Consider the following 56,146-nt stretch of genomic DNA (forward strand, 5'->3'; position numbering starts at 1 on the left):
GGCCGCGCACGAGCTCAGGTCGATCGAGACGTCCAGGGCGGTCTTCCCGCTGAGCAGCAGCAGGGCGTTGGCGGTGGTCATCGCGTCGGATGCGGTGCCGGCGTCCAGCGAGTTGGGGAAGCCGCCGTCCTCGTGCTGCACCGACCCGAGCCAGGTCTTGGCGTTGTCGACGTTCTCGCCCGCCGCCTCCAGCGCCGAGCCGAGCAGGCCGGTGGAGTCGACCGGGGAGTAGGCCTCCCAGTAGCCGTCGTCGGTCTGGTTGTCCTTCGCCCAGCCGACGGCGGACGCGACCTGCGGGTCGAGTTCACCGATGGCGTCGAGGGCGACCAGGCTCAGCCCCGTGGTGTCCGGGTCGGCGGTGAAGGTGCCCTCGAAGGTGTAGCCGAAGGCTCCGCTGTCGTCCTGCTGGCTGAGCAGGTTGGTCAGCATCGTGACCGGGATGGACTGGGCCTTGCCCTTGTCCAGCGCGATGATGCCGAGACTCTGGCTGAAGGCCGACTTGCTGGGGCCGATCTGGCCGTCGGCGGGCAGATCCTGCTTGACCAGCGTGAGCAGGTCGTAGCCGGCGAACGCGCGCGGGTTGAGCCCGAGCGCCGTGACCGCGATCGCCATGTTGGCGGCCCGGGCCTGGTTGACGTCCCCGTCCTCGTTGAACAGGTATCCCTTGGCCTTGTTCTCCAGGCGCTGCGCGAGTCGGCGCAGGGTGGGGGCGTAGCTGCAGTCCCCGGTGCTGGCCAGGCCCAACGCCGTGGTGATCGCGATTCCGGCCCCGGCGTCCGGGCTGGGCAGGTTGGTGACCAGGTAGTTGGCCGCCTTCGCCGCGTCCGGTTCCGCCGCGGCGGCGGTCGGTGCGGACGCGATCAGGGCGGACGCCGCGAGGGCGGCCGCAGCCCCGACGGCCAGCGCGCGCGTGAGTGGTCGTTGCATCTGGATCCTTCTCTCGGGTGGGCACCGAGCGGACTCCGGACGGGGTGAACCGGGCTCCCCTGCGTGCCACGACAGGTGATGACGAGCCGGAGGCCGTCCAGGCATTCCGGCTTCACCATTGCTGGTGTCACGGTTGCGGGTCAGCCCCGGATTCGCACCGGGTTCCCCTGCGCGGGCTCAGGTGGGCGACAGCCTAGCCCCGTTTCCCCGGTCAGGATGTGCGGTTCCGGGAGGATGCGACCCCCATCGCACCCAGGGTGACCAGCAGCAGCCCGCCGGCGACCCAGCCGACCGTCGGATCCGTGCCGCTGGGGGTGGCCACCAGCGGCTCGTCGGTGGCGGGCTGCTCGCCCGGCTGCTCGTCCGGCGACGCGGTGCGGCCGAGCGTGAGGTAGGTGGTTCCGGTCAGGGCGAAGATGCCCTGCTGGGTGGCGAGCAAGTTCGCCTCGTCGTCGGTGCCGGTGGTCAGGGCGCCCGAGTCGAGTTGCTGCGAGACGACGTACTCGGCGGCCTTGGTGGCCTGCGCCGTGCCGGTCACGAACAGCGAACCCACCATGCCGGTGGAGTTGACCGGCGAATAGTTCTGCCACGAACCGTCCTCGGTCTGGGTGGCTGCGAGCCAGCCCAGGGCATCGGTGGCGGCGTCGACGGCTGCCTCGGTACCCGCGGCCTGCAGCCCCAGCACCGCCAACGCGCTGCTGTCGGGGTCGGCGGCCGGGCAGTCGCCGTCCTTGGCGAACGGGTAGGTGCTGCAACCGAAACCGCCGCCCTCGGCGCCGTCGCGCGGCTCCTGGTAGGTGAGCAGGTAGGTGACCATCGGCTCGGGCACCTGCTGGCCGTTGCGGGCCAGGGCCACCATGGCGAGGCCGGAGGCGAACGGACCGGGCCACGCGCCGAACGCCCCGTCGGCGCCGATACCGGCGGTGATCTGGGCGAGCAGGTCGACGCCGCCGAAGTCGGTGGCCGATTCGCCGGTGGCCGCGGCCACCAGGGCCAGCTTGGCTGCGCCCGAGTCGCCCCCGGCGTCGGGCTTGACGTAATCGGCCGCCCCCGTCTTCAGGAAGTCCAGGATGCCGGCCACGTCGGCGTCGTACTTCGGGTCACCGGTGGCGACCAGGGCCAGCAGCGAGTCCGCCGCCGAGCCGGGCTCGCCGTAGGGTGCCGCCGCGTCGGCCCCGAAGGTCGAGACGATGTAGTCGGCCGCCTTGAGGGCTTCGGGCCCGGCGGCCCGGGCGATGCCGGCCAGGGGGCCGGCGGTCAACAGCAGGGTGACCAGCAGCAGCGCGGACAGTCGAAGGTGGGTCATGGCCGATCCTTTCCCAGGTCTTGTCACCCTAACCGAACAGGCACGCCCGGTGAGGGGCGTGCCTGTTCGGTCGGTCGTGGGCGCGAAGCGTAGCTCCTCAGCCGATCGGCTCCTCGCCGGCCTCCTCGGCCTTCGCGGCGGCCGCCTCGGCGGCGTCGGAAGTCGCTTCCGTGACACCGTCCACCGCGTCGGCGGCGGCCTCCTTGGCGGCGGCCAGGTTGTCCTGGGCTGCGGCCGCGGCGTCGTCGAGCGGGGCGCTGGTGTCGTCGAACCCGCCGTCGAAGTGGTCCTTGATGCTCTCGAAGGCTTCACTGCCCTTGTCGAGGGCGCTGTCGGCGAACCCCTTGATGTTGTCGCCGGCGTCGGAGGCGAACTCCTTCACGTTGTCGAAGGCGTCCTCGGCGAACTCACGGACCTGGTCGCCGACCTCCTTCGCCTTGGCCACCAGGCCGTCGAAGAAGGTGTCGTCGCCGCTGGCGTTGTCGTCTGCCACGTCGTTCTCCTTGGTCGTGTGGGCAGCGGGTCTGGCCCAACGCGCCAAGACTAGGCACCTGGGGCGTCACCGGGAAGGACGCCGGGGCGCGCAACCGCGAAGACGCGGAAACCCTTCGCGCTGGCCGTTCGTGCGCAGGCCCACCCGGACTCGACCAGCCAGCGCTGCAGTGAGTCGGCGCCCAGGTTGCGGCCGACCACCAACCGGGCCACGCCGTCGTCGGCGAGCCGCGGCAGCCAGGTCGACAGCAGGTCGTGCAACGCCTGCTTGCCGATCCGGATCGGCGGGTTCGACCACAACTCGTCGTAGCGGACGCTCGGGTCGGCCCCCTCCGGGGTGAGGGTGTTGACCCGGTCACCCACGCCGTGGGCCGCCGCGTTGTCCGCGCACAGGGCCAACGCGCGCGGGTTGACGTCGACGGCGTCCACCACGGCCCCGGGGCAGGCGCTCGCCAGCGCGACGGCGAGCACTCCCCAGCCGCAGCCCAGGTCGAGCAGCCTGGACGCCCCGGCCGGCGGTGGCGCCGACCGCAGCAGGACGGCGGTGCCCAGGTCGAGGCCGTCGGCGGAGAACACCTCGTTGGCGGTGGTGAACGTCCAGTCGGTGTCCCAGAACCGGGCGGTGATCGTGCGGCGCTTCTCGGGGGCCGACGGCTCGGCGAAGTAGTGGCTCACTGGGAGGTCTCCAAACTGCGGACGGCGCGGGCCGCCAGCGCGCGGGCGGCCAGTTCGCGATCCGGCGGGTAGCCGACCTCCTCCAGGGTCAGGCCACCGGCCGGCATCACCCGCACCTCGGCGGCCCGCTGCCCGGCGTCCAGCAGGCCGACGAGCCAGTCGGGCTCGCGGCGTCCGGTGGCGACGGCGACCAGCGCCCCGACCAGGGAGCGCACCATGGAATGGCAGAACGCGTCGGCCAGGACGGTGATCTCGGCCACGTCGTTCCAGGCCCGGCGGGCCGACAGCTGCAGCAGGTTGCGAATCGTGGTGGCTCCCTCGCGCTGCTTGCAGAAGGCGGCGAAGTCGTGCAGGCCGAGCAGCCGCGGGGCGACCGCGTTGATCCGCTGCAGGTCCAGCTCGGCGCGCAGCACGGTGGTGTGGATGCGCAACAGCGGGTCGGGCACCGAGTCGGCGATCCGGTACACGTATCGTCGCCAGATGGCTGAGAACCGGGCGTCGAAGCCGGGCGGTGCGATGCCGACCCGGCGGACGACCACGTCCGGGGGTAGCACGTTGCGCAGCTTGTAGGAGAGGTCGGCGACCATCCGGTCCGGATCGGCCGGGTCGGGAATGTCCACGTGGGCGACCTGTCCGCGGGCGTGCACCCCCGCGTCCGTGCGACCGGCACAGGTCAGGGTGACCGGCTCGGTGAGCCGCAGCACCCGCGGGATCCAGGCCTCCAGCTCCTCCTGGACGGTGCGCAGCCCGCGCTGCCCGGCCCAGCCATGGAACTCGGTGCCGTCGTAGGCGATGTCGAGCCGCAGCCTCACTGCCTGACCCCTTCCCGGATGCCGTAACACAGGTCGCGGATGGCGCGGCCGGCCGCGATCCCCTTGGCTTCGTAGCGGCTGTGTGGTCGATCCTGCCAGCGCGGCGCCCAGCCGTCGAAGCGGTTGACCAGCGCGGGCTCGGCGTCCAGCACCGCACGGATGGCCTCGGCGTAGCCGGGGTCGTCGGTGGCCAGCCGCCACACCCCGTCGGCGGCCAGCTTGCGAGCGGCGAGGGCGGCGAAGGCCGGCGAGACCAGCCGGCGCTTGTGGTGCCGCTTCTTCGGCCACGGGTCGGGGAAGAAGGTCCACAACTCGGCCAGGGCGGCGTCCGGGATCAGGGTGGTGAGGCCCTCGACACCGTTGGCCACCACCACCCGCACGTTGTCTACGCCGGCCCGGGCGCACTTCGACAGGGTGCTGGCCACCGCCGGCTCGAAGACCTCGAAGGCGACGTGGTTGCGTTCGGGGTGCAGGGCCGCGACTGCTGCGATCACGTCGCCGGTGCCGCCGCCGACCTCGACCACCAGTGGAGCCCGGCGGCCGAAGGCGTCCGCCCAATCGAGGTGGGCGTCGGGGGCGACCGACGTGCTGCGTTGGCCGGTCGGCACCCGCAGGACCCAGTCGGCATGGTCGCGCCAGGCCTTCTCCTGGCTGGGATTCATCCGGGCGCTGCGCCGGACGAACGACACCACCTCGCGCTGCACCACCGGCCGCGCGTCACCCATGACGATCAGCCTAGCCAAGCCGCGGGGGTGCCCGGACGTCCCTGCACCGTCGCCCTGGAACGACCCTGAACACCCGCCGCCGAAGGCCGGGCTCGCTGAGGGGTCGGTCACACTGGAGATGCGGCGCACCCCCGCGCGCCCACGAAAGGTTCCCGACACCCATGCGCACCCTGTTGAACATCATCTGGCTGATCTTCGGCGGCCTGTGGCTGGCACTCGGCTACTTCTTCTTCGGTCTGATCGCCTGCATCTTCATCGTCACCATCCCCTTCGGCATCGCGTCGTTCCGGATGGCCACCTACGCGTTGTGGCCGTTCGGCAAGACGATCATCCGTAGGCCCGGCGCCGGTGCCGGCTCGGCGATCGGCAACATCATCTGGTTCCTGGTGGCCGGGCTGTGGCTCGCGATCGGCCACCTCACCACCGCGGCCGCCCAGGCCATCACCATCGTCGGGATCCCGCTCGCCATCGCCAACATCAAGATGATCCCCGTCACCTGCGTGCCGTTGGGCAAGGAGATCGTCGACAACCGGAGCATTCCGGCCGGCTACCAGAACGTGTACTCCTTCTGATCGGTCCGATCTCACGAAGGGCCCGGGCACTCGCCCGGGCCCTTCGTCGTCGGTGGCCCTGAGAACGGTGCACTCGTCCGCGGCCCTGGAAGCGTCTGCGCCTCGGCCTGCACTGCGAGCGGTCGACGAGTGCACCGTTTTCAGGATCGCCGTCGAAGAAGTCGGGTCGACCACTCACAAAACGGGGTCCGAAATGTGCTTTCTAGGTCATGGAAGCCATCGAACAGTTGCTGGGCGCCCAGGGCGGGGTCCTGCTGCGTCGCCAGCACCGTGAACTCGACCGCCAACTCGATCATTGCCTGCGGCAGGGGCGCCTGCACGCCCTGCTGCCCGGCGTCTACACCGCCGCCGAGCCGGGCTGGGAGGTCCGGATCCGGGCAGCCGCGGCGTACCGGCCCGACGGGGTGCTGACCGGTGCGGCCGCGGCCAGGCTGTCGTGGTGGCCGGACTGCCCGATCACCGCGGTCTCCACGGCCCTCGCGCACGGCCGGGTGGCGGCCCGCCGGCACGGCTTCGCCTGGGAGCGGCGCAGCATCCCGCCCGATCTGGTGACCTTCCGCGACGGGGTGGGGATGGTGCGACCCGCGCTGTCCGTGCTCGACCTGATTCCGGCGTTGGGCGGACGGGTGATCGATGAGGCGCTGCGCCGCCGGGCGGTGCTACTGCCACACCTGTGGAACGCCTTCGACCTGCACCCCGTCGCCGGGGCAACGACCTGCGGCGCACCCTCCTGGAGGACTCGCGCGATTCGCCCTGGTCAGAGGCCGAACGTGATGCCCCCCGACTGCTCCGCTCAGCCGTGCTGACCGGCTTCCGCACCAACCACCGCGTCGAGGCCGGCGACGCGGTCTACTGCGTCGACATCGCCTACCCCCAGCCGCGGGTGATCGTCGAGATCGACGGCTGGAAGTACCACCGGGGGCGTGCCTCGTTCGTGCAGGACCGATGGCGGTATTCGAGGCTGGCCGCGGCCGGGTGGGCCGTCCTGCCGTTGGCCGCCGAGGCGCTGACGACCGACCCCGAGGCCGTGGTCGAACTGGTGCGCACCGCCCTGGTGGACCGGGGTTGGCGCCCGTCCTGAAAACGGTGCACTCGTCGCCGGCCGGTGCGCGGGCTCAGGCGGGGCCGGGCCGGAGGCGGTCGAACGAGTGCACCGTTGTCAGGGTCGCTACTTGCGGTACTTGGCCAGCAGCTGCGACGGCAGCAGTTCGTAGCCGTGGAAGTCACGGGTGAACGACCCGGAGCCGTGTGCGATGCCGCGCAGGTCGATCGCGTAGCGGGCCAGTTCGGCCTGCGGGACCAGCGCCTTCACCACCGCCTTGCGGCCGACCTGGTCCGAGCCGAGCAGCTGCCCACGGCGTCCGGACAGGTCGGTCATCACCGGTCCCAGGTACTCCTCGCCGACGGTCACGGTGACCAGGTCCAGCGGCTCCAGCAGCGCCACCGCGCCGTCGTTCGAGGCCGCCTCCTTGATCGCTAGCGCACCGGCCATCTGGAAGGCCATGTCGGAGGAGTCCACCGAATGCGCCTTGCCGTCGTAGAGGGTGACCCGGACGTCGACCATCGGGTAGCCGGCGAAGACGCCCTTCTCCAATTGGTTGCGGATGCCCTTCTCGACCGACGGGATGAACTGCCTCGGCACCGCGCCGCCGACCACCTTGTCGACGAACTCGAAGCCGGCGCCGCGATCGAGCGGCTCGACCTCGATGTTGCACACCGCGTACTGGCCGTGCCCGCCGGACTGCTTCACGTGCCGGCCCATCGCGGTGGCCGCACCGGTGAACGTCTCGCGCATGGGGATCTTGAGTTCCTCCTGCTCGACCCGGACGCCGTAGCGCTCGACGAGCCGGCCCAGCAGCAGGTCGGCATGCGCCTGGCCTGTCGTCCACAGCACCAACTGGTCACCGGCGCCGCGGTCGAGCCGGACGCTGGAATCCTCGACCGCGAGTCGCTGCAGGGCGCCGGCGAGCTTGTCCTCGTCGTTGCGGGTGGCCGCCCTGATGGCCAGTGGCAGCAGCGGGTCGGGCAGCGGCCAGGCCTCCACCACGCCGGGCCGGTCCTTCGCCGACAGGGTGTCACAGGTCTCGGCGGTGCCCAGCTTGGGCAGCAGCACGATCTCGCCGGCGATGGCCTGCTGGCGGGGCTTCAGCTCGGTCCCGACGGCGCCCTGGATCAGCCCGATCCGCTCCTCGTTGTCGTGGTCGGGATGGGCGGAGTCCTCGCGGCCCACCCAGGACCGGTGACCGGACACGTGAACCACGTCGTCGGAGTGCAGGGTGCCCGAGAAGATCCGCACCATCGACAAGCGGCCGGCGAACGGGTCGGTGGTGGTGCGGATCACCTGGGCCACCAGCGGCGCCGACGGGTCGCTGTCGGGCTGCGGCAGAACCTCGCCGTCGGTGGTGGTGAGCGGCGGGTTCGGGTGCATGCCCGGGGTCGGGAAGCCGTGTTCGATGAGACGGAGCAGTTCCTCGATGCCGACGCCCGTGCCCGTCTGCACCGGAACGACCGGGAACAGGTTGGCCGTGGCCACCGCCTTCATCAGGTCGTCGAGCAGGTCCTGGAGCGAAAGATGCTCGTCATCCTCGAGGTAGCTGTCCATCAGGCCCTCGTCCTCGGCCTCGGCGATGATCGACTCGATCAGCGGGCCCCGGTAGGCCTCCACCTGGTCGTCGTGGGCGTTCAGGGTGCGCGACACCGGCTCGCCGGCGGAGTAGTCGTGCTCCTCGAGGCTGAGCAGGCCGATGTTGCCGACCACCTGGCCCGGCCCGGCGTAGGTGGGCACGTGGGTCGGCCGGACGCCGTCGCCGAAGACGGCCTGGCACTGCTCGACCGAGTCGTCGAAGTCGGCGTGCCCGGCGTCCAGTTTGGTGAGCACGATCACCCGCGGCAGGTTCGCCTCGCGGCACTCCTCCCACAGCGCCTGCGCCGCCCCGTCGATGTCGTCGGCGGCCGACAGCACGAAGATCGCGGCGTCGGCGGCCCGGATGCCGGCCCGCAGTTCGCCGACGAAGTCGGGATGCCCTGGGGCGTCCAGCAGGTTGACCACCACGTCACCGGTGGCGAAGGAGGCGACGAACAGCTGGGCGGCGCGTTCGGCGTCCTCCTTCTCGCCGCGATAGCCGGGCACCCTCGCCTTGAGCAGTTGTTCGAAGAGCGTCGTCTTGCCGGACCCGGCGTTCCCGATCAGGACGACGTTCCGTACGCCGTCGGGGGAGTCAACCTGCATGTCCGCGTTCACCGTTGAACCCATGGCCCTACCTAACACCTGCGCGAGGCGGCCCGCAAAGAGTTGGCCGAATCGGTCCCGGTGCCCCGCGGGGATGTCCCGGACGGCGCGCCGGGCAGGGCTAGGGTGAGGGTACGCACCCCCGTAGTGGAGGCTCCATGGACATCGTGCTGGCCCTGTTGAGAACGCTGGTCTTCGTGGTTGCGACGGTGGCCGCCACCGTCTACATCGGACGCCGGATCGGCCGCGGCCGCCCCCTGCTGTGGGCGGGGACGACGTTGCTCGCCCTGCACTGGTTGATCGGCTTCGGCTGGACGACCTACCAGGCCGGCTCACCCGCCAACGCCGAGGCGAGCGCCGGCTGGGTCACCTGGACCGGCTATCTGTTGCCGTTCCTGGCGGCACTGGCCTACATCTGGGGCATCGGCCAGGCAGCCGGGTTCCCGGCCCGCACCCCCGAGCCCGCGAAGGTGGCGGCCCAGGCCGGGGCCGCTGTGGGTGCACAGGGCGGTGAGAGCACCGCCGAGCCGGCGACCACGCAGCCCGCGCAGCCCGCCGCGCCGCCGAGCACCGCCGGGATGCGGGGCAGTGGGGGAGCGGTGGCCGCCCCGCCCACCACGAGCACGCCCGCCCAGCCCGCCGGGCGAAGCCGGCAACGGCCGCCCGGACTGGGCGTGCCGCACGCGGTGCCGGTGGTGATGACCCCGTCGTCGACGAGCCACCAGAGCCCGCCCGACCCCGATCCGGTCGTCGACCTGGGCCCCGAGCCCGACCAGCCCGCGGCCACCGACCCGTTGGGAACGGCGCAGCCGAGCGAGGATTCGCCCAAGGGCTCAGGTCAGAACTGAGCCCGGCCCCGCGGTTTGCCGTTCTCTGCAACGCCCAGTGGTTTCGGGAACGCCGACCACTTTCGTGTCACAACATGAGAGTAGGCGGGCTTTATGCGAGTAGTCGGCGTTGCAGAGAACGGACGCCCGGGCGGGAACGCGGCTGGACGTGCACGGTCCCGCCACCCGGCCGGCGCCGGGCTCAGCCAGCAGGTCTCGGGCTTGAGCGGCGCCGGGCTCAGATGTCGATCGGGATGACCGCGCCGACGACCTGCCCGCGGCCGTAGATCGGCATGTCCATCATCCGGGTGCGCAGCGGGGCATCCCCGAGCCACAGCCTGCGCAGCACCGCACCCATCACCACCGGACGGGCCCGGATGCCACCGTCGGCGATCTTCAGGGCGATCCCGCGGCCGTCCGGCAGGCCGGCGGCGTAGACGCCCTCGGCGCCGTCCTTGGCGATCATGCCCGGAATGCCGCGCATCAGGTCGGTGACGTCTCGCCCGGTGCCGCCGACCAGTTCGGGGTGGGCGCGCATGGCGTCCGCCACCTCCTTCTCGGCGCCCTCGGTGGCCGCCGCGAGCATGCCGTACATCCGCGCCAGGCCGACCAGGCTCACCCCGAGGGCCGGCGCGCCGCACCCGTCGATGGAGGTCCACGCGACGCGCATGCCGAAGCCGCGGATCGTCTCGATGACGGCCTGCTGGGTGGGGTGCCCACGGTTCAGGTAGGTCTCCAGCGGCCAGTCGTTGACCACGCAGGTGGCCAGCATCGCCGCGTGCTTGCCGGAGCAGTTCTGCGCCAGCGAACTGGGGCCGCGGCGTTCGGCGATCCACTCGTTGCGCTGGGCGTCCATCAGCGGCAGGTCCGGAGTGTTGCGCAGCGCCGACTCGTCCAGCCCCGCACCGTGCAACAGGTCGAGCACCGTCTGCAGATGCATCGGCTCGCCGGAATGGCTGGCGCAGGCCACCGCCAGCTGGTCGGACGGCACCTGCAGCCCGCACCGCACCATCGCCAGCGCCTGGATCGGCTTCAGCGACGAGCGCGGCAGGATGTTGGACTGGTAGTCGCCCCGGCTGTACGACACGGAGCCGTCGGCCCGGGTGACGACCACGATGCCGCGGTGGCTCGACTCGACGAAGCCGTTGCGGACCACCTGCGCCACCACGGGCGGATCGCCGACATTCACCACGGCGGGGAGTCTAGTGGTGCGATGCCCGCCGGCGCCCCAGCACAACGGTGAGCGCGGCGAAGCGGACGCCGGTGGCGACCGCGTTGGCCACCGCCAGCACCAGCAGCTCGACCCAGCGGGCGGCGTCCGGCGCTAGTTGGTGCAGCACCGCCAGCGACCCGCTGGTCAGCCCCAGCGCCACCGCGAACGCGGCCAGTCCGGTGGCGTGGTGGCCGAGCAGGCCACTGCGTCCGCGCACCCCGAAGGTGAACACCCGGTTGGCCGCGGTGTTGGCGACCGCCGTGACGGCGAGCGCGGTCAGGTTGGCCGTCTGGGCGTCCAGCATCAGCCGCAGCAGCAGGTAGAGCCCGACGTAGGCCAGCGTGGAGGCGACTCCGACCGCCGCGAACCGGACCAGCCGGCCGAGCAGCCCGGCCGGCACCCCTGGCACGGCTGCCGGCAGGGCCGGACGGCCCAGTTCGGCACGGATCGCCGCGACCGGGATGCGGCCGCTGCTCAGCCCGCGCAGCAGCCGCCACACCCCGCGCAGGTCCTCGGCGGCGGTCGCCGCCACGTCGACGGTGCTGCCCGGGTCGTCGATCCAGTCCACCGGTACTTCGTGGATGCGCAGCCCGGCTCGTTGCGCGAGGACGAGCAGTTCGGTGTCGAAGAACCAGTTGGTGTCCTCGACCAGCGGCAGCAACCGGTGCGCGACGTCGGCCCGCATCGCCTTGAAGCCGCATTGGGCGTCGCTGAACGACACCCGCAGCGCGCCCTTCAGGATGAGGTTGTAGGCGCGCGACACGAACTCGCGCTTCGGGCCGCGGACGACCCGCGAACCGACTGCCAGCCGGGTGCCGATCGCCACCTCGCTGTGGCCGCTGACCAGCGGCGCCAGCAGCACCGGCAGGGCGGCCAGGTCGGTGGAGAGGTCGACGTCGACGTAGCAGACCACATCGGCATCGCTGGCCAGCCAGACCTTCTTCAGCGCCCCGCCGCGGCCCTTGGCTTCCAGGTGCACCACCCGGACGCCGTCGAGTTCGGCCGCCAGCGCGCGGCCGATCGCCAGGGTGTCGTCGGTCGAGGCGTTGTCGGCGATCGTCACCAGGTGCGCGTAGGGCAGACAGGCGTCCAGGAAGGCGACCAGCCGGCGCACCGAGCGGGCCAGGTCGGCCGCCTCGTTGTACACCGGGACGACGATCTCCACCGTGGCTCGCGCCGCCTCGGAGATCCGGACGCCGCCGCGCCGGTCCTCGGTCATCGTCATCGCGCTCACCTGCCGCTCAGGTCGTAGACGGTGGTGCCGCCGGCGGTGGTCGCGGTGTAGTTCTGCTGCACCCAGTCGGCGATCTGCGATGCGACGTCGCTGCCGCCGTTCTGGCCGCCGAAGTTGCCGCCGCCGATGAAGTAGTGGATCTTTCCCTCGGCCACCCACTGCTGGAACTGCGCCAGTGTCGGGAACGGGTCGGAGCCGTTGAACCCGCCGATCGCCATCACCGCGTCACCGGTCGCCAACTGGTAGCTGGCGGCGTTCTGGGCACCGGTGGTGGCCGCCACCCAGGTGTAGTCGGCGGCGTCGGTCTCGAGCAGGCTGAGCAGGTCGGTGGAGACGGTGGTTCCGTTGAGCAGGCCGCCGCGCCCGCCTCCGGCGCCACCTGTGCCGCCGCCACCACCTGCCCCCCCGCCGCCACCGCGGCTGGGAGCGCCGCCACCGCCCCCGCCGCGACCGGGGCCGCGGCCGGTGGCCGACGAGCCGGACAACCCGCTGCTGGTCGGGCCCGCGGTCACGATCGAGCCGGTGTGCGGGGTGGCCGCGGTGTTCAGCGAGTACGCCGCCGGACCGGCCAGCGCGGCGACCACCGCCACGCTGAGTGCCGCCGTCTGCAGCGCCCGCGCCACCGCCGGGCCGAACAGGAACACCACCGCGCAGCCGGTCAGCAGCGCCGCCGCGACCAGCGAGACGATCAGGTACACGCCGCCGGCGACCGACGCCAGGGCGACCCCCCACGCACCGGTGGCCAGCGCCGCGACCGCCAACGCCACCCGGACCGGCCAGCCGCGCCGCCCCGCCCAGGCGACGCTGCCGCCGAGCGCCAGGGTGGCGCCGATCGCCGGGGCCAGCGCCACCGTGTAGTAGTCGTGGTAGATGCCGGCCATGAAGCTGAACACCAGCGTGTTGACCACCAGCCAGCTGCCGAACAGCAGCAGGGCGCCGGTGGTGCGGGTGCGGCCCGTCTCGGGCCCGCCGTGCAGCGCCGTGGCCCAGCCGCGGCGTCCGAGCAGCAGCAGCGCGACCACGCCCAGCAGCAGCGCCCCCGGGATCAGCCACGAGACCATCTCGCCCGACAGCGTGGTGAACATCCGCAACAGGCCGATGCTGCCCCAACGACCCGCCGAGCTGCCGACCGAGCCGGTCTCGTCGCCGTTCAACCGGCCGAGCCCGTTGTAGCCGAAGGTGAGTTCGAGGATCGAGTTGGTCTGCGAGCCGCCGATGTAGGGCCGCCACGACTGCGGGACCAGCTCGACGATCGCCACCCACCAGCCGAACGCCAGCACCATCGCCCCGAAAGCGGTCAGCAGGTCGACCAGCTTGCGGCGCCAGGACGCCGGGGCGGCCACCGCGTAGGCGAGCACCAGGGAGGGCAGGATGACGAACGCCTGCAGCATCTTGGCCAGGAAGCCGAGCCCGACCAGTGCCCCGGCCAGCGCCAGCCGGCCGCGCGAGGCGGTCTCGGCCGCGCGCAGGGTGAGCGCGGCGGCGGCCACGTAGCAGAACACCATCAGGGCGTCGGGGTTGTTGAACCGGAACATCAGTGTCGCCGCGGGGGTCAGCGCGAACGCCAGGGCCGCCACGACGCCGGCCCAGTGCGCCCGGGCCGGCGACCCGGAGCGCGCCAGCGAGCGGCGCACCGTGCCGTACAGGATCCACGCCGAGCCGACGCCGAGCAGCGCCTGCGGCAGCAGGATGCTCCACGAGCTGAGCCCGAAGATGCGCACCGAGAGCCCCATCAACCACAGGGCGGCGGGAGTCTTGTCGACGGTGATCGCGTTGCCGGCGTCCAACGAGCCGAAGAAGAACGCCTTCCACGACTCGGCGCCGGCCTGCACCGCTGCGCTGTAGAACGAGTTCGCCCAGCCGGAGGCCGCCAGGTTCCAGGTGTACAGCGCCGCCACGGCGGACAGGGTCAGCGCCAGGGAGACCAGCCGGGTGGAGCGGCGCAGGCCATGGCCGGGCGGCACCCTGCCGGAAGCGGTCGCGGCCGGAGGAGCGGACGCCCCGGCGTCCGCTCCGGCTGCTGCGTCGATGGCTGAAGCGGTCATGCTCTCAAGCGTCCGGACCGGTTCTGTCGCCCGGCTGGGGTCGCCCTGTGCCACCTCTGTGAGCCCCGTCACGCGCGTGAACGCCCGCCGCTGCACCGCGTTTTGACCCCGCCGGGGGCGGACGAGTAACCTTAATCGCTGTTGCGCTGTGGTCTGCCCGTGGCAGATCCCGCACTGACAGAACAGCTAACAATGGAAGTGGTCCACGAGCGTGTCTACGTACAGCCCCAAGCCGGGTGAAATCACCCGTAACTGGCATGTGATCGATGCCTCCGATGTCGTTCTCGGCCGGCTGGCGGTCACCGCCGCCACTCTGCTGCGGGGCAAGCACAAGGCGCAGTTCGCGCCGCACGTCGACACCGGTGACTTCGTGATCGTCGTGAACGCCTCCAAGATCGCGCTGACCGGCAACAAGCGGACGGCCAAGCTGGCGCACCGGCACTCGGGGCGTCCCGGCGGCCTGAAGTCCGTCCCCTACGGCGAGCTGCTCGACAAGGACCCGCGCGCCGCCGTCGAGCGTGCCGTGTGGGGCATGCTGCCCAAGAACAAGCTCAGCCGTCAGCTGCTCAGCAAGCTGAAGGTGTACGCGGGCCCCGAGCACCCGCACGCCGCGCAGCAGCCGCAGCCGTACCAGATCACCCAGATCGCTCAGTGAGAGCCGAAGGAAGCACCGTGACCGAGACCGTGGAGACCACCACCGAGGAGTTCGCTCCGTTCACCGACGGTGAGCGCGAGATCGCCTACCGCGCCGAGGCCGCGCCGTCGTCCGCCGCTCCGGGCGAGCGCCCCGCGGTGATCGGCCAGGCCGACGCCACCGGCCGCCGCAAGGAGGCCATCGCCCGCGTCCGGCTGACCCCGGGCACCGGCCAGTGGACGATCAACGGTCGCTCGCTCGAGGAGTACTTCCCGAACAAGCTGCACCAGCAGACCGTCAGCGAGCCCTTCGAGACCGCCGCGGTCGCCGGCTCCTACGACGTGGTCGCCAAGATCGTCGGCGGCGGCGTCACCGGCCAGGCCGGTGCGCTGCGCCTGGGCATCGCCCGGGCGCTGAATGCCGTGGACGCCGAGGCGTCCCGTCCCGCCCTGAAGAAGGCCGGCCTGCTGACCCGGGACGCCCGCGTCAAGGAGCGCAAGAAGGCAGGCTTGAAGAAGGCCCGCAAGGCGCCGCAGTACAGCAAGCGCTGATCGGCGCATGGCGCGCCTCTTCGGCACCGACGGTGTCCGCGGTCGGGCCAACGCCGAGCTGACCGCCGAACTGGCCCTCGATCTGGCCGTCGCCGCCGCCCACGTGCTGGGCGAGGCGGGGGTGTTCGAGGGCCGTCGGCCGTTCGCGCTCGTCGGTCGCGACACCCGCGCCTCGGGCGAGTTCCTCGAGGCGGCGGTGGTGGCCGGGCTCGCCTCGGCCGGCGTGGACGTGGTCCGGCTGGGGGTCATCCCCACCCCCGGGGTCGCCTACCTGACCGCTGCGCTGGACGCCGACCTCGCCGTGATGTTGTCGGCCAGCCACAACCCGATGCCGGACAACGGCATCAAGTTCTTCGCCCGCGGCGGCGTGAAGCTCGACGACGACGTCGAGGACGCCATCGAGCAGCGGCTGGGCGAGTCCTGGGAGCGGCCGATCGGGGCCGCCGTCGGACGGGTCCGGGACGACCTCGGCGCCGTCGAGGGCTACATCGCCCACCTGGTCGCCAGCCTGGGCCAGGACGCCTCCCTCGCCCCGCTCAAGGTCGTCATCGACACCGCCAACGGGGCAGCCTCGCTGACCGCGCTGGCCGCCTTCGACGCACAGGGCGCGACGGTGATCCCGTTGCACGCCGAACCCGACGGACTCAACATCAACGACAACTGTGGCTCGACCCATCCCGAGTCGCTGCAGGCCGCGGTGGTCGAGCACGGCGCCGACCTGGGCATCGGGCTCGACGGCGACGCCGACCGCTGCCTCGCCGTGGACGCCACCGGCGCCATGGTCGACGGCGACCAGATCCTGGCCATCCTGGCGCTGGCGATGAAGGAGGACCACGCGCTGCACAGCGACACCGTGGTCGGCACGGTGATGAGCAATCTGGGCTTCATCATCGCCATGCGCGAGCACGGCATCCGGGTCGACACCGCCAAGGTGGGCGACCGGTACGTGCTCGAGTCGATGAACGCCAACGGCTTCACCCTGGGCGGCGAGCAGTCCGGGCACGTGATCATGAGCGAGTTCGCCACCACCGGCGACGGGGTGCTGACCGCGTTGCACCTCGCGGCCCGGATGGCCCGTACCGGCAAGCCGCTGGCCGAGCTGGCCTCCGTGATGACCCGGCTGCCCCAGGTGATGATCAACGTGCCCAACGTCAACAAGGTGCGGGCCGGTCTCGACCCGGTGCTGAACTCCGCGGTGACGGCGGCGTCACGCGAACTGGGTGATACCGGGCGGGTGCTGCTGCGTCCGTCGGGGACCGAGCCGCTGGTGCGGGTGATGGTCGAAGCCGCCAGCCACGAGCAGGCGCAGCAGGTCGCCGAACGGCTCGTCGCGGTGGTGCAGGACCGGCTGGCCCTGTAGCGCTCGGGTGCCTGCCGGTCGGCACACCCGCGGCCGCAGATTTCCCAAATTATCGTCACCTTTGGCGTTGCTTTACTCACCTTTAACACTTCGCAGCTCGTTTTCGTGCCCATATCTATTGCTTGCCGCATTCCGCGGGTGGCAGTGTGTCGATGCCGGTTCGCCCCCAGCCCGTCGGGTGTTGTTCACCCAACGATCTGACGGGGGTTCCCGCACTCCACGTGACCACTCGAGAGAAGTGCGACATGACAGACACCCGCTCCCCGGAAATCTCCCACCTGGACGCCGAACAGGTCGGTTACAAACAGAGCCTCGGACGCCGGCACGTCCAGATGATCGCGATCGGTGGAGCCATCGGCACCGGTCTGTTCCTGGGCTCGGCCTCGCGGCTGCACAACACCGGTCCCGCCCTGGTGCTCAGCTACGCGTTCGTCGGCCTGATCGCCTACTTCCTGATGCGGGCGCTGGGTGAACTCGTGCTGCACCGGCCCACCTCGGGCGCCTTCGTGTCCTACATGCGCGAGTTCTTCGGTGAGAAGTGGGCCTTCGTCACCGGCTGGATCTATTGGGGCAACTGGGCCCTGACCGGCATCGCCGACCTGTCCGCGGTCGGGCTGTACATGCAGTTCTGGTTCCCGACGCTGGACACCTGGATCACGGTGCTGGTCGGCCTGGTGGTCGTGCTGGCGGTCAACCTGATGTCGGCGAAGGCGTTCGGTGAGTTCGAGTTCTGGGCCGCGATCCTGAAGGTGGGCGCCATCGGCATCTTCCTGGTCGTCGGCCTGGTGGTGGTGCTGGGCCAGTTCGAGATCGCCGGCCACAAGGCTGGCTTCCAGAACCTGTGGAGCAACCCGGGCGGCTTCTGGCCGACTGAGGCGCCCTACGTCTGGTACGGCCCGCTGCTGGTGATGTCGGGCGTGGTGTTCGCCTACGCGGCGATCGAGATGGTCGGTGTCGCGGCCGGCGAGATGCAGAACGCCGCCCGCGAGGTGCCCAAGGCGGTGAACGCGGTCATCATGCGGATCGCGGTGTTCTACGTCGGCTCGCTGCTGCTGCTGGTGTCGATGCTGCCCACCGAGGACTACAAGCCCGGGATCAGTCCCTTCGTGACGGTTTTCAGTGCGCTGGGCCTGGACTGGATGAGCGCGGCGATCCAGGCGATCCTGATCATCGCGGCGATGTCGAGCCTCAACGCGGGCATGTTCTCCACCGGACGCGTGCTGCGCAGCCTCGGCATGTCGCAGCAGGCGCCGAAGTTCACCCTGAAGATGAGCGAGTCCGGCGTCCCCTGGGCCGGCATCGTGATGACCGCCTGCGTGATGGCCCTGGGTGCGGTGTTGAACGCCTTCGTCCCGGACGCCTTCGAACTGGCGCTCGAGGCCACGGCGATCATGATCGTGTTCACCTGGGCGACGATCTTCGTCTGCCAGCTGCGGCTGCGGCAACTGATCAACAAGGGGGTCATCCCGCCGACCCCCTTCCCGGCCCCCGGCTATCCGTGGACGTCGTATGCCGGGCTCGGCTTCCTGGTGTTCGTGGTGATCGGCATCGCCATCTCGGGCTGGCAAAGTGCCACCGACTTCTTCCACAAGATCAACTTCCTGGTGGTGGTGTTCGGCATCCCGGTGCTGATCGGGGTGTTGGCGTTGGGCTGGCGGCTCGTCAAACCCAGAGTGGTGGCGCACACCGACGGCAAGATCGAGTCGGTGTGGACCGACGAGGGCCCCCGCTACGGCACCGCGGTGGTCGCCGATCCCGACGATGACACCCCCGGCCACTGAGCCTCGACAGGTCAGGAGAATCGACATGACCACACGCAATTCCCTGCCGCGTCGGCTGGCCACGGTCGCCGTCGCCCTCGGCCTGCTTCTCACCGGCTGCACCCAGGGCGGCGAGGTGAAGGACCCCACCCCGGTCTCGGGCGCCACCTTCTCCTCGCTCCGGATCGGCATCTCCTTCGATCAGCCCGGACTCGGCGTCGCCAAGGAAGCCGGCACGTCGGACGGCGTGACGACCGGCACCGACGCGTCCGGCTTCGACGTCGACACCGCCACCTACATCGCCAAGTCGCTGGGTGTGGCTGCGGACACGATCACCTGGGTGAAGGCCGATCCGGTCGACCGGGAGAAGCTGCTCACCGAGGGCAAGGTCGACATGGTGCTCTCCACCTACACGATCAACGACGAGCGGGCGGCGAAGGTCGATTTCGCGGGGCCCTACTTCGTCGCCCATCAGGACCTGCTGATCAGGCGCAACGACGAGGAACTGACCGGTGTCGAGCGGCTGGAGGGTCGCACCCTGTGTGCCGCCGCCAACACCACCTCGGCGCAGAACGTCCTGGCCCGCTACCAGGGCAACATCGCCCTGGTGCAGCCCAACACGTTCTCCGAATGCGTCCAGCAACTGGTGAAGGGCACCGTCGACGCGGTGACCACCGACGACATCATCCTGGCCGGCTTCGCCGCCGAGCCTCAGTACAAGGGGGTGTTGAAGGTGGTCGGCAAGGGCTTCTCCGACGAGCCGTACGGGATTGGCCTGCCGAAGGGGTCCACACTGGTGCCGACGATCAACCAGATCCTCACCAACTACATCGCCGACGGTTCCTGGCAGGCGTCGTTGGAGAACACCGTCGGGCCGTCGGGCTACAAGATCCCCAGCCCGCCCACCCCGGGGAAGTGAGTAGGGCATCAGCGATCCGGAGCAGCTGACGGTTCAGGCGATGGCCGCGCTGGCGGCCTCGCCCCCGTTCGACGCGCTCGGCGCCGCCGCCATCGAGAAGCTGGCGGCGGCGTCCCGGATCGTGGAGTACCCGCCGGGCACCGTCATCCTGGACGCCTTCCGCGCAACTCCGGACGAGGTCGCGGTGGTGCTGGCCGGGGCCGTGCAGCTGTGGGTGGACGCCGAACGAGCCCACGATCCGGAGGACCCCGACAGCCTGCTCGGCCCGGGCGAGGTGTTCGGCCTGGACGCCACCCTCACCGGCAAGGCGATCGGACCGCTCGCCGTCGCGGCGGGGACCGTGCGGGCGCTGCAACTGCCGGCCGGCTCGGTGGACGCCGCGCTGGCCGGCCTGGAGCGGCCCACTGTCGAACTGCCCCGGCATCATCCCGCCGAGCCGGACGTCCCGGCTGCCGGTCTGCGCGCCGAGGATCTGCTGGTCACCCGGCCGCTGGTGGTCTCCGCCACGGTCAGCGTCGCCGAGGTGGCGGCCGCGATGGGGCAGCGCGACTACGCGGCGGTGGATCGTGGCGACGGCGTCCTCGGCATCGTGACCGACCGTTCGCTGCGGGAGCGGGTGCTGGCCGCCGGGCTGTCGCCGGACACCCCGGTGCTGCGGGCGGCGTCCGGCGACATCGGCTGGGTGAACGCCGACGCCTCGGCGGCCGAGGCACTGATCCTGCTGCTCGACAGCGGCGCCGACCACGTCCTGGTCCGCGGCCGCGACGGCGGGCTGGCCGGAGCGATCAACCCGCGGGACTTCATCGGCTCGTCGGTGACGGCCGGGCTGACCCTGCATGAGCGGTTCCTGCGCGCCGGCAGCGTGGGCGAACTGCAGGCCCTGGCCCGGCGGATGCCGGAACTGCTGGGGCATCTGCTCGACGGCGGGCTGTCGTCGGCGCGGGTGCTGAGCCTGTACTCGGCGCTGGTGGACGCCGTCGTCCGGCGCATGTTGACCCTGGTACTCGCCGCCCATCCCGAGCTGAACCCCGACGCCTTCAGCTGGCTCTCGCTGGGCAGCAACGGACGCCGGGAATCGACGCTCAGTTCCGACGTCGACTGCGCGGTGGTGTTCCACGACGACCTGCCGCAAAGCGAGATCGACCGTTACCGCAATGCCTTCGTGGAGGTGGTTCGGCACCTGGCTGAGGCCGGCCTGACCGGGGACGGGCACGGCGCCACCGCGGCGCACCAGCTGTTCGCCCGCAGCCGCACCTCCTGGGAAGCCGGCGCCCGGGCCTGGCTCGACGACCCGACGACCGACAACGCCGCCATGATGACCTCGCTGCTGCTGGACGCCCGCCCGCTGTCCGGTGAGCGCGGCGAGACGCTGCCCGGGGTGGCGGAACTGTTCGCAGAGCTGCGCCGGCACACCGGCACGATGCGGCTGCTGCTGGAGGAGTCGCTCGCGAAAAGGGCGAAGGTCAGCCGGCTGCGGCGCCGGTTCGGTGGGCCAACGAGGAGCTTCGACCTGAAGCGGCACGCACTGCTGCCGATGGTGAACCTGGCCCGCTGGGCGGCGTTGATCGTCGGCTCGGACGCGTTGCCGACGACCGAGCGGCTGCGGGCGGCGTCCGGCACCAGCGTGCTGCCGCAGCGTCGCGCGGAGATCCTCATCGAGGTGTTCGAGGTGCTGCAGGCGATCCGGTTGCGGCATCAGCTCGCCCAGGTCGCGGCCGGCGACCCGGCGTCCGATCTGCTCGACCTGGACGCCGTGTCGCCCATCGACCACAGCATCATCACCCGCGCTGTGCGCGAGATCTCCGCGGTGCAGACCCGGATGGCGAACCTGTCGCGCTACGAGGATCCGGAGGACTGGGGCCGGCCAGACCCCGAGGGGCGATGAGCGCGGCGGCTGGGCTGCGGATCGCGGTCATCGGCGACGTCGGCGGTCACCTCGACGCCCTGCGTGCCCAGCTGGCCTCGCTCGGGGTGCCCGACGGCACCGGGCCGTTGCCGCCGGACCTGCGGGTGATCCAGGTCGGCGACCTGGTCCATCGTGGACCCGATTCGGCCGGGGTGGTCGCCTTGGTGGACGGCTACCTGCGTCGGCAGCCGCAGGGCTGGCTGCAACTCGTCGGCAACCACGAACTGTTCTACCTGCGCCGGCGCCAGTTCAGCTGGGACAGCCGGGTGCCGCGGGCCACCGCCACCGTGCTGCGGGACTGGTGGCGCCGGGGCATGATGCAGGTCGCGGCATCATTCCGCGCCGGTGATGAACAGTTCCTGGTGACCCACGCCGGGCTCACGCACGCGTTCTGGGCGCAGGTCCTCGGCGCGCCGGGCCACGCCGGAGCGGCAGCCCGGGCGCTGAACAGGCTGGCGGCGACGCAGCCCCGGACGGTCTTCCGCAGCGGCAGCCTGGTGCACGGTCGCGAACCGACCCCGTTGGCCGGGCCGGTGTGGGCCGCGGCCGGCGACGAGGTGGTGGCCGGCTGGCTGGCGCATCCGCTGCCGTTCAGCCAACTGCACGGACACACCTCGGTGGTCCATTGGGAATCCGGCCGCTGGTACCTGCAGCCCGAGGCCCGTCACCTGGTTGAGCTGGATGCGGAACGACGCCACACCGCCATCGCCCTGTCCGGCGGCCGGCTGATCGGGGTGGACGCCGGCGACGCCGCCCTGCGCCGCGGCGAGGGGCGGGCGTGGGTGACCACGGGCGTCCTGGACTGACTCGTCCGGGCTTCTTCCGGGCACCGAGGGCGAGCTCCGGAGAGGTCGGAGGCGACGGACCGGCACGGCGCCACCTGGGGACCGCTCCGCCGCTCAGCCGGCGAAGACCTGCACTCCGGTCACCCGGCACGTCTGCGGCTCGTCGGGTCGGTCGTCGGTGATCGTTGCCGTGGCGCCCGGCTCGACCTTGTTCGAGGAGTACTCCTCGTCCTCTTCGTCGCCGGCCCGGACGAACGTGACCGAGACCGTGTAGCGGGCGGCCTCGTCGCCCACGTTGGTCACCTCGATCACCACGGTCCCAGGATCGCAGCTGATCGAGGTGCGCGGCTGTGGCAGCGGGCTCTGGCAGGCCGCCAGCAGGAGGAGCGTCGTGAGCGGTGCGGCGAGCGCGGCCAGCCGGCGCCGGGGGGTGGGGGTCAACGGGGGCTCCTCATCGATCGAGTTCCTTCAACAGCACTATGGCGAACCAGGAGGCGTCGGTGTCGCAGGCGGTGCCGTGGCTGGGCAGGTCACGCACGAAGCCGTCGAAGTCGCCCAGGCAGCCGCCGTCACGCGTGGTGGACTGCGTGCGCAGCTCCGCAACGGGGACGGCCCACCCTCCGGTGGCCGCGTGCACCGCGAGCGCGCCGCTGAACAGCAGCAGGCTCGGTGTGCGGGCCGGCTTCAGGAGCGCACTGCGCACCCGTCCGGCCAGCCGCTGGGTCAAGGCGTCCGGGCGGAGCTGTCCCGAACGGTCGAGGGCGAGCAGGAAACGGCTGATCGACACCTCCACCAGGGGCTCGGTCACGGCGACCCACTCGGCGACCGCACCGGCGGCGATGCCGGGGTAGTCGAGCCGGACGCCGAGCGCGTCGGCGTACTCCGCCACCGTCGTCCAGCCGATCGCCTGGGCCGGCGACGTGAACGGCTTGATGCCCACCCTCGCCTCGCGCAGCGCGGCCCCGATCGCGGTCGTGGCCTGGTCGGGGGCGACCGAGCCTGGTTCGAGCAGGTTGATCAGGGCGAGACCCGCCACCCGGTGGGAGACGTCGACCTCCAGCAGTGCCCGGGCCTGCTCGACGAGGGTGCGCCGGACGTCGGGGCTGAGCACGTCGAGCCGGTTCTGGGCGGCGAGGGTGCGGACCATCCGGAAGCTGGAGCCGACGGTCCCTTCGAAGAGGGGCACCTCGAGCACCTCACCGTCCGCCAGCAGGCGGCGCGGATCCATCGCGTCCACGACCGCACCGGCCGCCGACTGCTGCCCGGCGTCGGCGTAGGCCCTGGCGAGGTCGTACATGGCCCGATCGTCGGTGGCGATGGCTTCCCGGGCGATGGTGAGGATCTGGGGGTCGAGGGCATCGGGGGACGCCTGGCCCGACGCGGCGGCCCGGCGCAGGTAGGTCGCGGCCTCACCGGGACTGCGGAAGTTGATCGTCGCCGGCCGCGGCTCGGCCACGTCGGGGCCGGCGAACAGTCCGAGCAGGTCGGTGGCCAGCAGGGCTGGGAGAATGTCGGGACCCTCGACAGCAGTGCGCCAGGCTTGCAGCAGTGCGTCGTCGACCGGGAGTCGCCGCGGGTCGTCGCTGATCCGTGCGATCGCGGCCTCGCGGTCGATGTCGGCCTCGGAGACGGCCATCTGCCACCAGTCGAGCAGGTCGGCCTCCGACCACAGGCCGCGGTGACCGAAGCCCGCCTCTGTGACCAGTGACGCTGCCTGGACCGGGTCGGATTCGGCGCTGAGCGCGGCGAAGGTGTCGTCGGCGGACAGTCGCCAGGAGGTGGGCCGCCCGGCGGCGGCCAGGGCCAGGTGCCGCAGCAGACCGGCCGTGGTGGAGCGCTCCAGCGACTTCCACAGCTCGGGCACCGCGAGCAGGCCGTTGGCGGTGACGAAGGTGTCCCGGAACGGGTCCGGCTGCTGCGTCGCCGGACGGGGCGCGGCGGTGCAGCCGGTGGCCAGCACCAGGACGAGCAGCAACGCCGCCCAGGGCGCGACCGGCGAGCGGCGCGCCCTGGGAGCAGTGCGGTGGGACATGATCACCAGGTCGTCCAGCCCGAGCTCACGTTCTGGCCGCCGGCGGCGAGCCGGGTGCGGGCCGAGACCGAGACGGAGAAGATGCTGGGCTTGGCGACCCCCGAGATGTAGCTGGACGTGCCGTAGCTCGATCGCTTCGCAGTGACCAGCGAGGTGGAGTTGCCGGTGATGGTGACGCCGCCGCCCTTGGAGATGGTGATGCTGAGCTTGAAGCCGTTGGCCTTGACGTCGGCGCGGTGGGTGTAGGACTTGCTCTTCGAGATCGAGATGGACGAGTTCCACGAGCACGAGCGCCAGTACACGTTGCACGAGTACGCCTTGGCGTAGTAGCGGACGCCGCTCACCGTGACGGCGTTGTCGTTGGTGAACGCCTGGGCAGGCGTGGCCGCGAAGGCGGTGGCCGTGGTCAGCAGTGCCGCCGCGCTGACAGCGGTCGCCGTGACCCGGCGGGTGAGAGAGGTGGTCATTGGGGGTTCCTTCCGGTTCTGGTCCTGCTGGTCGAGGGCCGGTGACCCGCACTCTGTGCCGCCGATCGGTCGGTCACCAGATGCCGATCGGCCACTCCCGTGCGTCGATCGGCCGGGCCGAGGGCCGCAGCCGGCCGATCGGACGCCTACGCCCGCCGGGCCGTCGGCGAGTGGCCGAAAGGTCGGTCGGCCGTTGCCGGGGACGCCCGCCTTCGCCCGAAAGGATCGACTCGTCGGCCGATCGGACAGCCCGCCGTCGCGGCCCTGTCGCCTGGCCGCCGGGGATGTTTGGCTGGACGCGCCCACCGGCCGTCGGTGGCCCACAGCGAGAGGCGGCGCCCCGTGAAAGCGCTCATTCTGACCATGACCTCGATCCTGCTGCTCGGCCTGCCCACCGCCACCGAACCTGTGGCGGACCGGCCCGGTCAGGACACGCGGACCACCACCCCGTCCAGCTTCTGCTGGTGGTTCCCGTACCTGCCGGGCTGCCCCCGACGGTGACCGCCCAGCTGGTCACGCCGGCGCTGCCGCTCGTCGTGCCGGGCCTTGTGGCCCGGCGCGATGGCAGCATGACCCCCGTGGCGACCGTCGAGCACCGTGGCTATCACCTGACAGGCAGCGGACGTTCGGCGGCCGTGGCCGGCGGCCTGCTGTTCACCGGCACGGTGGCGGGCTCCTTCGAAGTGCCGATGACTCCGGTGGCGATGGCGTTGTCGGTGGCGATCTGCCTGCTGGTCGCGTTCAGCGGTCGCTGGCCGGTGCCGGCCGGCATCGCGATCGTCGGGCTGTGCGCCGTGCTGGCGATCGGCCTGCCGCAGCAGGAGTCGCTGGCCATTTATGGGTGCCTCGCCCCTCTGATCGCCTGCGGCGCCGTCGGCCTGACGGTGCAGCGGCGGTGGTTCACCGTCGCTGCCATCGTGCTGATCTTCGGGCAGATCCTCACCCGGCTGCCGGTCGAGGCCGAGGCCGACCTCCTGGTGCCGGTGCTGGCGTCCCATACGGTCTTCGTCGGCGTCGTGGTGGCCCTGTCCTGGGCCGCGGGGGAGACCGTCCACCTGCTGATGCTGCACAAGCGTGAGGAGTCGCGCGGCACCGTCCGGGCGCTGCGCCGCGAGATCGCCCGGGACCTGCACGACGGAGTGGCCTACACCATGTCGGTGATCGCCATCCGGGCCGAACAGGGCCGGCGCAACGGCGGCGCCACCGAGGCCGACCTCGCCTTCATCGCCGACCGCAGCCGCGAGGCCATCGAGGACCTGCGCAACGTGCTGGCCATCCTGCGCCGTGACGAACCCGACGGTTCCCAGTTCAGGATGGACTGGCGCTCGCGTCCGCTGGCCGAGGTGATCGCCGGCGAGACCGCCGCCCTCGAGGAGGCCGGGTTCCCGGTCGCGGTCACCATCGAGGGCCGGCTGGACGCCGTGCCGCGCTCGATCGCCGACGCCATGGGACGGGTGCTGCACGAGGCCTCCGGCAACGTGCAGCGGCACGCGGCCGGCGGCGAATGCGTCCTGCTGGTCGAGGTGAGCGACCAGCATGTCGAACTGGCGCTGATCAACCAGCTGGCACCGACCAGGAACACCTCGCACGAACCGCTCGGCATCTTGGGGATGCGGGAGCGGGTCGAGGGCCTGGGCGGCTGCCTGGAGGCCGGGCCGGTCGGCACCCACTGGATCCTGCGGGCCACCGTCCCGATCACCGCCCGCGGGGCACTGCGATGAGCGTCGGTCCCGATCGGGCGGACCCGGTCCGGGTGCTGATCGTCGACGACGACCTGTTCGTCAGGACGGCGCTGGGCGGCTACGTCTCGGACTCACCCGGGCTGCACCTGGTCGGCTTGTGCGAGAACGGTGCGGACGCGCTGGCCGCGCTGGCGGTGAAACGCGTCGACGTGGTGGTGATGGACATCCAGATGCCGGTGATGGACGGGGTGACCGCGGCCGGGCGGATGCGTGACGAACACCCGGACGTGCGGGTGCTGATGCTGACCAGTTTCGACGAGGACAACTCGATCCGTGCCGCGATCAGCAACGGCGCCGGCGGCTACCTGCTCAAGAGCGCCACCCCCGAGGCGCTGATCAGCGCCATCCACGCCGTGTATCGCGGCGCTGGGGTGATGACGCCCGAGACCCTGCGCCGGGTGGCCGGGCCGGCGCGGCCCACCCCGCCGGCGGAGGTCGTCTTGTCGAGCAGCGAGCACGACGTGCTGCGGCTGCTGTGCAAGGGCTTCTCCAACGCCGAGATCGCCGCCGCCCTCTACCTGTCGGAGTCGACGGTGAAGGTGCGGCTGGGTTCGCTCGGCGACAAGCTGGGCACCACCTCCCGGGTCACCACCGCGATCCGCGGCTGGGAACTCGGCCTGGCCGGCGATTGACGCCCTCACACCTTGCGGATGCGCACCCAGTTCACCCGGTGGTCCTCGCCCTTGCGCAGGATCGCGGTGGCCCGCCCGCGGGTGGGCCGGATGTTCAGTTCCAGGTTCGGCCCGTTGATGGTGTCCCAGAACGTCTCGGCGGTGTGCAGTGCCTCGGCCTGCGTCATCTGGGCGTAGCGCCGGAAGTAGGAGGCCGGGTCGCGGAACGCGGTGGCGCGCAGCGCGAAGAAGCGGTTGATGTACCACTGCCGGATGAAGGCCGTCCGGGCGTCGACGTAGACGGTGAAGTCGAAGAAGTCGCTGACCGCGAGCGCGGTGGAGCCGTCGGACCGGCGCCGCGCCGGCTGCAGCACGTTGAGCCCCTCGATGATCAGGATGTCGGGGTCGTCCACCACGGTGCGTTCGTCCTCGACGATGTCGTAGATGAGATGGGAGTAGACCGGCGCCGTCACCTGGCTCTTGCCCGATTTCACGTCGACCACGAACTGCAGCAGCGCCTGCCGGTCGTAGGACTCGGGGAAGCCCTTGCGGTGTGCGATGCCCATCGCCTCGAGGATGTGGTTGGGGTAGAGGAAGCCGTCGGTCGTGATCAGGTCGACCTTCGGACGTCGCGGGCCACGGGCCAGCAGTTCCTGCAGCAGCCGGGCGGTGGTCGACTTGCCGACCGCCACCGAGCCGGCCACCCCGATCACGAACGGCACCTGCTTGTCGGTCAGGCCGAGGAAGTCGTGGGTGGTGCCGAACAGCGCGCCGGTGCGCTCCCAGTACAGGTTGAGCAGCTGGGTAAGCGGATGGTAGACGGTGCGCACCTCGTCACGGGTAGTCGGGTCGCCCAGGCCGCGCAGCCGGGCCAGCGTCCCGGCATCCAGCTCCCACGGCACTGCCTCGGCCAGGTCGCTCCACTGCTCGCGGCTCAGGGCGACGTAGGGGCCGTACGGGTCATCCTCGGGCGAGAACGTCGTCCCGGGGGGAAGCATGATCGAATGCGGATCCATGGCTCCTGCCTGTGCTGGCGGTCCCGGCGTCCCGGGAGGTTCCGCCTAGTGTGCCCGTCCGATGCGGCCGTGGTGGCCGGGGCGGGCGAAACCCGCCGGTAGAGTGCCCGCCATGTGCGGAATCATCGGTTATGTAGGCCCGCGTGACGCCAGCAAGGTGGTGGTCGAGGGGCTGCGCCGGATGGAGTACCGCGGCTACGACTCCGCCGGCGTGGCGGTTATCGACGACGGCGCGCTCGACTTCCGCAAGAAGGCGGGCAAGATCGCAAACCTGGACGCCGCGATCGCCGCCGATCCGTTGGCGGTCAGCGGCACCGGCATCGGGCACACCCGGTGGGCCACCCATGGCGGGCCGACCGACTACAACGCCCACCCGCACGTCTCGGCCAACGGCCGGGTCGCATTGATCCACAACGGCATCATCGAGAACTTCGCCCCGCTGCGCGCCGAGTTGCAGGCGGCCGGCGTCGAGTTCCGCTCCGAGACCGACACCGAAGTGGCCGCCCAGCTGCTCGGCCGGGCGGTGGCCGCCGGCAACGACCTGGCCGATGCGATGCGCGAGGTCTGCCGCCGCCTGCACGGCGCGTTTACCCTGGTCGCCATCGATGCGCAGGTGCCGGGCCGGCTGGTCGCCGCCCGGCGCAACTCGCCGCTGGTGGTCGGTGTGGGCGAGGGTGAGAACTTCGTCGCCTCCGACGTGGCGGCCTTCATCGAGTTCACCCGGCAGGCCATCGAACTGGGCCAGGACCAGGTCGTCGACGTCACCGCCGAGGGAGTGAAGGTGACCGACTTCAACGGCCACGCCGCGACGTCCCACCCGTTCGAGGTGACCTGGGACCTGTCGGCCGCCGAGAAGCAGGGCTACGACTGGTTCATGCGCAAGGAGATCTACGAGCAGCCTCAGGCGGTCGCCGACACGCTGCTGGGGCGGTACAACCAGGACGGCTCGCTGAAGCTCGACGAGCTGCACATTCCCGAGGCCGAGCTGCGCACCATCGACAAGATCATCATCGTCGCGTGCGGCACCGCCTACTACGCCGGCATGGTCGCCAAGTACGCCATCGAGCACTGGACGCGGATCGCCTGCGAGGTCGAGATCGCCTCCGAGTTCCGCTACCGCGACCCGATCATCACTCCGCGGACGCTGGTGGTCACGTTGAGCCAGTCGGGGGAGACCGCCGACACGCTGATGGCGATCCGGCACGCCCGGGAACAGGGCGCCAAGGTGATCGCCATCTGCAACACCAACGGCGCCACCATTCCGCGCGAGTCGGACGCCGTGATCTACACCCACGCGGGCCCGGAGATCGGGGTGGCCTCGACCAAGGGCTTCCTCACCCAGGTCGCGGCCTGCTATCTGCTGGGGCTGTACCTGGCGCAGGTGCGGGGGACCAAGTTCGGCGACGAGATCGCCGCGATCATGGCCGAACTGGCCGCCGTGCCGCCGCTGATCCAGCGGGTGCTGGACGAGATCGCGCCGATCAAGGAACTGGCTGCCAAGTACGTCGACCAGGACTCGGTGCTGTTCCTAGGTCGCCACGTCGGCTACCCGGTGGCACTCGAGGGTGCGTTGAAACTGAAGGAGATCGCCTACCTGCACGCCGAGGGCTTCCCGGCCGGCGAACTCAAGCACGGTCCGATCGCGCTGGTCGAGAACCAGATCCCGATCTTCGTCGTGGTGCCGCCGCAGGGCCGCGATCAGTTGCACGACAAGGTCACCAGCAACATTCAGGAGGTGCGCGCCCGGGGCGCGTTCACCATCGTGCTGGCCGAGGACGACGACGAGGAGGTCACGCCCTACGCCGACTTCATCTTCCGGCTGCCCAAGGTGTCGACCCTGATGCAGCCCCTGGTGGCGACCGTGCCGTTGCAGATGTTCGCCTGCGAGGTCGCCTCGCTGAAGGGCTACGACGTCGACCAGCCGCGCAACCTGGCCAAGTCGGTCACGGTCGAGTAGCCGGGTCGCCTCGCGTGATCGTCGGCATCGGCATCGACGTCTGTCCCGTCGCCAGGTTCGCCTCGGCCGCCGAGAACGAGCGGCTGCTGGCACGGCTGTTCACGCCGTCCGAACGGGATTCGTCGATGAACCGGATGGCCGGCCGGTTCGCCGCCAAGGAGGCGCTGGCCAAGGCACTTGGCGCTCCGGCAGGCCTGGCCTGGCTCGACGTGGAGGTTCGCAAGGACGACCTGGGCAAGCCCTGGTTCGACTACCGGGGCTCGATCGCGGCCAGGATCGCCGAACTCGGCATCGTGCACGTGCACCTGTCGATCACCCACGACGCCGGCATCGCCGCGGCCGTGGTCGTCTGCGAGGCTTGAGGCCATGAGGTGCGGGCGATGAGGGCGGCGTACCTGGCACAGACCGTCCGGTCCGCGGAGGAGCCGCTGCTGGCGGCCCTGCCGGGGGTGCTGATGCAGCGGGCCGCGACCGGGCTCAGCTCGGCGTTGCTGCGTGAACTGGCCGCCGTGCGGGGCCGGGTCTACGGCGCCCGGGTGCTGGTGCTGGCCGGGGCCGGCAACAACGGCGGCGACGCGCTGTACGCCGGGGCGCAGCTGCTGCGCCGCGGCGTCCGAGTGCGGGCGTGGCGGACGACGTCGGCGGTGCATCACGACGCGTGGCGGGCGTTCTTCGCCGCAGGCGGCCGTGAGGTCGGCGCGGTCGACGCCCTGTCCGAGCTGGGCGAGGCGGACCTGGTGGTGGACGGTGTGCTCGGCATCGGTGGCCGCCCCGGGCTGCCCGAACCGGTGGCCCTGTTCGCCGCCGCCTGCGCCGACGCCGGGGTGCCGGTGGTCGCGGTCGACGTGCCCTCGGGCCTGGCCGCGGATGCGTGTGGGGCGAATGCGCCCCACTTCACCGCCGCCCTGACCGTCACCTTCGGGGGGCTGAAGTTCTGTCACCTGATCGAGCCGGCCGCCTCGGCCTGCGGGCGGCTCGAACTGGTCGACATCGGGCTCGGCCTGCCCGAACCCGACCTACGGCAGTGGGAACCCGCCGATGTCGCCGCGCACTGGCCGTTCCCGGACGCCACCAGCGACAAGTACTCCCGTGGCGTGGTCGGCCTGGACACCGGCTCGGACTCCTACCCAGGCGCGGCGGTGCTCTCCACGCTCGGCGCCGTGCACGCCGGCGCCGGCATGGTCCGCTTCGCCGGAGCACAGGGGGCGGTCCAGCTGATCCGGGCGGCCGCCCCGAACGTGGTGTTCGGGCAGGGCCGGGTGCAGTCGCGGGTGCTGGGGTGCGGCTGGGGCGACCGGCCCGACGGTGCGACGGTGGTGGCCGACGCGCTCGCCGAGGGCCTACCCCTGCTGCTGGACGCCGACGCGCTGCGCTTCCTGCCGGGAGGCGACCTCGGCGAGCAGGTGCTGCTCACCCCGCACGCCGGCGAGTTGGCCCGGCTGCTCGAGCTCGACCGGTCCGAGGTCGCCGCCAACCCGGTGGCGGCCGTCCGCGGTGCCGCGACCCGACACGGCTGCACGGTGCTATTGAAGGGCGGCACCCAGTACGTCTGCGGCCCCGACGGCGCGGTGACCCTCGCCGTCCCCGGTCCGGCCTGGACGGCGCAGGCCGGCTCCGGGGACACCCTCGCGGGCCTGGCCGGAACCCTGTTGGCTGCCGGCCTGGCACCGCCCGAAGCCGCCCTGGCCGCGGCGTCCGCGCAAGCCATGACCGCGTTGCTGCAACCGGGCCCGCATCCTCCCGATTTCATTGCGCGGGCCGTTCCGCGGGTGGTAGCGTCCCTGCGCGCCAAGAGTTGAGCTTTCAAACACCGATGCCACGGCATCACCGGGGCCTTTCTGCGGGATGTCTGTGGTCGTGGGAGTGAGCTCCGGTCTAGGGTGCCTAGCAGGTGGCTCGGTGCCAGTCGCCAGGGTTGGCGAAAGGACCGGGGGCCGAGCCCTATTTTGAGGAGTCATATGTCGTCGACAACCGCAGCGCCGAAGTCCTCGGCGCGCATCGCTGTTCAAAAATTCGGGACATTCCTGTCAGGCATGATCATGCCCAACATCCCCGCGTTGATTGCGTGGGGCATTCTCACGATGTTCTTCATCCCGGCAGGGTTCACTCCGAACGAAGCCATCGCGACCATCGTCGGACCGATGATCCACTACCTGCTGCCGATCATCATCGCCTACACCGGCGGCCACATGGTCTACGGACTGCGCGGCGCGGTCGTGGCCTCCATCGGCGTGATGGGCGCGATCGCTGGCTCCGACTACCTCATCGCGCAGGAGAACGTGCGACTCCTCGAAGCGTGGGTGGCGGCCGGAAATGCCGAGGCGGACTTCTCCGAGCTGGGCCAGGTACACATGTTCATCGGCGCCATGATCATGGCGCCGCTGTCGGCCTATTCGATGCGTTGGCTCGACAAGCTGTGGGAGAACAAGATCAAGGCCGGCCTAGAGATGCTGGTCAATATGTTCTCGGCGGGCATCTGGGGCTTCTTCCTGATGATCATCGGGTTCTACCCGATCGCCTGGCTAGTGAACGGCTTGATGTCGGTACTTAGCTCCGCTGTGAACTGGCTGGTTGCCAACAACCTGCTCCCCTTGACCAGCATCATCATCGAGCCCGCCAAGGTCCTCTTCCTCAACAACGCGATCAACCATGGCGTGCTCACTCCACTGGGCCTGGCCCAGGCCGGTGACGCCGCATACAACAACCGGTCGATCCTGTTCCTGCTGGAGTCAAACCCCGGGCCCGGTCTCGGGCTCCTGCTGGCCTTCGCACTGGTGGGCGTCGGTGCGGCCAGGGCGTCGGCTCCCGGTGCGGCCTTCATTCAGTTCATCGGTGGCATTCACGAGGTGTACTTCCCCTACGCACTGATGAAGCCCGCCCTGATCCTCGCCCTGATCGGCGGCGGCATGACCGGCGTCACCACCAACATGCTGTTGGGTGGTGCGTTGCGGGCTCCCGCAGCTCCGGGCAGCATCCTGGCCGTGTTGGCGCAGACCGCGCCTGGTGCCTATGTCGCCGTCGCCTTGTCCGTGGTGTTGTCGGCGGCGGTGACTTTCCTGATCGCCGCAGCCATCCTGCGCGCCTCGCGCAAGACCGACCTCGCGGCCGAGGCTGCCGGGGAAGACAAGTTCGCCAGTGCGGTCAGTCAGACCGCCGCCAACAAGGGAAAGTCGTCAGACGCCCTGTCCGGGCTGCTCAGCTCGAGCGCTGCCGCGCCGTCCGGCCAGGTGAAGTCGATCGTGTTCGCCTGCGACGCGGGCATGGGGTCGTCGGCGATGGGTGCGTCGGTGCTGAGGAAGAAGATCCAGCAGGCTGGCTTCTCCGAAGTCACCGTCATCAACAAGGCGATTGCCAGCCTCGACGACGCCTATGACGTGGTGGTGTCGCACGAGGATCTGATGGATAGGGCGGCTCAGCGGACGCCGTCTGCCGTCCATGTGGCCGTCGATAACTTCATGTCGTCACCGCGCTACGACGAGGTCGTTGAGATGGTGCGGCGGGTGAACTCCGGTCCGTCTGCCGAAACGGACGCACCCGTGCCCGCCCCCACCCCGGCGCAGGACGTCCCGGCGCCCGAGCCGGAACCGGCGCCTGCCGAGGCCACCGAAGAGGCCGCCGCGCCCGAGGTGGCGGCGACCTCCGCGGCGGTGGCCGAGCCGGCCGCCGATGAGGATTCGGCGGTGCTGAAGCTGTCGTCGATCCAGCTGGCCGGCACGGCGTCCGACCGCAACGGGGCCATCGACGAGGCCGGCGCACTGCTGGTGTCGTCGGGCAACGTGGACTCCGCGTACGTCGAGTCGATGCACGAGCGGGAGAAGTCGGTGTCCACCTACATGGGCAACCTGCTGGCGATCCCGCACGGCACCAACGAGGCCAAGGCGCTGATCAAGTCGTCGTCGATCTCGGTGGTCCGCTACCCCGGCGGCATCGACTGGAACGGCAATCCGGTGAAGTTCGTGATCGGCATCGCCGGCGCCGGCAACGACCATCTGGAACTGCTGGGCAAGATCGCGGAGGTGTTCCTCGACGAGTCGCGGATCGCCGAACTCGAGCAGGCCACCAGCGCCCAGGAGATCCGGGACGCGTTCGGGAGGGTGAACAGCTGACATGAAGGCAGTCCACTTCGGTGCAGGGAACATCGGCCGCGGCTTCGTCGGGTTGCTGCTGAGCAACGCCGGCTACGAGCTGGTCTTCGCGGACGTCGCCGACGCCCTCATCGACGCCCTTGCCGCGTCGGATTCCTACGACGTCAACGAGGTCGGGGACGACCCGCGCACCACCACGGTGCGCGGGTACTCCGCGATCAACTCGGCCAAGCAGGCCGACGAGCTGACCGCAGCGATCGCGGAGGCGGACATCGTCACCACCGCGGTCGGCGCGCACATCCTCAAGTTCGTGGCACCGGCGGTCGCCGCCGGCATCGCGGCCCGCCGCGACGACGCACCGAAGTTGGCGGTGATGGCGTGCGAGAACGCGATCAACGGCACCGACATCCTCAAGGGCGAGGTGGAGCTGAACTACTCCGGCGACGATCTGGCCGACCGCGCGCTGTTCGCCAACACCGCGGTCGACCGGATCGTCCCGGCCCAGGACCCGAATGCCGGCCTGGACGTGACGGTCGAGAACTATTTCGAGTGGGCGATCGAGACGCCGCCGTTCGGCGGCGACGTGCCCGACATTCCCGGGGTGACCTGGGTGGAGGATCTCGAGCCCTACATCGAGCGCAAGCTGTTCACGGTCAACACCGGCCACGCGACCGCGGCCTGGTTCGGCTACGCGGCCGGAATCGAGAAGATCTCCGACGCACTGGCCGACTCGACGGTGGCCGGCAAGGTCGCCGATGCGCTGGCCGACACCAAGTCGCTCATCGTCGCCAAGCACGGCGTCGACGACGCGGTGCAGAGCGCCTACGTGTCGAAGATCCTGAAGCGGTTCGCCAATCCGCACCTGCCCGACACCACGCTCCGGGTGGGCCGGGGGCCGCTGCGCAAGCTGAGCCGGCACGACCGGTTCATCTCGCCGGCGTCCCAGTTGGCCGAGCGCGGAATGCCCTGCGACGGGCTGCTGGCCGCGATCGGCGCCGGACTCGGGTTCGACACCCCGGACGACCCCGAGGCCGTCGAGCTGCAGCGGCTGCTGGGCGAGTTGTCGCCCGAGGACGCCGTGGCGCAGATCACCGGCATCGAACCCGGCCATCCGCTGTACGACCGGCTGCTGGAGGTCTTCCGCAACCGCTGAGGTCGTCGCGCCTCTCCACGTCGCGTGTGGCGTCCGGTCGAGACCCCGTCGGCGCCCTCTCGCGTGCCGACTACAGTGTGCAAGGCCCGCTTCCCCGTCCGAAGGACCTGCACCATGCCCGCCCCGACCGAACTCGCCCAGGCGACGTTGCCCGACGGGCGGTTGCTGCGTTTCGTCCGCTCGGACGCCGGTTCCGACGTCGTCGACGTGCGCGCCGAGATCGACGGCGACGTGGCCGCTGCGATCTCCGTGCGGGTCGGCTCCCGCCTCGCCCGGGTGCAGGCGCTGAGCGTCGCCAACGAGTACCGCGGCCTGGGGATCGGCTCGGCGCTGTTGGGCTGCCTGATCGAGTTGCTGGCCGCCGGGGGCGTGCGTGAACTGAGCGTGCTGCCCGACCCGGCCGCGGCGTCCTGGTGGCGGGGCCACGGGTTCGACGTGGACGGCGAGGTGTTGCGGCGTCCGCTGCCGGTGCTGGTCGAGGCGCCCACCGCCGAGTCCATGCACGCCCTGGGCGAGCGGCTGGCCCCGCTGCTGCGCGGCGGTGACGTGATCATCGCCACCGGAGATCTGGGGGCGGGCAAGACCACCCTGACCCAGGGCATCGGCGCCGGACTGGGCGTCGCCGGCCCGGTGATCTCACCCACCTTCGTGCTTTCCCGGGTGCATCCGAGCACGGTGGGCGGAGCGGCCCTGGTGCACGTCGACGCCTACCGGCTGGGCAGTTTCGACGAACTGGAGGATCTCGATCTCGAGGCGTCGCTGGCCGACTCGGTGACCTTGATCGAGTGGGGCGGGGGGCTGGCCGAGGGGCTGGCCGACGATCGGCTCGAGATCGACATTCGTCGCGGCCTCGAGGTCGACGACGAGAACCGGCTGGTCTTCCTGACCGGCCTGGGCCCCCGCTGGGCGGGCGACGAACTGGAGGCACTGCGGTGAGCCTGACCCTTGGCATCGACACCTCGACCGATGTGCGGGTCGGGCTGGCCACCGAGGGCGCCGTGCTGGCGTCCGCGGCGGTGACCGACACCCGCGCGCACGCCGAGCAGCTGATGCCGCTGATCCGCGACACCCTGCGCCGGGCCGGATGCCGCCTCGGTGACGTGACCCGCGTCGTGGTCGGGGTGGGTCCCGGCCCGTTCACCGGCCTGCGGGTCGGTGTCGCCAGTGCGCAGACCCTGGGGTTCGCGCTCGGCGTCGAGGTGCGCGGGGTCTGCTCGCTGGACGCCTGCGCGGCGGGCTACGACGGCACCGCCGGCGAGTTCCTGGTGCTCTCCGACGCCCGCCGCCGCGAGGTGTACTGGGCGCGCTACGCCGCCGACGGTTCGAGGCTGACCGGCCCGTTCGTCGGGCCGGTCAGCGAGCTGCCGCAGCTGCCGGTCACCGGGCCCGGCGCGGTGCTGGCCGGCGGGACGGCGTCCCCGCTGGACGGCGGCCTGCTCGCCCTGGCCGGCCCGAGCCTGCCCGACGCCGGCCTGTCGCCGCTGTACCTGCGCCGGCCGGACGCCGAGGTGCCGAGCAAGCGGAAGTCGACGCTGCTGCAGCCGCGGCTCGCGGCCGGCTGGTCGAAGCGATGAGCCCGGTGCTGACCATCGACACGGCCACGGCCGCCGACATCGAGGCCATCCTCGGCCTGGAGGAGACCGGTTTTGCCCCGGCGTCCCGTTGGATCGGACGCTCCTGGCTGGGTGAGATCGAGGGCGGCCATCACTTCACCCCGGCCGCCCGCGACGACCACGGCCGCGTCGTCGGGGTGGCGGCCTTCCAGCTGTTCGCCGACGTCGCCGACCTGAACCGGATCGTCGTCGATCCCGCGCACCGCGGCCGCGGCGTCGGCGAGGCGCTGCTGCGCGCCGGCCTGGACTGGGCGGCCGGCTCCGGTGCGGAACGCATGCTGCTCGAGGTGGAGTGGGCCAACGAGCCGGCGCTGGCGCTGTACCGGCGGCTCGGCTTCGTCGAGATCACGTACCGGCGCAACTACTACGGCCCGGACCGCGACGCGCTGGTCATGGAGCGACGACTGGACCCGACGGGGGAGGGGAAGCGATGAGCGGACCTTTGGTGCTGGGGATCGAATCGTCCTGCGACGAGACCGGCGTGGGCATCGTCCGCGGGCACGAACTGCTCGCCAACGAGGTCGCGTCGTCGGTCGAGCAGCACGTCCGCTACGGCGGGGTGGTGCCCGAGATCGCGTCCCGCGCCCACCTGGAGGCGCTCCGGCCGGCATTGGAGCGCGCGCTGGCCACCGCCGACGTCGACCTGAGCGAGCTGGACGGCATCGCCGTGACCGCCGGTCCGGGCCTGATGGGGGCGCTGGTGGTCGGGTTGGCGGCCGCGAAGGCGCTGGCGGTCGCGCTCGACAAGCCGCTGTACGGGCTGAACCACCTGGTCGGCCACGTCGCGGTCGACCTGCTCGACCACGGCCCGCTGCCGCAGCCGTGCGGGGCGCTGCTGGTCTCCGGCGGGCACACGTCACTGCTGCTGGTCAACGACATCACCGGCGACATCACCGAGGTCGGCTCGACCATCGACGACGCCGCCGGGGAGGCCTACGACAAGGTGGCGCGGGTGCTCGGACTGGCCTACCCGGGCGGCCCGGTGATCGACCGGGCGGCCGCCGGCGGCGACCCCGCCGCGATCCGGTTCCCGCGCGGGCTGACCGCAGGCAAGGACCTGGTCAAGCATCGCTTCGACTACTCGTTCTCGGGTCTGAAGACGGCCGTGTCGCGCTGGGTGGAGACCCGGCAGCGCGACGGCGAGGAGGTGCCGCTGGCCGACGTGGCAGCCTCCTTCCAGGAGGCGGTGTGCGACGTCCTGACCGCCAAGGCGGTGGACGCGTGCACCCACTTCGGCGTCTCCGACCTGCTGATCGGCGGTGGGGTGGCGGCGAACTCGCGGCTGCGGTCGCTGCTCGAGCAGCGCACCGCCGAGGCAGGCATCGCGTTGCGGCGTCCGCGGCCCGGATTGTGCACCGACAACGGCGCGATGATCGCCGTGCTCGGCGCCGAGGTGATCGGCCGGGGGCTGCGGCCCTCCGCGCTCGACATCGGCGCCGACTCGGGACTGCCGGTCTCGACGGTGCTGGTCTGATGCCGTACCGACCCATCATCGGGGTGCTCGGCTACGTGCTGGACGCCACCGGCGAGCGGGTGCTGATGGTGCTGCGCAGCCGCGACGGCGATGTCCACCAGGGCAAGTACAACGGCCTGGGCGGCAAGCTCGAGGCCGACGAGGACGTCGTCACCTGCCTGCACCGCGAGCTGATGGAGGAGGCCGGGATCACTGTCACCGCGCAGCGGCTGCGCGGCACCATCTCCTGGCCCGGCTTCGGCGCCGAGGGCGAGGACTGGTTCGGCTTCGTGTTCGTGGTGGACGCCTACACCGGCGAGGTGCCGCGGCGCAACGACGACGGCCCGCTGGACTGGGTGGAGCGCGACCGGCTGCTCGGCGCCGGCGAGCCGCTGCCGATGTGGCCCGGCGACCGGCACTTCCTGCCGCTGGTGTTCGACGACGACCCGCGTCCGTTCCACGGCGTGATGCCGTACACCGACGGCGAGCCGACGGGGTGGAGCTACCGGCGCTGAGTCACCGCGGCCGCGCGTCCGGCGACCCGCCGTTCGTCCCGGCGCGCCCCGCATCCGCCGCCACCGCGGCGATCAGTTCCGGCCCGACCCGGCAGCAGCCGCCGCGCCCGGACACCCCGCTCCAGTCGATCCCGTGCAGCGACGCCGGCCCCCGCCAGTCGCGCGCGGCGGCGTCCCACACCTCGCCGCTGTTGGGGTAGAACACGACCGGACGCCGCCCGCCGACCGCGGCGACCACGGCCGCGGCGTCGGCCGGGTCGCAGCAGTTGGCGCCCAGGGCGACCACGGCGTCCGACCCGGCGGCCAGGGCGTACGCCTCGGCGGCCGGCTCGCCGAGCCTGGTGTGTGCGCCGACAGTCGTCAGAGACAACCAGGCCGGGACGCCGAGTGCATCCAGTTCGAGGGCCAGGGCCTCCACCTCGGCCAGGCAGGGGATCGTCTCGCAGGCCAGCACGTCGGCGCCGGCTTCGGCCAGCACCGCCAGCCGCGGACGGTGCCAGGCACGCAGTTGCCGAACGCTCAGGCCGTAGTCCCCGCGGTATTCGGAGCCGTCGGCGAGACTCGCGCCATAGGGGCCGACCGACGCCGCGACCCAGCGCTGCCCGCCGGCCGCCTCGGCGGCCTCACGCGCCAGCCGGACGCTGCGGCGCAGCGCCCGCATGCTGTCGCCGGCGTCGAGGCCGGCCGCGGCGAAGCCCGACTCGCTGACCTGGTAGGACGCCGTCGTCGCCACCTCGGCGCCGGCGACGAAGAAGTCGGCGTGCGCGGCCCGCACCTCATCGGGGTCCTCGAGCAACAGCCGGGCCGACCACAGCGAGTCGCTCAGGTCGTGGCCGCGGGCCTCGAGCCGGGTGGCGAGGCCACCGTCCAGCACCACGACGCGGTCGGCGAGGGCGGCCGGCAGGGTGGTCACCGGATCATGGTAGTTGTCGTCGGGAGATCGGGTGAACACGGCCGTGTTCAGCGGGAAGTCGCTCTTTCGCAGCACGATGTGCACGCCCTTGGTCGGCCGGAGACGCCCCGCGGGGGTGTCCGTCTCGAGGGCTCGGGTGCGTTCGGTCCACGGCCCGGTGGCATTCAGGATCTGCCGGATGTCAGGCGATCGGCGGGTTTTCCTTCGGGCGGCCCAGGGGCACGCCGAGGCGTCAGCCGGGCAGCCTCCGAACTGCGCGGCGAAGGGGTTCGAGCCGGGCGGACCGGCTCAGCGCAGGTCGGTCTCCGGGTTCGGCGCGGGCTCGGCCGGCCGGGTCGCCGTGGTGTCGGACGGCCTGCCCGAGGGACGGTCGGGACCCGCCGGCAACTCCGACTTCGGCTTGCGCGGAAGCCCCAGCGCGTACCCCGCGAGCAGGCCGGCCAGCAGGGCCAGCGAGGCGCCGCCGATCATCAGGCCGAGCGGGTTGGCGAACTCGCGACTGCGGATGGCGTCCAGGGCGAGGAACTGGCGCCAGACCTCGAACCCGCCGTAGGAGAGGACGCCGATCGCGCCGACCAGGGCGAGCGCACCGACGATCAGCAGGATGCGGGCAGGTAGCTTCATGACGGCATCCTAGGTCGACGCGGCGCGCCCGGTGCGGGTAGAACCCTGGGTATGGACGCAGACGATGCCCGCTGGCTGGTCGGGCCGGACGGCGCTGCCGAGCTCGCTCGCGCCGCAGCCGAGGCCGACCCGCGCTCGCTCGCCGCAGCCGAGCGGCTGCGTCGACGGCTGCCACCGTCGCGGGCGGCGGTGGTGACGGCCCAGGTGGCGCTGCGTCGCCGGGCCCGGGTCAAGTTCGGGGCGCGTGCCGAGACGCTGTTCTTCACCCCCGACGGGCTCGAGCAGGCAACTCGGCCCGCGGTAGCCGCGTGGCGTGCCCGTCGGCTGACCGAGGCCGGGGTCACCCGCGTGATCGATCTGGGTTGCGGGATCGGCGCCGACGCCCTCGGCATGCTAGACGAGGGACTCGACGTGGAGGCGATCGATGCCGACGAGGCCACCGCGGTACTGGCCTCGGCGAATCTGGGCAGGCAGGTGACGGTGGGCGACGGCGTCCGGCTGCTCGGGCCGGCCCGGGCCGACACGGCCGTGTTCTGCGACCCGGCCCGGCGCACCGGTTCCGGCCGCAGCTGGCGGGTCGAGGATCTGAGCCCGCCCTGGTCGTTCGTCCAGCAGGTGTTGGCCGACCACCTCGCCTGCGTGAAGCTCGGGCCGGGCCTGCCGCACACCCTCATCCCGGACGCCGTCGCGGCCACCTGGGTGAGCGAGCGTGGCGACCTGGTCGAACTGTCGCTGTGGTCGGGACCGTGGCCGGCCGAGCGGCGGGCCGTGCTGCTTCCCGGTGGGCAGGAGCTGCGCGACCGGGCCGTCGCCGGCGACATGGGTCCCGGCGGCGTCCCAGAGCCCGGAACGGTGGTGTACGAACCCGATCCGGCGGTGATCCGGGCGGGGCTGGTCGACGTCCTCGCCGACGATCTCGGCGCGCGCCGGGTGCAGCCGGGCCTGGCCTACCTGACCGCCCCGTCCGCGGTCGCGACAGCGTTCGCGACCGCCTTCGAGGTGCTGGAGGTGCTGGACGCGGGCGAGCGGACGCTGCGCGCCTGGGTGAGGGCGAACGGGGTGGGCGCCCTGGAGATCAAGAAGCGCGGCCTGGACGTCGACCCGGCCGCCCTGCGACGCCGGCTGAGGCCCCGCGGGCCGAACACCGCCACGCTGGTGCTCACACCGACCACGAGGGGGGCCCGCACGCTGGTGGTGCGGCGATTGCCCGGCGGGGGAGGGATCCCGGGTCGGGCTCGGGATGACGAGGTGCCGGAAGGGGATCCCGGGTCGAGCCCGCGATGACGGACGGACTCAGCCGATGGCGAAGGTCTCGCCCCGCCGCGCGTAGTCGAGCGACTCGGCGTCCAGGTACGCCTCGGCGGCCAGCACCCGGGGCGCGAGTTCGCGTTGCAGGGTCTGCGACCGGAACAGCAGCCCGATGCTCACCTCGTGGTCGGGCCGGAACACCACCTCGACCGGATCGTGGCGCCGCACCACGCCGGGTGTCACCACCGACAGGTACGCGCCGGGCCGGGCCGCCCGGGTGAACGTCTTCAACCAGCCGCGCTCGGCGATCCAGGCGCGGAAGGTGTTGCACGGAATCCGCGGGCAGGTGACCTGCAGCACGACGGCGTCCGGACCCGAACCGATCCGCCACCGCTCACCGATCAGCGCGCCGGTCACGTCCACGCCGAGGGTCGTCAGGTTCTCGCCGAACGCGCCCGACGCGAAGTCGCGGCCCACCTCGGCCCCCAGGGCGTCCAGGTCTTCGCGGGCGCAGGCGTAGACCGCCTGCACGTCGCCGCCGTGATGCCGGCCGTCACCGATGTAGTCGCCGGCCAGCCCGCTGCGCGAGCCAGGCCCGAGGCCGCGGGTCACGTCGCGCGGCCCCGGCGCCGCCACCGCCGCAGCGTCGACGGGCCGCTTGTCGATGCCGGTGGTGTTGGCCGGCTTGCCCCGGTCGACGGCGGACCGGCCCAGGTTCACCGACAGCACGCTGCCCCCCGCCACGGCGCCGTCCGTCGTCACGACGCCTCGCGCGGGATGTACGCGACGTCGTGCTCGGTGCGGTCCCGGACGGCGATCGCCCAGCCGTGCGGGGGCAGTTCCGACCCGGGTTGCCCGCCGGTGAGCAGCACCTCGCCGGCGGGCAGCGGACGAGGCTCGTCGGAGATGTTCAACCCCAGCTCGATCACCTGCTCGGGTCCGGCGACCATCACCACCGCGGACTCGTTGGCGAGGTCGCGGGTGGTCACCACGCCGTCCACCAGCCAGGAGAACCGGCGGCGCAGGGCGATCAGCCGCTGGTACAGCTCGAAGGTGTCGGCGCCGAACGGCAGCAGGCCGTCCGGGGTCTGCGGGAACGGTGGCCGGACGGCGTCGTCGCCGCCGTACTGGTCGAGCTTCACCCCGGTGAACCGCTGCTCGTCACCGGCGTAGATCGACGGCACCCCGGGCAGCATGGTCAGCAGTACCGCGGCGTGCTCGATGTGGCGCCGGTCGGTCAGTTTCGAGCTGATCCGAGTGACGTCGTGGTTGGAGATGAAGATCTGTGGCCGGAAGTGCTCGCAGTAGCCGCGGTGTCGCTGCAGCGTCCAGTCCAGGCTCCACAGGTTGACGTCGTTCATCGACTGCCAGATGGCGTGCCACAGCTCGTACTGGGTGACCGAATCGAGGCCGGACTCGGCCACGAACTCGTCCTTGTCACCGTGGATCACCTCGCCGAGCAGCCAGCAGTCCGGGTAGGCGGCCTTCACCCGCTCGACGATCGGACGCCAGGCCGCCGCGCCCGGCGCGTAGGCGGCGTCCAGTCGCCAGCCGTCGACGCCCCGGCCCAGCCAGTGGCACATGATGTCGACGACGAAGTCCTGCACCGCCGGGTTGGCGAAGTTCAGCTCGACCAGCGGTTCGTGGCCCTCGAACACCCGCGGGTAGCCGTCGACCCAGCGCAGCCAGTCACCCTCGGGGGTGCCCTCGCCGGCGGCCAGCGCCGCCTGCACCCTCGGATGCTCGCGGCCGAGATGGTTGAACACACCGTCCAGCAGGACGCGGATGCCGCGCTCCTTGGCCTTCCACATGAGTTCGTCGAAGTCGCCGTCGTCGCCGAGCCGCGGATCGATCCGGTAGTGGTCGAGGGTGTCGTAGCCATGGCTGGCGGAGGCGAAGACGGGGTTCATCAACATGCCGTTGCAGCCCAGCGCGAGCAGGTAGTCGAGCCAGTTGGTGAGTTGGCCGAGCCGGTGCCGCACCTCGCGGACGGCGCTGTCCTCGGCGTTGACGAAGCCCAACGGGTAGCAGTGCCACCAGATGACGTGCGCGGTCCAGTCCATCCATCTCCTAGGGTCCACAGGAGTCTATCGAGCCCGACGCCGGGCGGCTCAACCCCAGTCCCGGAACACGACCCGGCCGACCGCCACGTCGGCGTAGAACACCCTCGGGATCAGGCGGGTGAAGCGTCCGCTTATCGCCATTCCACCAGTCCCACCAGGTTGCCGTCGGGATCACGGACGAACGCATGCCACTCGTCGGTGCCGGCCGGGCCGAGGGTGTCGTCGGCGTGACTGAAGATGACGTGTGGTGGCGTGTGCACCTCGATGCCGGCCGTCTGCAGCCTGGTCAGTTCGGCGTCGAGGTCGGTCACCCGCAGGTAGATCGTGGCCGGTGGGGCGCCGGCCTCTAGCAGGAGCCGGACGCCGTCCAGGCCGAAGAACAACAGCCCCGGCGGGTCGAAGCGCGCGGTCGGTTCCTGACCCAGGAGCAGGCTGTAGAAGGCGGCCGCGCGGTCGAGGTCTGCGGCGCGCTGGGCCACCTGAACGAGAGTCATGGTCACATTCTGCGCCTTGTTCCAGCCGTGTTCCATTGGTCGGGCCCCACTGCCGCCGAGGGGTGCGGCCCTGACAGCATGGAGTCATGCAGCGCTCCGTCACCGCCCAGATCACCGGCACCCTGACCGCCCCGACCGATGTCGTGTTGGCGATCGCCGTCGCCGACGGCCCGGCCCGCACCGAGACCCTGGGCGTCACCGTCGACGGGGTGTCCGTGCAGGGCACCGAGATCGCGGCACCGCACGGCGGGCGGCTGCACCTGTTCAGCGGGCTGCTGCCGGGCGCCTTCGCCGTCGACTACGTCGCCACCGTCGACGGCATCGCCGACATCGAGCCGCCGACCGACGTCGACCGCATCGTCTACACCCGGCCGAGCCGCTACTGCGACTCCGACAAGCTGATGCCGGTCGCCCAGGCCGAGTTCGCCGGCCTCACCGGCAAGGAGTTGCTCGACTCGGTCTCGAGTTGGGTCGGCTCGCAGCTGTCGTACGTGTCGGGGTCGTCGAAGCCGATCGACGGCGCGGTCGACACCTACCTGTCCCGGCAGGGCGTCTGCCGCGACTACGCCCACCTGGTGATCGCCCTGTTGCGCGGACTGGGCGTCCCGGCCAGGCTGGCCGCCGTCTACGCGCCGGGGCTCGACCCGATGGACTTCCACGCCGTCGCGGAGGCCTACGTCGACGGCGCGTGGTGGGTGGTGGACGCGACCACGCTGGCTCCGCGGCCCAGCCTGCTGCGGATCGCGACCGGCCGGGACGCCGCCGACACCGCCTTCCTCAGCACCCTGACCGGCTCGTTGCAGCTGGATTCGATCGTGGTCGGCGCCACCGTCGACCAACTGCCGACCGACGACCTCACCCTGCTCACGGCCCTGCGCTGACGACCTCCGCACCCCCGGCACTACATTGGCGCCCATGACAGCCGAACCAGAGGACGCCGTAGAACTCGACCACGACGACGTGCTGCCCGAGCTGACCTTCGACGCCCAGTTCTACCCGGCCCGGCCGGCGAAGCTGCGGCCGGCGACCCGGCGACGCCGGGACATGCTGAAGGCGATGGGGCCGCCGCCGTTCGAGCCCGACGGCCGCAACAAGGCCTACGTGGAGTGGCTCGTCAACCAGTCGATGCTGGGGGACTCGATCACCCTGGCCCGCCAGCTCGCCGGCCTGCACACCATGTGGAGCAACCCCTACGCCTCGCCCGACCCGCGCGCCGCCGTCGACCGGACGTCGGTGTGGTTCACCGCCTATCCGCTGTCGCTGGTCACGGCCCACGACCAGAGCTTCCTCGGCGCCCTGGGCGAGGAGGATCTGTGGCAGGCGTTCCAGACGATCGGCATCGAGGGCGTCCACACCGGTCCGGTGAAGCTCGCCGGCGGCATCGCGGGCTGGAAGCACACCCCCAGCGTCGACGGCCACTTCGACCGGATCAGCATGGCCATCGACCCGCTGTTCGGCACCGAGGACGAGTACCGCGCGATGTGCGAGCTGGCGGCCCAGCACGGCGGCACGATCATCGACGACATCGTCCCCGGGCACACCGGCAAGGGCGCCGACTTCCGGCTGGCGGAGCTGAACTGGAAGGACTACCCGGGCATCTACCACATGGTCGACATCCCCGAGGACGCCTGGCACCTGCTGCCCGAGGTGCCCAAGGGCCGCGACTCGGTCAACCTCGACCCGTCGCACGAACGTGCGCTGGCCGAAGCCGGCTACATCATCGGCGAGTTGCAGCGGGTCATCTTCTACGAGCCGGGGGTGAAGGAGACCAACTGGTCGGCCACCCCCGAGGTCCACGACTACACCGGCAAGAAGCGCCGCTGGGTCTACCTGCACTACTTCAAGGGCGGCCAGCCCTCCATCAACTGGCTCGACCCGACGTTCGCCGGCATGCGGCTGGTGATGGGCGATGCGCTGCACTCGCTGCTCGACCTCGGTTCGGGTGGTCTGCGACTGGACGCCAACGGCTTCCTCGGCGTCGAACGCAACGTGGCCGGGCAGCCGGCCTGGTCCGAGGGGCACCCGCTCTCGCAGGCGTCCAACCAGTTGATCGGGTCGATGGTGCGCAAGGTCGGCGGTTTCACCTTCCAGGAACTGAACCTGTCGGTGGACGACATCGCCGAGACGTCGAAGGTGGGGCCGGACCTGTCCTACGACTTCATCACCAGGCCGGCCTACCAGTACGCGCTGGCGACCGGCGACACCGAGTTCCTGCGGCTCACCCTGCGCGAGGCCATGATCGCCGGGGTCGACCAGGCTTCGCTGGTGCACGCCCTGCAGAACCACGACGAGCTCACCTACGAACTGGTCCATTTCGCCGCCCGGCACGCCACCGAGCACTACACCCTCGACGGCACCGTCTACACCGGTGCCGAGCTGGCCGAGCACATCCGTGAGGTGCTCCGGCTCAGGCTGACCGGCGAGGCGGGGCCGTACAACGCGCTGTTCACCCAGAACGGCATCGCCTCGACCACAGCCTCGGTGATCACCGCGAGCCTCGGCATCACCGACCTCGACGCCATCACCCCCGCCGACGTCGAGCAGATCAAGGCCGCGCACCTGCTGTTGTGCATGTACAACGCCTGGCAGCCCGGCGTGTTCGCGCTGTCGGGCTGGGATCTGGTCGGTGCCCTGCCGCTGCCGCGCGACGAGGTGGCGGCCCTGATCAGCACCGGCGACACCCGCTGGATCGAGCGCGGCGCCTACGACCTGATGGGCAGGGTCACCGAGGGGGCCCGAGCTGGCATGCCGCCCGCCCGTTCCCTGTACGGGCCGTTGCCGCAGCAGCTGGCCGACCCGAAGTCGTTCGCGTCCCGGCTGGCAGCCATCCTCAAGGTGCGCAAGGCACACGGGCTGTCCACCGGCACCCTCGAGGATGTGCCGGAGGTGCCGCACAAGGAGATGCTGATCCTGGTCAACCGGCTGTTCATCGGCGCCACCCAGGTGACGGTGCTGAACTTCGGCCCCGAGCGGATCACCGGCCATGTGCAGTCCGACGAGATCCCGGCCGGCCGGGTGTTCGACCTGACGACGCGGCGGCGGATCGCCGAGGTGGACGCGCTGGGCGGCTTCTCCGTGACGCTGCCCCCGTTCGGCGGGGTGGCCACGCTGGTCAAGGAGTACTGAGCGGCCGGGGGGCGGGAGGACGGCCCCCGGCGCCTCGAACCTCGATCGGTGGGTGCGGCCGCGGCAGTGTGAACAATGAATGAACAAAGCTGTTCGACAGCCGGGGCCGGGGTGTCGCCGAGGCCCCGTCTCCTACACTTTTGGTATGAGTAACAAATACTTCCCCGCCAACGATGGATCCGCCGACGAGCTGTGGGACGTCGTGCACGACCTGCCCGCCGGGATCAGCGACGCCTTCCACCTGGTGGCCGCGTCACTCGGCCAGGCGGACGCCGCGGCCGCCCTGCGCGATGCGCTGGGTCAGGTCCGGGCCACCAGCACCCGCGCCCACCTGCCCCGGGTGGCCTCGTACGAGATCCTGCCCCTGAGCCTGCGGCTGGCCGGCTTCCTGCGGCGCCACGACGGCTGGCGGCGCGAGGCCCTGGCAGCCCTCGCGGCGGCGGCCACGGCGCGACGGGTCGAGGAGGGCCGCGGCGCGCTGCTCGTGGCCGCCGACGCGATCGAGCGCGGTGTGACGGAGGTCGAGTCCAGGGCCTCCGCCGCCTGAGCAGCCGATCGTCCGGCCAGATCTGGCACTCGGGTTGAACGAGTGCTAAGCCCGCGATAGATTCGCATTAGCACTCTCGGTGTGAGAGTGCGAACGGCCGACGGCGGCACCCGCGACGACGCCCCGGCTCCCACATCGACAGCAACGGGCCGTGTGCCCAGCACAAGAAAGGGTTTTGACGTGGCAGTCACGATCAAGCCGCTCGAGGACCGGATCCTCGTCCAGCCCCTGGAGGCCGAGCAGACCACCGCCTCTGGCCTGGTCATCCCGGACACCGCCAAGGAGAAGCCGCAGGAGGGCAAGGTCGTTGCGACCGGCCCGGGTCGCATCGACGACAACGGCAACCGCGTCCCGCTCGACGTCGCCGAGGGCGACGTCGTGATCTTCTCCAAGTACGGCGGCACCGAGGTCAAGTACGAGGGCAGCGAGTACCTGCTGCTGAACGCCCGCGACATCCTCGCCATCGTCTCCAAGTAAGGAACTCCCAGACAATGCCCAAGATCCTTCAGTTCGACGAGGAGGCGCGGCGCTCGCTCGAGCGCGGCGTCGACATCCTCGCCAACACCGTGAAGGTGACCCTCGGCCCCAAGGGCCGCTATGTGGTGCTCGACAAGAAGTGGGGCGCTCCGACCATCACCAACGACGGTGTCACCGTCGCCAAGGAGGTCGAGCTCACCGATCCTTACGAGAACCTCGGCGCCCAGCTGGCCAAGGAGGTCGCCACCAAGACCAACGACATAGCGGGTGACGGCACCACCACCGCCACCGTGCTCGCCCAGGCGCTCGTCCACGAGGGCTTGCGTGCGGTCGCGGCCGGGGCCAACCCGGTCGGCCTGAAGCGCGGCATCGAGGCGGCCGTCGAGGCCGTCAGCGACACGCTGCGTGAGCAGGCCCGCGAGGTCGACGACACCGACGACATGGCCAACGTGGCCACGATCTCGGCCCGTGACGCGGAGATCGGCCGGCTCATCGCCGACGCCTTCGACAAGGTCGGCAAGGACGGCGTCATCACCGTCGACGAGTCGCAGACCTTCGGCACCGAGCTTGAGTTCACCGAGGGCATGCAGTTCGACAAGGGCTACCTGTCGCCGTACTTCGTGACCGACCCCGAGCGGATGGAAGCCGTTCTCGAGGATCCCTACATCCTGATCAACCAGGGCAAGATCTCCTCGATGAACGACCTGCTCCCGCTGCTGGAGAAGGTCATCGGCGCCGGCGGCACCCTGTTCATCGTGGCCGAGGACGTCGACGGCGAGGCTCTGTCCACCCTGGTGGTGAACAAGATCCGCGGCACCTTCACCTCGGTCGCGGTCAAGGCCCCGGCCTTCGGCGATCGCCGCAAGGCCATGCTCGAGGACATCGCCATCCTCACCGGCGGCAAGGTGGTCGCTCCCGAGGTCGGGCTCAAGCTCGACCAGGTCGGTCTCGACGTGCTGGGCCGCGCCCGCCGCGTCGTCGTGACCAAGGACAACACCACCATCGTCGACGGTGCCGGTTCGGCCGAGGAGGTCGCGGGGCGGGTGACTCAGCTGCACGCCGAGATCGCCCGCACCGATTCCGACTGGGACCGCGAGAAGCTGCAGGAGCGGGTCGCCAAGCTCGCCGGCGGCGTCTGCGTGATCAAGGTCGGGGCGGCGACCGAGGTCGAGCTCAAGGAGAAGAAGCACCGGATCGAGGACGCCGTGTCCGCGACCCGTGCGGCCATCGAGGAGGGCATCGTCGCCGGTGGCGGCTCCGCCCTCGTCCACGCCGCCCGGGTGCTGGCCGACGGCCTGGGCAAGACCGGTGACGAGGCCAGCGGCGTCCAGATCGTCGCGAAGGCCGTCGTCGAGCCGCTGCGCTGGATCGCCGAGAACGGCGGCGAGCCGGGCTACGTGATCGTCTCCAAGGTCGCCGAGCTGGAGCCCGGTCAGGGCTACAACGCGGCCACCGGAGAGTACGGCGACCTGTTGGCCGCCGGCGTGATCGACCCGGTCAAGGTCACCCGCTCGGCGCTGGCCAACGCGGCCTCGATCGCCGCTCTGCTGCTCACCACCGAAACCCTGGTGGTCGAGAAGCCGGAGGAGGACGAGGACGACAACGGGCACGCTCACTGAGCGAAACCCGCGCGCAACCGCTAGCCGAATCCCCCGTCCGCAAGGGCGGGGGATTCGTGCGTCCCGGCCGCCCCCAACCCCGGCGCTCGCCTCACTACCGAGCGCCGCCAACCTTGGCGAGCGCTCGGTAGTGAGGCGAGCGTGAGGGGGATATCGAGGTTAGTCGAACTAATCCGATGGATTTTGTAGGTTATATGCCGAGATCCATGGTCAGAAGCCCTCGGTGGCGCCTACCGTTTTGCGCATGGCCCGCACCCCCCGCCCGGACGCGCTGCTGATCGGTGCACCCAAGGCAGGTACCAGCGCGCTGCACGCGGCGTTGGCACTCCATCCGCAGGTGTTCACCACCACGCCCAAGGAGCCCAAGTACTACCTGTGCGCGGACGCCCCGCCGCCGGCCTACAAGGGACCCGGCGACGCCCACAGCCAGCAGGAGTGGATCTGGCGCCGCGAGGCCTACGACGCGCTGTTCGCGCCGGCCAGGGACGACCAGCTGCGCATCGAGAGCACGCCGTTCTACCTCTACCTGCGCAACGCCCGGCGCCGGATCGCCGAGGAACTGCCCGAGGTCAAGCTGATCGCGGTGATCCGCGACCCCGTCGAACGGGCCTACTCGAACTGGATGCACCTGTGGTCGGACGGTCTGGAGCCGGTGGCGGACTTCGAGACCGCCTTCGACCTCGAGGAGAAGCGGATCGCGAGGGGCTGGGCGCCGTTCTGGCACTATCGCCGGCAGGGCTTCTACGGCCACCAGCTCGAGGACCTGTACGGGCACGTGGACGCCGAACGCATCCTGGTGGTGCGCTACCGGGAGCTCGTCAACGACCCGGCCGGGCTGCTCGACCGGGTGGCCGGCTTCCTCGGCCTGCAGACCGGCCTGGTGCCCGGCATCCCGCGGGAGAACGCCCGCAGCTACGTGGCGCCGGGCCCGTCCACCGCTGTGCTGTCGCGGGTGATCAGGGCCGGGGCGTCCGTGGGTGCGTGGTTCCCGCCCGAGCTCTGGCGTAGGGCGAGTGCGCCGCTGACATCGCTGATGCAGGCGCGCGGGGCCGCCGCCCGGCCGACCCTCGACCGTGGCGTCCGGGCCCGGCTGGTGCAGCAGTTCGCCGACGACATCGACCGGCTCGAGGCGGTCACCGGCCAGACCTTCGCCGACTGGCGCGCCGACTCCAGCGCGGGCTCGTTCGCCGGCCGCACCGCCTGAGCGTCACCGACTGGTGAGCGGGGGACAGCGCGGGAGGCGGCGAGTCAGCCGCGCCAGGGCGCGACCATGAGGTCGTGCGCGCCGTCGGGGCGGGCCGCCTCGAAGTACAGCCGGGTGCCGCCGTCGGGCTGCGTCACGGCCGCGGCATAGCGCAGGGCGCCGTCCGAGGCGGGCGAGCAGGCGATCGGGACGTCCCCGACCGGGGTCAGGACGGCCCCGGGGCGCTCCGCCTGGGCCAGCCCCGTCCGCTCGAACCAGTTGGATGCCGCGTCCGCGCGTCCGTCGTACAGCACCACCAGCGGCTCCAGCGACAGCACGGTGGTGACCCGGGTACCGCGAGCGTCCCAGCCCCCGCCCCCGGGCGCCAGCGCCACGCCGCGGTCCACCCAGTGCAGGCCATCGTCGCTGGTCAGGTAGCGGGTGGTCATCCGGTCCTCCGCGCCCGCCACGTCCAACGGGTGGCAGCACAGCCACAGGTGCCAGGCGCTGCCGTCGGTCACGATCACTGGGTCCTTCACCGCCACCGCCGACGTGCCCGGCAGCACTACGGTGCGCCGGCCGCCGGGCAGCTCCTCGGGCGTCGGCGCGTCGATCGCCTCGACCCACCAGTGCTTCGACCCGGGGGTGGCGCAGGACACGTACAGCCGCCACCCGCCGCCGGGCAGCCGGACCAGCGCGGGACGCTCGAACGACTCGGCCCCGAAGGCGTCACGATGCAGCTCCGCCACCGTCTTGAACGCGATGCCGTCGAGCGAACGGGCGACCACCGTCGCGACCCCGCGCCCGGCCGACAGCGGACGCCGCACCCGGTAGGCCAGCCAGTAGGCGCCGTCGGCGTACAACGCGGCGGGCGCCCCGGACCAGTTTCCGGGACCCGCATCGGGTGCGGGCACGACCACCGTCGCCTCGTCGAACAGCGGGGCCGTGCACCCGATCGTTGCGCTCATGGGGGAAGCCTAGGGCCAGCCACGGCCCGGTCCCGGCATCCGGGTGGCCGGTCGCCCCACTACGGTGCCGGGCATGGCTGTTCCAGCCATCGAGTCACCCACCGCGCCGGTCGGGCCGTGGATCCTGCTCGCCGGAGCCCTGGCCACCCTCGGGCTGGGACTCAGTTCGTACGGCACCGCTTCCGCGGCGGACGTGGCGGCCATGCCGGGCGGCAACCAGCCGTTGTTCACCTGGCTGGTGTGCCTCGCGGTCGCCCTCGCACTGATCGCGGCCGGGGTGTCGGCGCTCGCTGCGGGCCTGGCCGGCTCGGTGGTCACCCGGGCAGTGGTCGGCCGCCGCGGGCGCGCTGGCGGCCATCGGAGTGACCGCCGTGGTCATGTCGCTGGCGGCGTTCGCGGCCGACGTCGAGACGACGGACGACGCGGGGGCCGCCGGTGCCGGTCGCCTGCTGGCCGAACTCGAGTTCGCCGCCGCCCAGGTCGGCCACGGCGTCCTCGCGCTCGCCATGCTGGCGCTGGCCGCGCTGGCGATCAGCCGGGACACCGACGGACTGCTGGTGGTCGTCGCAGGGGTGGCCGCGGTCGTGCTGATCGCAGCCGTCGTGATGGGCTCGGGCGTCCCCCTGCCGGTCACCGGCCTGTGCGCGGGGGTGGTCGGCGGGTGTGCGCTGGGCTCGCCCGGGCTGCGGGGTGCCAGGCCCAACCCTGGCAATCCCGCCCCGCCCGCGTCCGGCGGCCCCGGCCCGGGCGGGTACGGCCGTCCTCGCGGCCCTAGCATGGGCCCGTGCCCGCCGTCTCGTTGCTGACCCGCCGGATCGGACCGGTCGCGGCGGCGACGCTGGGGGCGACCGGCACCCTTCTGATCGGCTGGGGCAGCTGCCATCCGGAGTTCGCGTTCGGCCCCGACGGCTGGCCGTCGGCGACGGTGAACGCGATCGGCCTGGCGCTGCCGCTGCCCTGGAACCGGGTCGCGATCGTCGCCGGCGTGACGCTGCTGGCGCTGGCCTGGTGGTGGCTGCGCCCGGACGCCGACCGCCCGACCCCGCATCGCCGGCTGTTCGCCGTCCTGGCCGTGTGGAGCCTGCCGATGCTGCTTGTGCCGCCGGTGCTGTCGGCCGACGCCGTGCTGTACGCCGACCTGGGCTGGATCGTGAACCAGGGGCAGAACCCGTATTTGATCGGCCTGACCGGTGCCGGCGGCCCCTACGCGCCGCACGTCGACCCGCTGTGGGCCGGCAGCGGGGTGGCCTACCCGCCGCTGGCCCTGCTGCAGGACGCCGCGGTGGTGCGGCTGGCCGGGTTCGCCACCTACGGGGGCATCGTCGCCATGCGGCTGCCCGCCCTGGCCGCGATCGCGGCGATCGCCTGGACGCTGCCCCGGCTGGCCCGGCGGCTCGGGTCAGACCCGGCCCGGGCGCTGTGGTGGGGGCTGGCGAACCCCCTGGTGGTGGTCCACTTCGTGGGGGGCGCGCACAACGACGCGGTAATGGTGGCGCTCGCCCTGGCCGGGGTGCTGCTGGCGCTGCGTGGCCCGCACTGGGCGTGGGGTCTGCTCGCCGGCCCGGCCGTGATCGGAGTGGCGATGGCGATCAAGCCGCAGGCGGGGCTGGCGGTGCTGGCCTGCGCCGGGCTGCCGGTGGCCGCCGAACTGGCGCGTCGTCCGTTCGGGGCGAGGGTGCCGCTGCTGGCCCGGCGTTCGGCGATCGCCGCCGTCGTCGCGGTGGGCGCCTTCGTGGTGGTGACACTGCCCACGGGGCTCGGGTTCGGCTGGACCCGGTGGTTGTCGCTGATGGGCAGGGCGGGAACGGCCGCCCCCTTCTCGGTGCTCGCCCAGGCGGGTGAGCTGGTCATCCAGCAGCTGGGCGGCGAAACCTCCAGCTGGCTGGCCGGGGTCGGGGCGGTGTCCACGCTGGCGATGGTGGCCGCGCTGGCCTGGATCGTGCTGCACCTCGCCGACCGGCCACTCGCGGCGGTGGGCTGGGGTTCGCTGGCGGTCAGCGTGCTCGGCCAGTCGATGCACCCCTGGTACATCCCCTGGTCGTTGGCGCTGTTGGCGCTGGTGCCGCTGACCAGACGCCAGTTCGGCTGGCTGACCTGCTTCGGCATCGGTTTCGTGGTGTGGAACGCGATCCAGACCGTGGTGTGGCATTCGGTGCGTTGAGGGGGCTCAGAGCCAGCACCGACAGACCGACCATCGGCCAGATCCGGGAGCGACGTGCGGGGGCACCGCGGCCAGGGCGGTCAGCGCGCCGGCCCCGTCGAGGCGTCCGTGGACGATCCCCTCGGCGACCAGGGTCTGCCGCCATGGATCCCAACCCAATCGGCGCTTGCAGGGGTGAGCGGGCGGACCCGCGCGGGTGTCCGGACGCGTGGCCCGTCTCGCTAGGATCGAGCCACCGAACGACCGACCGAAAGCTCTGCCCATGCCTGCTTCCCCGTGGCGCCTCCCCGGCGTCTGGGTCGGTTTCATCGGTGCGGTGCTGGTCGGCGTGGGCGCCTGCAGCAACGGCTTCTCGTTCAATCCGGACGGCTGGGGCGTCGGCCCGATCGCGGCGCTCGGTCATGCGCTGAGCCGCACCGCCGGGGCGTCCCTGGTGCTCACCGGCTGCCTGCTGCTGTCGGCCGGATGGTTCCTGCTGGCGCCACGGCCGGGCCGGCCCGGCGTGCGGTGGGTGTGGCTGCTGTGGGCGGTTCCGGTGCTGATCGTGCCCCCGGTGATGAGCGGCGACCCGTTCCTGTACGCCGACCTGGGCTGGATCATGGCGCACGGTGGCAACCCATACGTCGACGTGCTGGGCAGCATGGGCGGCCCCTACGACCCGTTCGTCGACGACTTCTGGTCGGGCAACGGGGTGGCGTATCCGCCGCTGGCACTTGAGGTCAGCCGGCTGATGGTACAGCTCACCGGCATGCACCCGTACTGGGGGGTCGTGGCGCAGCGGCTGCCGGCGTTGGTCGGCGTCGCGCTGATGGCATGGTTCCTGCCCCGGATCGCCGAGCGTGTCGGAGCGGACCGCGACTGGGCTCTGTGGCTCGGCGTGCTGAACCCGATCGTGATCGTGCACCTGATCGGCGGCGCCCACAACGACACCCTGATGGTAGGCGTCGTCGTGTTCGCGATCTGGCTGAGCCTGCAGCACGTGCCGCGGGTGTCGGCGTCCCTGCTGCTGGCACCGGTGGTGATCGGGGTGGCGATGGCGCTGAAACAGCAGGCCGGGCTGGCCGTGGTCGCCGCAGCCGGCCTGCCGGTCGCGGCGCGACTGGTCCGGCTGCCCTGGTCGCAGCGGGTGCTGGTGCTGGGCTGGCGCTCCGCACTGGCCGCCGTCGTCGCACTGGGCACGTTCGTCGCGGTGTCGCTGGCGACCGGGCTGGGCTTCGGCTGGACGCAGTGGCTGTCGCAGATGGGCCGGGCTCGGACGATGACCCTCGCCGTCGCGATCGCTGACGCCTTCGCCTGGACCGGTCACGACCTGTTCCGGCTGCTCAACACCGTGTTCGCGCTGGCGGCGGTGATCGGGATTGGCTACCTGCTGCTGAGCCGGCCCGAACGTCCACTGGTCGTGACCGCGTGGGGGTCGGTGCTGGTGCTGTTCCTCGGCCAGGCCCTGCACCCCTGGTACGTGGGGCTGAGCCTGGCGCTGCTGGCCCTGCTGCCACTGGGTCGCGCGGTGCTGAGGTGGGTGGTGGTGGTCACCGTCGGGTACCTGATCGCCTATGCGACCACGAACCTGTTCAACCTGGCTGTGCTGCCGTCACTCGCGGCGGGGCTGGTGGCCGCGGCGGTCGCCTTCGCGTCCTGGACGGGCGCCCGTCCGGTCACTCCCGGGCACGCGGACCGCGCCGACTAGGATTGATGGATGCGAATCGCGATCGCCGGGGCGTCCGGAATGCTGGGCCGGGCCGCGTCCGGCCATCTGAGTCGTGCGGGGCACCAGGTGCTGGCGCTGGTCCGCCGCGAGCCGACCGGCCCGGATGAGCGCAGCTGGCAGCCGGACGCCGGCCGGATCAGCGGCCCCGGTCTCGCCGACGTGGACGCCGTGGTGAACCTCAGCGGGGCGGGCATCGCCGACGCCCGCTGGAGCGACCGCCGCAAGGAGTTGTTGCGGTCCTCCCGGCTGAACACCACCACCACGCTGGTCGCCGCGCTCGAGCCGGACGGCCGCTGCCGCCGGTTTATCAACGCCTCCGCGACCGGCTTCTACGGCGACACCGGTGAGACCGTGGTCGACGAGCGCACCCGCCAGGGCACCGGCTTCCTGGCCGAGCTG

General features: G+C 71.4%; 55 protein-coding genes (2 of these 55 cut by a window edge). 35 read left to right on the forward strand and 20 right to left on the reverse strand.

Annotation, left to right across the window (positions count from 1 at the left end; all coding sequences use genetic code 11):
* The 6 genes from OIE40_RS02630 to trmB form a co-directional block, all read right to left on the reverse strand.
* Window positions 1–927 carry the 5' portion of a prenyltransferase/squalene oxidase repeat-containing protein gene (locus OIE40_RS02630; protein WP_264699820.1) on the reverse strand. Its footprint begins 645 nt before the window's first position, so the window shows 927 of its 1,572 coding nt (coding positions 1–927); the start codon lies at window positions 925–927; its stop codon lies beyond the left edge, outside the window.
* A gap of 211 nt (window positions 928–1,138) precedes the next feature.
* Window positions 1,139–2,233 carry a prenyltransferase/squalene oxidase repeat-containing protein gene (locus tag OIE40_RS02635; protein ID WP_264699821.1) on the reverse strand — a complete coding sequence of 365 codons (1,095 nt, stop codon included), beginning with the start codon at window positions 2,231–2,233 and terminating at the stop codon, window positions 1,139–1,141.
* A gap of 97 nt (window positions 2,234–2,330) precedes the next feature.
* Complete coding sequence (locus tag OIE40_RS02640) at window positions 2,331–2,726, reverse strand: hypothetical protein (protein WP_264699822.1); 396 nt, start codon at window positions 2,724–2,726, stop codon at window positions 2,331–2,333.
* A 50-nt stretch (window positions 2,727–2,776) separates the two neighbouring features.
* Complete coding sequence (locus OIE40_RS02645) at window positions 2,777–3,400, reverse strand: class I SAM-dependent methyltransferase (protein WP_264699823.1); 624 nt, start codon at window positions 3,398–3,400, stop codon at window positions 2,777–2,779.
* On the reverse strand, window positions 3,397–4,212 hold the full coding sequence (truA, locus tag OIE40_RS02650; RefSeq protein ID WP_264699824.1) for a tRNA pseudouridine(38-40) synthase TruA: 816 nt from the start codon (window positions 4,210–4,212) through the stop codon (window positions 3,397–3,399). Before truA ends, OIE40_RS02645 begins: the two co-directional genes overlap by 4 nt.
* A complete protein-coding gene (trmB, locus tag OIE40_RS02655; protein WP_264699826.1) occupies window positions 4,209–4,937 on the reverse strand; it encodes a tRNA (guanosine(46)-N7)-methyltransferase TrmB in 729 nt (242 codons plus the stop codon). The genes truA and trmB overlap by 4 nt, the downstream gene beginning before the upstream one ends.
* A 161-nt stretch (window positions 4,938–5,098) precedes the next feature.
* On the opposite strand from trmB, the gene OIE40_RS02660 reads away from it, so the two are divergent.
* The 3 genes from OIE40_RS02660 (at window position 5,099) to OIE40_RS02670 (ending at window position 6,590) form a co-directional block, all read left to right on the forward strand.
* On the forward strand, window positions 5,099–5,509 hold the full coding sequence (locus OIE40_RS02660; protein WP_264699827.1) for a YccF domain-containing protein: 411 nt from the start codon (window positions 5,099–5,101) through the stop codon (window positions 5,507–5,509).
* 209 nt (window positions 5,510–5,718) lie between these two features.
* Complete coding sequence (locus OIE40_RS02665; protein ID WP_264699829.1) at window positions 5,719–6,315, forward strand: hypothetical protein; 597 nt, start codon at window positions 5,719–5,721, stop codon at window positions 6,313–6,315.
* Complete coding sequence (locus OIE40_RS02670; protein ID WP_264699830.1) at window positions 6,309–6,590, forward strand: DUF559 domain-containing protein; 282 nt, start codon at window positions 6,309–6,311, stop codon at window positions 6,588–6,590. Before OIE40_RS02665 ends, OIE40_RS02670 begins: the two co-directional genes overlap by 7 nt.
* A gap of 87 nt (window positions 6,591–6,677) precedes the next feature.
* On the opposite strand, the gene OIE40_RS02675 is transcribed toward OIE40_RS02670, so the two are convergent.
* Window positions 6,678–8,738 (reverse strand): elongation factor G-like protein EF-G2, encoded by a 2,061-nt coding sequence (locus OIE40_RS02675; RefSeq protein ID WP_264699831.1) that lies wholly within the window; start codon window positions 8,736–8,738, stop codon window positions 6,678–6,680.
* 158 nt (window positions 8,739–8,896) lie between these two features.
* Between OIE40_RS02675 and OIE40_RS02680 the strand changes: the two genes are divergently transcribed.
* Window positions 8,897–9,586, forward strand: coding sequence for a hypothetical protein (locus tag OIE40_RS02680; RefSeq protein WP_264699832.1), 690 nt, complete (start codon window positions 8,897–8,899; stop codon window positions 9,584–9,586).
* 217 nt (window positions 9,587–9,803) lie between these two features.
* Here the strand turns inward: OIE40_RS02680 and OIE40_RS02685 are convergent, their stop codons facing one another.
* The 3 genes from OIE40_RS02685 to OIE40_RS02695 are packed head-to-tail and all read right to left on the reverse strand — an operon-like array spanning window position 9,804 to window position 14,057.
* Window positions 9,804–10,757, reverse strand: coding sequence for an asparaginase (locus OIE40_RS02685; RefSeq protein ID WP_264699833.1), 954 nt, complete (start codon window positions 10,755–10,757; stop codon window positions 9,804–9,806).
* A gap of 10 nt (window positions 10,758–10,767) precedes the next feature.
* On the reverse strand, window positions 10,768–12,003 hold the full coding sequence (locus OIE40_RS02690) for a bifunctional glycosyltransferase family 2/GtrA family protein (RefSeq protein ID WP_264699835.1): 1,236 nt from the start codon (window positions 12,001–12,003) through the stop codon (window positions 10,768–10,770).
* 5 nt (window positions 12,004–12,008) lie between these two features.
* Window positions 12,009–14,057, reverse strand: coding sequence for an ArnT family glycosyltransferase (locus OIE40_RS02695; RefSeq protein ID WP_264699836.1), 2,049 nt, complete (start codon window positions 14,055–14,057; stop codon window positions 12,009–12,011).
* 211 nt (window positions 14,058–14,268) lie between these two features.
* Here OIE40_RS02695 and rplM point away from each other — a divergent pair, with 211 nt between their 5' ends.
* From rplM to OIE40_RS02730, 7 genes are all read left to right on the forward strand, one after another.
* Complete coding sequence (gene rplM / locus OIE40_RS02700; protein ID WP_264699838.1) at window positions 14,269–14,712, forward strand: 50S ribosomal protein L13; 444 nt, start codon at window positions 14,269–14,271, stop codon at window positions 14,710–14,712.
* The gene (rpsI, locus tag OIE40_RS02705) at window positions 14,709–15,242 is read left to right on the forward strand and encodes a 30S ribosomal protein S9 (protein WP_264699840.1); all 534 of its coding nucleotides are present in this window, start codon (window positions 14,709–14,711) and stop codon (window positions 15,240–15,242) included. Before rplM ends, rpsI begins: the two co-directional genes overlap by 4 nt.
* Before the next feature lie 7 nt (window positions 15,243–15,249).
* Window positions 15,250–16,602 (forward strand): phosphoglucosamine mutase, encoded by a 1,353-nt coding sequence (gene glmM / locus OIE40_RS02710; RefSeq protein WP_264699845.1) that lies wholly within the window; start codon window positions 15,250–15,252, stop codon window positions 16,600–16,602.
* A 245-nt stretch (window positions 16,603–16,847) separates the two neighbouring features.
* Window positions 16,848–18,383 carry an amino acid permease gene (locus OIE40_RS02715; RefSeq protein WP_264699847.1) on the forward strand — a complete coding sequence of 512 codons (1,536 nt, stop codon included), beginning with the start codon at window positions 16,848–16,850 and terminating at the stop codon, window positions 18,381–18,383.
* A gap of 25 nt (window positions 18,384–18,408) precedes the next feature.
* Entirely contained in the window at window positions 18,409–19,281 is an 873-nt protein-coding gene (locus OIE40_RS02720) for a glutamate ABC transporter substrate-binding protein (RefSeq protein ID WP_264699849.1), read from the forward strand.
* Between the two features lie 40 nt (window positions 19,282–19,321).
* Window positions 19,322–21,166 (forward strand): putative nucleotidyltransferase substrate binding domain-containing protein, encoded by a 1,845-nt coding sequence (locus tag OIE40_RS02725; protein ID WP_264699851.1) that lies wholly within the window; start codon window positions 19,322–19,324, stop codon window positions 21,164–21,166.
* A complete protein-coding gene (locus OIE40_RS02730) occupies window positions 21,163–21,993 on the forward strand; it encodes a metallophosphoesterase (RefSeq protein ID WP_264699852.1) in 831 nt (276 codons plus the stop codon). The genes OIE40_RS02725 and OIE40_RS02730 overlap by 4 nt, the downstream gene beginning before the upstream one ends.
* Window positions 21,994–22,086: 93 nt before the next feature.
* Here OIE40_RS02730 and OIE40_RS02735 read toward each other — a convergent pair whose 3' ends face one another.
* Genes OIE40_RS02735 through OIE40_RS02745 form a run of 3 tightly spaced genes read right to left on the reverse strand, consistent with a single transcriptional unit; the run spans window position 22,087 to window position 24,471 of the window.
* The gene (locus OIE40_RS02735; protein WP_264699853.1) at window positions 22,087–22,413 is read right to left on the reverse strand and encodes a hypothetical protein; all 327 of its coding nucleotides are present in this window, start codon (window positions 22,411–22,413) and stop codon (window positions 22,087–22,089) included.
* Window positions 22,414–22,423: 10 nt separating this feature from the next.
* The gene (locus OIE40_RS02740; RefSeq protein WP_264699855.1) at window positions 22,424–24,004 is read right to left on the reverse strand and encodes a hypothetical protein; all 1,581 of its coding nucleotides are present in this window, start codon (window positions 24,002–24,004) and stop codon (window positions 22,424–22,426) included.
* Between the two features lie 2 nt (window positions 24,005–24,006).
* Window positions 24,007–24,471, reverse strand: coding sequence for a hypothetical protein (locus OIE40_RS02745; protein ID WP_264699857.1), 465 nt, complete (start codon window positions 24,469–24,471; stop codon window positions 24,007–24,009).
* A 342-nt stretch (window positions 24,472–24,813) separates the two neighbouring features.
* On the opposite strand from OIE40_RS02745, the gene OIE40_RS02750 reads away from it, so the two are divergent.
* Genes OIE40_RS02750 through OIE40_RS02760 form a run of 3 tightly spaced genes read left to right on the forward strand, consistent with a single transcriptional unit; the run spans window position 24,814 to window position 26,845 of the window.
* Entirely contained in the window at window positions 24,814–24,972 is a 159-nt protein-coding gene (locus OIE40_RS02750) for a hypothetical protein (RefSeq protein WP_264699859.1), read from the forward strand.
* Window positions 24,936–26,192 (forward strand): sensor histidine kinase, encoded by a 1,257-nt coding sequence (locus tag OIE40_RS02755; protein WP_264699861.1) that lies wholly within the window; start codon window positions 24,936–24,938, stop codon window positions 26,190–26,192. Before OIE40_RS02750 ends, OIE40_RS02755 begins: the two co-directional genes overlap by 37 nt.
* On the forward strand, window positions 26,189–26,845 hold the full coding sequence (locus OIE40_RS02760) for a response regulator transcription factor (protein WP_264699863.1): 657 nt from the start codon (window positions 26,189–26,191) through the stop codon (window positions 26,843–26,845). Before OIE40_RS02755 ends, OIE40_RS02760 begins: the two co-directional genes overlap by 4 nt.
* Window positions 26,846–26,850: 5 nt before the next feature.
* Here the strand turns inward: OIE40_RS02760 and coaA are convergent, their stop codons facing one another.
* A complete protein-coding gene (coaA, locus tag OIE40_RS02765) occupies window positions 26,851–27,825 on the reverse strand; it encodes a type I pantothenate kinase (protein WP_413774460.1) in 975 nt (324 codons plus the stop codon).
* 127 nt (window positions 27,826–27,952) lie between these two features.
* Here coaA and glmS point away from each other — a divergent pair, with 127 nt between their 5' ends.
* From glmS to OIE40_RS02820, 10 genes are all read left to right on the forward strand, one after another.
* Window positions 27,953–29,797 carry a glutamine--fructose-6-phosphate transaminase (isomerizing) gene (gene glmS / locus OIE40_RS02770; protein WP_264699864.1) on the forward strand — a complete coding sequence of 615 codons (1,845 nt, stop codon included), beginning with the start codon at window positions 27,953–27,955 and terminating at the stop codon, window positions 29,795–29,797.
* Window positions 29,798–29,811: 14 nt separating this feature from the next.
* On the forward strand, window positions 29,812–30,159 hold the full coding sequence (locus OIE40_RS02775) for a holo-ACP synthase (protein ID WP_264699866.1): 348 nt from the start codon (window positions 29,812–29,814) through the stop codon (window positions 30,157–30,159).
* Between the two features lie 18 nt (window positions 30,160–30,177).
* A complete protein-coding gene (locus OIE40_RS02780) occupies window positions 30,178–31,596 on the forward strand; it encodes a bifunctional ADP-dependent NAD(P)H-hydrate dehydratase/NAD(P)H-hydrate epimerase (protein WP_264699868.1) in 1,419 nt (472 codons plus the stop codon).
* Between the two features lie 240 nt (window positions 31,597–31,836).
* Window positions 31,837–33,903, forward strand: coding sequence for a PTS sugar transporter subunit IIA (locus OIE40_RS02785; RefSeq protein ID WP_264699870.1), 2,067 nt, complete (start codon window positions 31,837–31,839; stop codon window positions 33,901–33,903).
* A gap of 1 nt (window position 33,904) precedes the next feature.
* The gene (locus OIE40_RS02790; protein WP_264699872.1) at window positions 33,905–35,035 is read left to right on the forward strand and encodes a mannitol-1-phosphate 5-dehydrogenase; all 1,131 of its coding nucleotides are present in this window, start codon (window positions 33,905–33,907) and stop codon (window positions 35,033–35,035) included.
* A gap of 114 nt (window positions 35,036–35,149) precedes the next feature.
* Complete coding sequence (gene tsaE, locus OIE40_RS16910; protein WP_319805195.1) at window positions 35,150–35,971, forward strand: tRNA (adenosine(37)-N6)-threonylcarbamoyltransferase complex ATPase subunit type 1 TsaE; 822 nt, start codon at window positions 35,150–35,152, stop codon at window positions 35,969–35,971.
* Entirely contained in the window at window positions 35,968–36,609 is a 642-nt protein-coding gene (gene tsaB, locus OIE40_RS02805; RefSeq protein WP_264699874.1) for a tRNA (adenosine(37)-N6)-threonylcarbamoyltransferase complex dimerization subunit type 1 TsaB, read from the forward strand. Before tsaE ends, tsaB begins: the two co-directional genes overlap by 4 nt.
* A complete protein-coding gene (locus tag OIE40_RS02810) occupies window positions 36,606–37,082 on the forward strand; it encodes a GNAT family N-acetyltransferase (RefSeq protein WP_264699875.1) in 477 nt (158 codons plus the stop codon). Before tsaB ends, OIE40_RS02810 begins: the two co-directional genes overlap by 4 nt.
* Window positions 37,079–38,122: a tRNA (adenosine(37)-N6)-threonylcarbamoyltransferase complex transferase subunit TsaD gene (gene tsaD / locus OIE40_RS02815; RefSeq protein ID WP_264699876.1), complete on the forward strand. Its 1,044-nt coding sequence runs from the start codon at window positions 37,079–37,081 to the stop codon at window positions 38,120–38,122. The genes OIE40_RS02810 and tsaD overlap by 4 nt, the downstream gene beginning before the upstream one ends.
* On the forward strand, window positions 38,122–38,616 hold the full coding sequence (locus OIE40_RS02820; RefSeq protein WP_264699878.1) for an NUDIX hydrolase: 495 nt from the start codon (window positions 38,122–38,124) through the stop codon (window positions 38,614–38,616). The genes tsaD and OIE40_RS02820 overlap by 1 nt, the downstream gene beginning before the upstream one ends.
* A gap of 1 nt (window position 38,617) precedes the next feature.
* Here OIE40_RS02820 and mmuM read toward each other — a convergent pair whose 3' ends face one another.
* Entirely contained in the window at window positions 38,618–39,529 is a 912-nt protein-coding gene (mmuM, locus tag OIE40_RS02825) for a homocysteine S-methyltransferase (RefSeq protein ID WP_264699879.1), read from the reverse strand.
* A 288-nt stretch (window positions 39,530–39,817) separates the two neighbouring features.
* Window positions 39,818–40,153 carry a hypothetical protein gene (locus tag OIE40_RS02830; protein WP_264699881.1) on the reverse strand — a complete coding sequence of 112 codons (336 nt, stop codon included), beginning with the start codon at window positions 40,151–40,153 and terminating at the stop codon, window positions 39,818–39,820.
* A gap of 51 nt (window positions 40,154–40,204) precedes the next feature.
* Between OIE40_RS02830 and OIE40_RS02835 the strand changes: the two genes are divergently transcribed.
* The gene (locus OIE40_RS02835) at window positions 40,205–41,437 is read left to right on the forward strand and encodes a class I SAM-dependent methyltransferase (protein WP_264699883.1); all 1,233 of its coding nucleotides are present in this window, start codon (window positions 40,205–40,207) and stop codon (window positions 41,435–41,437) included.
* Between the two features lie 9 nt (window positions 41,438–41,446).
* Here the strand turns inward: OIE40_RS02835 and OIE40_RS02840 are convergent, their stop codons facing one another.
* From OIE40_RS02840 to OIE40_RS02850, 3 genes are all read right to left on the reverse strand, one after another.
* Window positions 41,447–42,163 carry an MOSC domain-containing protein gene (locus OIE40_RS02840; protein WP_264699885.1) on the reverse strand — a complete coding sequence of 239 codons (717 nt, stop codon included), beginning with the start codon at window positions 42,161–42,163 and terminating at the stop codon, window positions 41,447–41,449.
* Window positions 42,160–43,464 (reverse strand): alpha-amylase family glycosyl hydrolase, encoded by a 1,305-nt coding sequence (locus OIE40_RS02845; RefSeq protein ID WP_264699887.1) that lies wholly within the window; start codon window positions 43,462–43,464, stop codon window positions 42,160–42,162. The genes OIE40_RS02840 and OIE40_RS02845 overlap by 4 nt, the downstream gene beginning before the upstream one ends.
* A gap of 131 nt (window positions 43,465–43,595) precedes the next feature.
* The gene (locus tag OIE40_RS02850) at window positions 43,596–43,958 is read right to left on the reverse strand and encodes a VOC family protein (protein ID WP_264699888.1); all 363 of its coding nucleotides are present in this window, start codon (window positions 43,956–43,958) and stop codon (window positions 43,596–43,598) included.
* Window positions 43,959–44,044: 86 nt separating this feature from the next.
* Here OIE40_RS02850 and OIE40_RS02855 point away from each other — a divergent pair, with 86 nt between their 5' ends.
* From OIE40_RS02855 to OIE40_RS02880, 6 genes are all read left to right on the forward strand, one after another.
* Window positions 44,045–44,839, forward strand: coding sequence for a transglutaminase-like domain-containing protein (locus tag OIE40_RS02855; RefSeq protein ID WP_264699889.1), 795 nt, complete (start codon window positions 44,045–44,047; stop codon window positions 44,837–44,839).
* A gap of 34 nt (window positions 44,840–44,873) precedes the next feature.
* On the forward strand, window positions 44,874–47,084 hold the full coding sequence (gene treS / locus OIE40_RS02860) for a maltose alpha-D-glucosyltransferase (protein WP_264699891.1): 2,211 nt from the start codon (window positions 44,874–44,876) through the stop codon (window positions 47,082–47,084).
* A gap of 145 nt (window positions 47,085–47,229) precedes the next feature.
* The gene (locus OIE40_RS02865; protein ID WP_264699892.1) at window positions 47,230–47,631 is read left to right on the forward strand and encodes a hypothetical protein; all 402 of its coding nucleotides are present in this window, start codon (window positions 47,230–47,232) and stop codon (window positions 47,629–47,631) included.
* Window positions 47,632–47,811: 180 nt separating this feature from the next.
* Complete coding sequence (gene groES, locus OIE40_RS02870; protein ID WP_264699893.1) at window positions 47,812–48,108, forward strand: co-chaperone GroES; 297 nt, start codon at window positions 47,812–47,814, stop codon at window positions 48,106–48,108.
* Window positions 48,109–48,122: 14 nt separating this feature from the next.
* Window positions 48,123–49,727, forward strand: a complete 1,605-nt coding sequence (gene groL, locus OIE40_RS02875; RefSeq protein ID WP_264699895.1) for a chaperonin GroEL — start codon at window positions 48,123–48,125, stop codon at window positions 49,725–49,727.
* A gap of 244 nt (window positions 49,728–49,971) precedes the next feature.
* Window positions 49,972–50,931, forward strand: coding sequence for a sulfotransferase family protein (locus OIE40_RS02880; protein ID WP_264699897.1), 960 nt, complete (start codon window positions 49,972–49,974; stop codon window positions 50,929–50,931).
* A gap of 44 nt (window positions 50,932–50,975) precedes the next feature.
* Here the strand turns inward: OIE40_RS02880 and OIE40_RS02885 are convergent, their stop codons facing one another.
* Window positions 50,976–51,878 (reverse strand): hypothetical protein, encoded by a 903-nt coding sequence (locus OIE40_RS02885; protein WP_264699899.1) that lies wholly within the window; start codon window positions 51,876–51,878, stop codon window positions 50,976–50,978.
* A gap of 362 nt (window positions 51,879–52,240) precedes the next feature.
* Between OIE40_RS02885 and OIE40_RS02890 the strand changes: the two genes are divergently transcribed.
* The 4 genes from OIE40_RS02890 to OIE40_RS02905 all read left to right on the forward strand — a co-directional run.
* Complete coding sequence (locus OIE40_RS02890; RefSeq protein WP_264699901.1) at window positions 52,241–52,684, forward strand: hypothetical protein; 444 nt, start codon at window positions 52,241–52,243, stop codon at window positions 52,682–52,684.
* Entirely contained in the window at window positions 52,663–54,039 is a 1,377-nt protein-coding gene (gene mptB / locus OIE40_RS02895) for a polyprenol phosphomannose-dependent alpha 1,6 mannosyltransferase MptB (RefSeq protein WP_264699902.1), read from the forward strand. Before OIE40_RS02890 ends, mptB (OIE40_RS02895) begins: the two co-directional genes overlap by 22 nt.
* Window positions 54,040–54,301: 262 nt before the next feature.
* Complete coding sequence (gene mptB / locus OIE40_RS02900; RefSeq protein ID WP_264699904.1) at window positions 54,302–55,726, forward strand: polyprenol phosphomannose-dependent alpha 1,6 mannosyltransferase MptB; 1,425 nt, start codon at window positions 54,302–54,304, stop codon at window positions 55,724–55,726.
* 9 nt (window positions 55,727–55,735) lie between these two features.
* Window positions 55,736–56,146 carry the start of a TIGR01777 family oxidoreductase gene (locus OIE40_RS02905; protein ID WP_264699907.1) on the forward strand. 474 nt of this gene lie beyond the right edge of the window, so the window shows 411 of its 885 coding nt (coding positions 1–411); its start codon is at window positions 55,736–55,738; its stop codon lies off the right edge, out of view.

The organism is Micropruina sonneratiae (assembly GCF_025972045.1).
GTDB classification, from domain to species: domain Bacteria; phylum Actinomycetota; class Actinomycetes; order Propionibacteriales; family Propionibacteriaceae; genus Micropruina; species Micropruina sonneratiae.

Coding starts and splice junctions, on each gene's coding strand:
- OIE40_RS02635 (WP_264699821.1), bottom strand. CDS start 2,233: ATGACCCACCTTCGACTGTCCGCGCTGCTGCTGGTCACCCTGCTGTTG.
- trmB (WP_264699826.1), bottom strand. CDS start 4,937: ATGGGTGACGCGCGGCCGGTGGTGCAGCGCGAGGTGGTGTCGTTCGTC.
- OIE40_RS02660 (WP_264699827.1), top strand. CDS start 5,099: ATGCGCACCCTGTTGAACATCATCTGGCTGATCTTCGGCGGCCTGTGG.
- OIE40_RS02665 (WP_264699829.1), top strand. CDS start 5,719: ATGGAAGCCATCGAACAGTTGCTGGGCGCCCAGGGCGGGGTCCTGCTG.
- OIE40_RS02675 (WP_264699831.1), bottom strand. CDS start 8,738: ATGCAGGTTGACTCCCCCGACGGCGTACGGAACGTCGTCCTGATCGGG.
- OIE40_RS02680 (WP_264699832.1), top strand. CDS start 8,897: ATGGACATCGTGCTGGCCCTGTTGAGAACGCTGGTCTTCGTGGTTGCG.
- OIE40_RS02690 (WP_264699835.1), bottom strand. CDS start 12,003: ATGACGATGACCGAGGACCGGCGCGGCGGCGTCCGGATCTCCGAGGCG.
- OIE40_RS02695 (WP_264699836.1), bottom strand. CDS start 14,057: ATGACCGCTTCAGCCATCGACGCAGCAGCCGGAGCGGACGCCGGGGCG.
- glmM (WP_264699845.1), top strand. CDS start 15,250: ATGGCGCGCCTCTTCGGCACCGACGGTGTCCGCGGTCGGGCCAACGCC.
- OIE40_RS02715 (WP_264699847.1), top strand. CDS start 16,848: ATGACAGACACCCGCTCCCCGGAAATCTCCCACCTGGACGCCGAACAG.
- OIE40_RS02720 (WP_264699849.1), top strand. CDS start 18,409: ATGACCACACGCAATTCCCTGCCGCGTCGGCTGGCCACGGTCGCCGTC.
- OIE40_RS02725 (WP_264699851.1), top strand. CDS start 19,322: ATGGCCGCGCTGGCGGCCTCGCCCCCGTTCGACGCGCTCGGCGCCGCC.
- OIE40_RS02730 (WP_264699852.1), top strand. CDS start 21,163: ATGAGCGCGGCGGCTGGGCTGCGGATCGCGGTCATCGGCGACGTCGGC.
- OIE40_RS02740 (WP_264699855.1), bottom strand. CDS start 24,004: ATGTCCCACCGCACTGCTCCCAGGGCGCGCCGCTCGCCGGTCGCGCCC.
- OIE40_RS02745 (WP_264699857.1), bottom strand. CDS start 24,471: ATGACCACCTCTCTCACCCGCCGGGTCACGGCGACCGCTGTCAGCGCG.
- OIE40_RS02760 (WP_264699863.1), top strand. CDS start 26,189: ATGAGCGTCGGTCCCGATCGGGCGGACCCGGTCCGGGTGCTGATCGTC.
- glmS (WP_264699864.1), top strand. CDS start 27,953: ATGTGCGGAATCATCGGTTATGTAGGCCCGCGTGACGCCAGCAAGGTG.
- OIE40_RS02780 (WP_264699868.1), top strand. CDS start 30,178: ATGAGGGCGGCGTACCTGGCACAGACCGTCCGGTCCGCGGAGGAGCCG.
- OIE40_RS02785 (WP_264699870.1), top strand. CDS start 31,837: ATGCCCAACATCCCCGCGTTGATTGCGTGGGGCATTCTCACGATGTTC.
- OIE40_RS02790 (WP_264699872.1), top strand. CDS start 33,905: ATGAAGGCAGTCCACTTCGGTGCAGGGAACATCGGCCGCGGCTTCGTC.
- tsaE (WP_319805195.1), top strand. CDS start 35,150: ATGCCCGCCCCGACCGAACTCGCCCAGGCGACGTTGCCCGACGGGCGG.
- OIE40_RS02810 (WP_264699875.1), top strand. CDS start 36,606: ATGAGCCCGGTGCTGACCATCGACACGGCCACGGCCGCCGACATCGAG.
- tsaD (WP_264699876.1), top strand. CDS start 37,079: ATGAGCGGACCTTTGGTGCTGGGGATCGAATCGTCCTGCGACGAGACC.
- OIE40_RS02820 (WP_264699878.1), top strand. CDS start 38,122: ATGCCGTACCGACCCATCATCGGGGTGCTCGGCTACGTGCTGGACGCC.
- OIE40_RS02830 (WP_264699881.1), bottom strand. CDS start 40,153: ATGAAGCTACCTGCCCGCATCCTGCTGATCGTCGGTGCGCTCGCCCTG.
- OIE40_RS02835 (WP_264699883.1), top strand. CDS start 40,205: ATGGACGCAGACGATGCCCGCTGGCTGGTCGGGCCGGACGGCGCTGCC.
- OIE40_RS02845 (WP_264699887.1), bottom strand. CDS start 43,464: ATGGACTGGACCGCGCACGTCATCTGGTGGCACTGCTACCCGTTGGGC.
- OIE40_RS02850 (WP_264699888.1), bottom strand. CDS start 43,958: ATGACTCTCGTTCAGGTGGCCCAGCGCGCCGCAGACCTCGACCGCGCG.
- OIE40_RS02855 (WP_264699889.1), top strand. CDS start 44,045: ATGCAGCGCTCCGTCACCGCCCAGATCACCGGCACCCTGACCGCCCCG.
- treS (WP_264699891.1), top strand. CDS start 44,874: ATGACAGCCGAACCAGAGGACGCCGTAGAACTCGACCACGACGACGTG.
- OIE40_RS02865 (WP_264699892.1), top strand. CDS start 47,230: ATGAGTAACAAATACTTCCCCGCCAACGATGGATCCGCCGACGAGCTG.
- groL (WP_264699895.1), top strand. CDS start 48,123: ATGCCCAAGATCCTTCAGTTCGACGAGGAGGCGCGGCGCTCGCTCGAG.
- OIE40_RS02880 (WP_264699897.1), top strand. CDS start 49,972: ATGGCCCGCACCCCCCGCCCGGACGCGCTGCTGATCGGTGCACCCAAG.
- OIE40_RS02885 (WP_264699899.1), bottom strand. CDS start 51,878: ATGAGCGCAACGATCGGGTGCACGGCCCCGCTGTTCGACGAGGCGACG.
- mptB (WP_264699904.1), top strand. CDS start 54,302: ATGCCTGCTTCCCCGTGGCGCCTCCCCGGCGTCTGGGTCGGTTTCATC.